Below are 56042 nucleotides of genomic sequence, written 5' to 3'. Positions count from 1 at the left end.
GGAGGAGGGACGTGTGGTCGCGGGCGAGCTCCGCGACCTGCCCGTCCCTGTGATCGCGGTGCTGGGCAACCACGACTATCACTCGGACCGGGATCGCGAGATCATCTCCGTGCTCCGCGACGCCGGGATCGTCGTGCTCGACGACGAGGCCGCCGTCCTCGACCTGGACGGGGTACGGCTCGGCGTGGCGGGCGGCAAGGGCTTCGGCGGGGGATTCGCGGGCAAGTGCGCCAGCGAGTTCGGCGAGCCCGAGACCAAGGCGTTCGTCCGGCACACCAGGGACATCGCCGAACGCTGGCGGAGCGCCCTGAAGAGCATCGAGGCCGATCACCGGATCGTGCTGAGCCACTACTCGCCGGTCAAGGACACCCTGATGGGGGAGCCGCCCGAGATCTATCCGTTCCTCGGCAGCTATCTCCTCGCGGAGGCGGCCGACGAGCAGGGCGCCGACCTGGTCGTGCACGGCCACGCCCACGCCGGCACCGAGAAGGGCGTCACCCCCGGCGGCATCAGGGTGCGCAACGTCGCCCTGCCGGTGATCAAGCACGCCTACTCGGTCTACTGCCTCGGCGAGGACTGCTGATCCCGTCGGCTGCGCTGTCGGCGCTGTGGAATCGCTGTGGAATCGCTGTGGAATCCGGGCTGTGAACTCGTCGGTGAACGCCGTCACGCGCGGGAGGACGGCCAGGCCGTGAGGCCGGCCGTCCTCCCGCGCGTGACGGGCCTAGGGATTGAAGATGCTGACGCCCCCCGGGCCGATGAGGAACCCGAGGACGATGAGGACGATCCCCCAGAGGATGTCCCGACGCGCCAGGATGACGTAGATCCCAGCGATCACCAGTACTACGGCGATGATCCAGAGCAGAGTAGCCATGGCCCACCACTGCCCTGGCAAATGACCTCATAACATCATCCGCCCGGTGCCCCCGGCGAATTTGCCGTCGGATCCTTGACACGTGGCGTTCGCTTTACCGGGTGGAGGGCGGTGCGCCGGTGGCATCCCCGTCGAAATCCGCGCCGCTGTCCGCGCCGGGACGCGCGTGCCCGCCGGAGGTGCCTTCGCGCGGGGCGCGGTGCAACGACAGCAGGGGCTGGACGAACCAGAGCCATGCGCTGAGCCCCGCGACCCCCGCCGCGATCAGCGCTCCCGGCCACGACCCGGCCGACACCGCGACGACGAGCCCGGTGGAGAACGTCATCGACACGGCGAGGGCGACGCCGCCCACCACCCCGATCCGGTTCGCCCGCTTGAGCATGACCTCTTTCAGCTGCGACCGGAACAGGACGCGGTGCTGGGCCGCGGGGGCGATCAAGCAGATCGAGGCCGTCGCCGCGCTCGCCACCGCGACGTAGAACATCCACAGGGCGGTGACGTCGATCTTGCCGAAGCCGCTGGAGAAGGGCAGCGTGAGCAGGAAGGCGAACAGCACCTGGACGCCCGTCGAGGCGACCCGGAGCCCCTGGAGGAGCTCGCCCAGTTCGCGGTCGACCCGTTCCTTCCTGGTCTCCTCCGGGTTGGTCAGCGGTTCAGTCATGTCGTTCATCGGCGGCCTTCATCAGCCGGGCGTACGCGAGCTGGAGCCAGTCGGAGATCGCCACGGCCGCCATGGTCGCGCCCGCCATCCGGGTGATCTTCGGCGCGAACATCATTCCCGCGGCGTAGCCCGTCGCGACCCACTGGGCCAGGCAGAACGGACAGGTCAGCAGCTCCCCGAGGGCGTGCCGCAGCCCCGCCCCGCGGACCTCCTCGCGGAGCTCGGCGGGGCCGGAGACACCGGCGTACCTGGTGAAAGGGGCGCGAAGGGGGCTGGTGACGGTGTCTCGGGCCAGCGTCCGCGACAGCCGATGGGTGAACAGGCCCATCAGCGCGAGATCCATCGGCGTGACCGTGTCAGGACCGGTCCGGCCGGTCAGCCGGGCGGCGGCCAGCAGCACGGAGACGGCGCCGCCGTACATGCCGAGGACCCGCGCGTACGACCCGAGCGGACGGCTGCTCCCGCCCTCGTACTCCCGCTTGACTTCCTGGAGGGTGTCCGTCATGCGACCGCCCTACCCGGCTTTGTTTGCGACGAACATTGCGGGGCAGGCGACGGAAGTGGGTAGTCACAGTCACGCGGTCACCGAGGCGATCCTCGAGACGCTCAAGCGCGCCGGCGCGGGCCTGAAGGAGGCCGGGGTGCGCTTCGCCCTCGCGGGCGGCTGCGCGGGATACGCGCGGGGCGCCGCCCCTTCCCTGCACGACGTCGACTTCGCCCTCGTCGAGGAGGACGTGCCGCTCGCGCTCAAGACACTGGAGGACCTGGGCTTCCGGACCGCGAAGCCGCCGGAGGACTGGCTGGTCAAGGCGTACGACGAGGAGGGCGTGCTGGTCGACCTGATCTACTCGCTCGCCGAGCGGCCGGTGACCGAGGCCATGATCGCCCGGGCCGAGCCGATCAACACCGTGGCGGTGAGCCTGCCGGTTTTGGAGGCCACCGATCTGGTGATCTCGTGGATCCTTCCCCTATCGGAGCACGCCTGCGACTACGGCGGCCTGCTGCCCCTGGTCCGCGCGATGCGCGAGCAGGTCGACTGGGACCGGGTGGCCGCGGTGGTGGCGCACTCGCCGTACGCGTCGACCTTCATCACCCTGCTCGAACGGCTCCGGGTGATCGAGCACCCGACGCCGGTGGAGGGCGCCGTCTGGCCGTGAGCGCCTCGTGACAGGAGCGACGGGGTAATGCCTGGGGCAGGGCCGGTCCTCCTCCACGTCAGGCCCGGCCGCGAGTGGCGCGAGGGGCGCTCGGGCGGCACTACCATTAGGGATGTCACGCGCCGCTAGCTCAGTTGGTTAGAGCAGCTGACTCTTAATCAGCGGGTCCGGGGTTCGAGTCCCTGGCGGCGCACATTCGCAGGAAGCCCAGGTCGCGAACGCGGCCTGGGCTTTCTCTTTCGGAGCTCTCACGGCCGTCTCCCGTTGGGCGCCATGAATGTTTCAGCGTTTCAGCCGGGTCGCGCGACGTCGCGACCGCCCGTGCGGCACTGCTCTGGGCAGGCGCTCCGCGCGGTGCCACGCTGCTGCCACTGATCACGGCCCGTCGCGGGTCGTCACGGCAGGAGGTACGGATGCGCAAGGTGGTTTCCCTGCTGGCCTCGGCCGCCCTCGCCGGAGGTCTCACGCTCGCCCTGTCGGCGGCGCCCGCCCACGCGACGCAGCTCAGGAACGTCTACTACGGCTACGACGACTGCGTCCGCTACGGCTCGTACGGCGTCGAGCACGGCATGTGGCCCTACTACACCTGCACCTGGGTCAGCAACGGCTCCAGCGTCCCGCCCACCGGGTTCTGGTTCCTGTACGCCTGACGCTTCCCCTGAAAGACCCGGAGGGGATCGCCGGCATGGTCGTCCGTCTCACCGAGCTGTGCCGCCCGGAGCGCCGATCAGCGCGCCGGGCGTCGCGGCGGGCCCGCGCCGAAGTGGGGCAGGCAGGGGCCGAGCCCGTGGATCTCGACGGGCACCGGGCACCGGAAGTCCTCCCGGGCGAGCCGGACGCGCTGCTCCACGGCCCGCTTCCCCTGGACGGCGTGGACCTGCAGGCCGTCCGGCCGGTAGCCGAGCTTGCGCGAGACGCCGAGGGACGCGTGGTTGTCGACCGCGGCCCCCGAGGTCGCCGTCAGGGCGCCCAGCCCGGAGAAGGCCAGGTGGAGGACGGCGGCACGCATCTCGGTGCCGATTCCCCTGCCCTGGTGGGCCCGGCCCAGCCACGAACCCGTCCGCACCTCCCGGGTGACCGCGAACTCCTTCGCCGTCATCTCCTGGATGCCCACCACCCGGCCCTCGTGGACGACGGCGAAGTTGCAGGACCAGTGCTCACGCCGCCACCGGCCCATGACCGAGAGGTGGAAGCGCACGACCTCACCCGGCAGCTCCTCGCGCGGCACCAGGGTCCACGGGACGGTGAACGGCATGTAGTCCGGTGGATGCACGCCTTCGAGAGCGCGCTCCGCCAGCTCGTCGAGATCCTCCGGGGACGGCAGCCTGAGCTCCAGCCGGGGCGTGATCAGGCGCAGGTCGAACAGCGGCCAGTGACGCATGATCCGATTCTCCCGGTCCCGGGCCTCACTCTCACGCGAATATCACGCGATGGTGATGGAGGTGTCCGAGAGCCTGCCGAGCCACTCGCGCAGCAGCCCGGTCTCCGCCTCGGTCAGGGGGGCTACCGGACCCTCCGGCAGCAGGGCGCCGAGGGTGGCCGCCGCCACCGCGGTGCCGCCGTACGCCGGGGCGCGACCTCCGGCCACGGCCGGGACCGTGACCGCCTCGATGACGGCGTCCCGCACCCGGCCGGAGAACTCGGTGTCGGCGGAGATGGTCGGCCGGCTGACGAGGGACAGCGCGACGCCGGCCATCGCCGACATGATCATGTTGGCGGCCGTCTGCGGCGACGTCCGCAGCCGTCCGCCCGCCGCGCAGCGTTCGAGGATCTCCAGCAGCAGCCGGTGCGCCTCGGCCGCCGCCCCGGGCGGAGCCGACAGCCCGGGGGAGTACATCAGCCGGTAGTGGTTCGGGTTGTCCACCGCGAAGCCGACATGGTCGTCCCACCCGTTCTTGAGGTCCTGGACGGGATCGTCCGACGAGCACGCCGGGCTCCGGCCGGCCAGGTACTGCTCGAAGCCGTAGTCGACGACCGCCGTCAGGAGGCCCTCCTTGTCGCCGAACTGCCGGTAGAGCGCGGGAGCGCCGACCCTGGCCGCCTCGCACACCGCGCGGGTGGAGATGTCGGCCTCGGGCGCGTGGGAGAGCAGCTCGGCCGCGGCGTGAAGTATCCGGGTTCTCACGTCCACGGTAGCGACGTTAACACGTTTTTATTCATGTATCCACTGTTTTTTTGCGCACTATTATTGACTTCTTGCGCCTGACCGATTCTCCCCATCGCGGACGTCCGCATATGCCAAGGTGCCCAGTGACAGAGGCAGCCTGGGTACGGAGGGACGCATGCGGCTGGAGGCCGTCTTTTTCGACGTCGGCGAGACGATCGTGGACGAGACCCGGGAGTACGGGACCTGGGCCGACTGGCTGGGCGTGCCCCGGCACACGTTCTCCGCGGTGTTCGGCGCGGTCATCGCCCGAGGGGGCGACTACCGAGAGACGTTCCAGCACTTCAGGCCGGGATTCGACCTCCACGAGGAGCGGGAACGCCGAGCCCTGGAGGGCCGGGCCGAGACGTTCGGCGAGGAGGACCTCTACCCCGACGCCCGCCCCTGCCTGGCGGAGCTGAAGGCCATGGGGCTGCGCGTGGGGCTGGCCGGCAACCAGACGACGCGGGCCGAGCGCGTCCTGCGCGGCCTCCGCCTCCCCGTCGACGTCATCGGGACCTCCGACGGCTGGGGTGTCCATAAACCCGACCTCGCGTTCTTCCTCAGGGTGGTGCGGGAGGCGGGCTGCGCTCCCGCGTCTGTGCTCTACGTCGGCGACCGGATCGACAACGACATCCGGCCCGCCCAGGAGGCGGGCCTGCGCACCGCCCTGTTACGCCGCGGCCCATGGGGCCACGTGCTGTGCGACGACGCGGTGACGGAGCGGTGCCTCTTCCAGGCCGAGACGCTCGACGACCTGCCCGCGATGGTCCGCAAGCACAACGAGGAGTGCGGCTCCGCCTGACGCCCCGGCGCGGAAGGACGCGCCCCGCGCCGAAAGGACGAGCCGGGGTGGTCAGGTGATGAGCTCGGGCCGCCTGGCCCGGCCGAGCTCGGTCAGCCGTTCGCCGATCCCGTCACGTACGGCCCCGGACGGCAGGGCGCCCAGCAGCGATCTGACCCGGTCGTAGCCCACCTCGTACCAGGTCTCCTCCAGCGCGTCGACCGCGCGGCCGAGGTGGTCGGCGGCCCGCTCGGGGTCCGCGGGGGCGTGGGCGGCGGCGAGATCGGCGAGCAGCACGGACCGCTGCTTGCCGCCGTTCGGACCGAGATCGCCTAAGGCGGAGCCGAGCCGCCGGGCCGCCTCCTCGTGGTGCCCGGCGGTGAGCGCGCTGAATCCGGCGAAGCCGTCCAGCCTGGCCCGCTCGAAGAAGTCGAGCCAGTGCGGGTCGTCTCCTGGGCCGTCGGCCATCCGGTCGGCGCGGTCGATGTGGCGCATGCACTCCTTCGGCTCGCCGCACCTGGCGGAGATCTCCGACGCGACGCAGTGCAGCCAGGCCCTGGTCAGCGGGCCGACACCGTGCCAGGCGTGGGCGAACGCCGCGTCCATGAGCGCCAGCGCCGAGGCGCGGTCTCCCGCGAAGCCCGGCACGAACGACGCGTGCGCGAGCACGGCGGCGGCCAGGGCGTGATCGCCGCACTCCCTCGTCGCCGTGAGCGCGAGGCGGAACAGCCGTTCGGCGGTGGGCGCGTCGTCCAGGTCGAAGAAGGCGATCCGGCCGGACAGCAGCGCGGAACGCGCCGCCGCCTCGGCGAGCGTCAGCCGCGCCGCGCCCTGCGGCGCCGTCCGCAGCAGCCGCATCCCGAGCCCGGTGTGGGCGACGGAGGACTGATAGACCTCGCGCGCGGGAGCCGTCCAGTAGAGGGCCGCCTGCCGGTCGACGACATCGGCGAAGGCCCCGGCCGACTCGGCGTCCACGGCCCGGTGACCGTCGTCCGGGACGGCCTCGCCGCCGTCGCCGAGCAGCGGGGCGAGCACGCCCACGCCGAGCAGCCCCCGCAGAAACGTCGAACGGTCGATGCCGTCCACATTGCCGGCGATCATGCTCAGCAGCCTCCGTATCTCGTCCACCACCTCCGAGACCGGCCGCATGGCCAGTTCCTCGGACGTGAGCAGCCCAAGCTCGCTCGCGGGTTTGCCGAAGACCGTCACCAGGTGTTTGCGGTAGCGGGGGTCGGGCCGCCGCTCACCCGTCTCCCACCGCCGCACCGTGTTGGCCGTGAGGCCGGTGTCGGTCTCCTCGCACGCGACCATCTGCCCGCGGACGCGCTCGCACAGCTCCTCGTACGACCAGCCGCGCTGCAGCCGCTCCCAGGCGAGCTGCCGGTTGGCCGGATGGCGATGGTTCGCGGGCATGTCGCACCCCCCAGCGTCGCGTGACACACCGAAGCGTACGGTCAATCGCGTGATCGTGCGGCTACTGGCTGTGATTGGACGTGCCCTGGCTGATACCCGTCTCCGTCCGGAAGGGGTTTGCTGGGCCGATCCCCCCGCGAGATGCCGTTGGAGATGAGTGGCGATGACCACGATGGACGACTTGGCACGGGTTCATACCGGCTGGATCATCTGGCGGTCGGATGTGGGCCGGTGGTGGGCTACGAGGCGGGGGGCGGTCGACCTGGAGGCGCTCCGGAGGGGCTGCGCGATGACACTGGACGCGGACGATCCGGAATCACTGGCGGCCGAGCTCGCCGCGCAGGAGAGCCTGATCACCGCGCCGGTGAAGGCCGGCTTCACGCCCGCCTGAACGTCGCCGCCGTCGGCCCGCGCGCCGGGAGCGCGCGGCCGAGGGCGGCCCGCCGGAAGAGTGGATCACCTGGTAGTCCTGGAGTCACGGTTCCCCCGACACCGTGGGAGCCGGAGGCTCCGGAAGAAAGGCCATGGATGATCCCGCCTCGCTACGCCGCCGACCCTGCCCGCTACGAGACCATGAAGTACCGCCGCAGCGGCCGCAGCGGCGTGCTGCTCCCCGAGGTCGCGCTCGGCCTGTGGCACAACTTCGGCGACGGTCAGCCGCTCGACGTCCAGCGGGCCGTGCTGCGCCGCGCCTTCGACCTCGGGGTGACCCACTTCGACCTGGCCAACAACTACGGCCCCCCGTACGGCTCCGCGGAGGAGAACTTCGGGCGCCATTTCAGGGCCGACTTCGCGCCGTACCGCGACGAGCTGTTCATCTCGACGAAGGCGGGCTACGACATGTGGCCCGGGCCGTACGGTGAGTGGGGGTCGCGCAAATACCTGCTGGCCAGCCTGGACCAGTCGCTCACCCGCATGGGTGTCGACTACGTGGACGTGTTCTACTCCCACCGGCCCGATCCGCAGACTCCCATCGAGGAGACGATGGGGGCGCTGGACACCGCCGTCCGGTCGGGCAAGGCCCTCTACGCGGGCATCTCCAACTACTCGGTGGAGGAGACCCGGCGGGCCGCCGCCGCGCTGCGCGAGCTGGGCACCCCGCTGCTGATCCACCAGCCGGTCTACTCCATGCTGAACCGCTGGGTGGAGGACGGCCTGCTCGACACGCTGGAGAGCGTCGGGGCGGGCTGCATCGCCTACTCGCCGCTCGCCCAGGGCCTGCTGACCGACCGCTACCTCGACGGGACCGTGCCGGCGGGATCCCGCATGTCGATCGGCCACTTCCTCACCCGTGACCGGCTCACGCCGGAGCTGCTCGAGTCGCTGCGCGGGCTCAACAAGATCGCCCAGGCCCGCGGCCAGAGCCTGGCCCAGCTCGCCGTGGCCTGGCTGCTGCGCGACTCCCGGGTCACGTCCGTGCTGGTCGGCGCGAGCAGCGTGACCCAGCTCGAACAGAACGTGGCCGCCGTGCGGGCGCCGGCGCTCTCCCCGGACGAGCTCGCCGAGATCGAACGGCTCCTCTAGCGGGCCGGCGCGCCGGCCCTGGGGCGGTCAGTGATCGTCCCAGTGGCCGGCGTGGGCGGCGTGGCGGTGACCTTCGTGCAGGTAGTCGAGGTGGTCGCCGTGCCGCACCGACGGGTGGCCGCAGCCCTCGCCGTGCTGGTGCCCGTGCTCCTGCTTGTGCTCGACGTGGCCCTCGGGCTCGCACTCGTCCCAGTGGCCGTCGTGCGCCCGGTGCAGGTGGCCCTCGTGGGCGTAGTCGGTGTGATCGCCGTGCGGCACGGCCGTGTGGCCGCACTCCGGGCCGTGCCGGTGATCGTGCTCGCCGTGGTGGTGATGCGTCATCACGTGCCCCCTGCCCTGCTCGGGTCGGTCGTCGTGACCGTACCCGCCCCGGACCGGGAGACGCCCGTCCTAGTCGACCTCAGCGCTGCCGTTTACCCGCAGCTTGCGGCGCGCCCTCTCGTAGAAGGTCGTGGCGCCGAGCCGGACCACCCGGGCCGCGTCGCGGACCGCGGTGACGGTGAGCCGGTCGCCGGGGCCCAGGTGGCCGCCGATCGCGCCGTCCACTTCCATGGCGATCTGGCCGCTGGTCGGCAGCACGTCGAGGGTGGCCTCCTCGTCGGCCGACAGGACCAGGGCCCGGTTGAACGCCGAGTGGGCGGCGGCCGGGACGATGAGGAACCCCTCGACGGTCGGCGACACGATCGGCCCGCCCGCGGAGAAGTTGTAGGCCGTCGACCCGGTGGGCGTGGCGACGATCAGGGCGTCCGCGGCGTACCTCACGAAGGGGTGCCCGTACACGGAGACGGCCACGGCCGACAGGCCGTTGCCCGGGATCCGGACCAGCGCGACGTCGTTGAACGCCGTCACCGTGCCGCCGTCCGGCATGGTCACCTGTACGGCCATCCGCGACTCGACGGTGTAGTCGTGCCGGTCGATCGCGGAGAGGGTCGGCTCGAGCTCCTCCACGTCGATCTCCGCGAGGAACCCGAGGCGGCCCAGGTTGACGCCGAGCACGGGGGTGGGACGCCCTGTGATGAGCCGCATGGTCCGCAGCATCGTGCCGTCGCCACCGAGGCTGACGAGCAGGTCGGCCCGGCTGATCAGGGTGGGCGAGTCGACCGCGACGGCGCTGCAGTCGATGCGTCCGACCTCGTCGGGCAGGCCGAGCACGGTCACGTCGCGCCCCTTGGCCCACTCGATGATCGTCTCGATTGCCTCCTTGGAGTCGCGCTGCGGGTGCAGGACGAGACCCACGGTGCTGACCATGCCCATGGGCCCTACTGTACGGGCCGGTAGTGGATGGGAACGCGCACGGCGGCGGTCACTGCTCGACGGGGAGACAGACGCGGAAGCGGGTGTCGCCCGGCACCGACTCCACCCGGATGTCGCCGTGATGCTTGTTCACCACGATCCGGTAGGAGATGTCGAGACCGAGGCCGGTGCCCTCGCCGACCGGCTTGGTGGTGAAGAACGGCTCGAAGATCCTCGGCCGGATCTCCGGCGGGATTCCCGGGCCGGTGTCGCCGATCTCGACGACGATCCGGTCGTCGTCGCGGAACGTCCGGATCGTGAGCGTGCCGCTCTCGCCCATCGCCCCGAGCGCGTTGTCGATCAGGTTGGTCCAGACCTGGTTCAGCTCCGCCGCGTATCCGGAGATCGGCGGCAGCGACCGGTCGTACTCCCTGACCTTGCGCACGCCCGGCGGGAGCTTGGCGTGGAACATCGTCAGGGTGGCGTCGAGCAGCTCGTGGACGTCGACGGTCTGGTACGGCGCGCGGTCGAGCTGGGAGTACTGCTTGGCCGCGGACACCAGGCCGGAGATGCGGGTGACGGCGTTGTCGATCTCGCCCATGAGCAGCTCGGTGTCGATCGTGTAGGCGAGCCAGCGCACGGCCGGCTCCAGGTTGTCCTCACCCACCGCGCCGGCGATCTGGCCGAGCCACCGCGTGTCGATCCCCCCGGCCACGAGGGTCGGCGCGAGGTCCCAGGCCCCGACGATGTCGCGCTCGTCCAGCCAGTCGGCGATCTCGTCCTCGGCGTCGGAGGTCTCAAGCGGCGACAGCTCGGGAGCGGAGGCGGCCCGCTTCACCGCGTCGTCCTGCAGCTCCACCAGGTCGTGCAGCTGGCTGCCGTCGAGCCTGCCGTCCGCGATCATGGCCAGCTTCTGGCGCATGCCGGCGACCCGGCCGCGCAGCGCGGCGGTGGCCCGCACCGCCGCGGCGGCCGGATTGTTCAGCTCGTGGGTGAGCCCGGCGGACAGCGAGCCGAGGGCCAGCAGCCGCTCCCGCTCCCCGACGATCGTCTGATGCGCCCGCATGCCGAGGAAGAGCCCCTCAAGCAGGTGCATGGCCATGGGGAACCACTCGCGGACGCAGTCGCCGATCGTCTCCGCGGGCAGGACGAAGAACTCCGCGTCGGTGATCGCCCGGAGGCTGTTGAGGTAGGTCTGCTCGACCCGGTCGCCCATGTAGGCCTGGGTCGCGCCGCCGTACACGCCGCGCTGCTCGGTGCGGGCGACCTCGACGTCGTCGCCGTGGATCCGCCTGCTCATCGCCACCGTGCCGCTCAGCAGCACGAAGAAGCAGGTGGCCGGCTCGCCCTCGCCGTAGACGAGGGTGCCCGCGTCGCGGGTCTCGGTCTGGCCCGCCTCCGACAGCATGGCGAGCTGGTCGTCGTCCAGGGCCTCGAAGAGAAAAAGTGTGCGCAGCTCGCCGGGGGTGAGCGTGGGGGTCATTGCGCCTCCATGAAACGGTGCACGAGTGTCACGGCCATCGCGCCCTCGCCGACGGCGGAGGCGACCCGCTTCACGGATCCGGCCCGCACGTCGCCCGCGGCGAAGACGCCCGGCATGCTGGACTCCAGCAGGTACGGGTCGCGCGGGAGCCCCCACCCCGGCGGACGCCGCCCCTCGGTGATCAGATCGGGGCCGGTCATCACGAATCCGTTCGCGTCGCGGGCGACCGAGTCACCCAGCCAGTCGGTGCGGGGTTCCGCGCCGATGAAGACGAACAGCCAGGACGTCTCCACCGTGCGGGTCTGACCGGACGGCTGCTCGCAGAGGGTCAGCCGCTCCAGGTGGTCGTCCCCCTCGCCGGCGACCACGCTGGTGCGCGGGTGGACCTCGATCGTGTCGATGCTCTCGATCTGGTCGATCAGATAGCGCGACATCGACCTGGACAGGTCGCCGCCCCGGATGAGGATGTGCACCTTCCTGGCGTACCTGGAGAAGTAGACCGCGGCCTGCCCGGCGGAGTTGGCCCCGCCGACGATGTAGATCTCCTCGTCGCGGCAGCTCGGCGCCTCGGTGGAGGCCGAGCCGTAGAACACCCCGCGCCCGGCGAGCTCCGCGAGACCCGGCGCGTCCAGCCTGCGATAGGAGACGCCGGTGGCCAGCACCACCGTGTGGGCCCCGACGGCCGTGCCGTCGCCGAACCGCAGCAGCGTGGCCGAGCCGCAGTTGTCCAGGCCGACCACCTCGCGAGTGGTGAGCAGCTCGGCGCCGAACTTGAGGGCCTGCCTGCGGGCCCGTTCGGTCAGCTGGGCCCCGGAGACCCCGTCGGGGAAGCCCAGGTAGTTCTCGATGCGGCTGCTCTGGCCCGCCTGGCCCCCGGTGGCGCGCTGTTCCACCAGCACGGTCCGCAGGCCCTCCGAGGCGCCGTAGACGGCCGCGCCCAGCCCGGCGGGGCCCGCCCCGACGACGGCCAGGTCGTAGAAGTCCAGCGCGGGGGTCGTGCTCAGCCCGACGTGCGCCGCGAGGTCGGCCTCGGTGGGCCGGGCCAGCGCCTTGCCGTCCGATGTGATCACGACCGGGACGTCGGTCTCGGTGAGCCCGGCCGCGGTGAGCAGGCGGCCGCCCTCCGGCTCGTCCGCCAGCAGCCACCGGTACGGCACCAGGTTGCGGGCGAGGAAGTCGCGCACGGCGAACGACCGCGACGACCACCGGTGTCCGACGACCTTCGTCTCGGGGACGGCGACGTCGGGAGTGGAGAGCCAGGCGTCCAGCAGCGCGTCGACCACCGGGTAGAGCTTCTCCTCCGGCGGGTTCCACGGCTTGAGCAGGTAGTGGTCCAGATCGACCACGTTGATCGCGTCGATGGCGGCGTCGGTGTCGGCGTAGGCGGTGAGCAGCACCCGTCGGGCCAGTGGGAAGAGGTCCATGGCGGCCTCGAGGAACTGGATGCCGTTCATGTGCGGCATGCGGTAGTCCGCCAGCATGACGGCCACCTGCTCCCCCCGGAGCTTGATCTCTCGCAGGGCGTCCAGGGCGTCCGGGCCGGACTCGGCGCGGATCACCCGGTAGCGGTCACCGTACTTGCGCCGCACGTCCCGGGCGACCGCCCGTGAAACGGCAGGATCGTCGTCAACGGTCAGAATCGCGGGATTCGGCATGGATCCATCAAAGCATGGCGAGGCCTTCCCCAGGCCGGGGCGTCCGTTCGTTAACAGCGAATTAGCCAGGTCGTAGGCATGGCCCAGGTGCACCGCCCGATGACCCGCCGGTTACCGTGTGGTAGAGCCGCGGACCCGGGGGTGGGGAGGGATGCGGCATGGCGATCTGTGTCGGGGACGTCATGAACAGGTTCGTCGTCGCGGTCGGGGTGGACGCCGCGTTCTCCGACGTGGTCACGGCCATGTGCCGGTTCCACGTCGACGCCGTGCCCGTGGTCGACCGGGACCGGCGGGTGCTGGGGGTGGTCCGCGACGACCTGCTGCTCGACGAGATCGGCGACCGTCCCGGCGAGACCGCAGGCCGGCGCCCGCCCCACCGCGCCGTGCGACGGGGCGCGAACGGCCGGACGGCGTGCCAGATCATGACCAGCCCGGCGATCACCGTCACGGAGGACACCGAGCTCAGGACGGCCGCCCGGCTCATGCGGCGGCACGGGGTCAGGCAGCTGCCGGTCGTCGACGGTCCGTGCGGGCGGATCATCGGCCTGGTCACGCAGTCAGACCTGCTGCGGGCGCTGTACGGGCCGTGATCGGGCCGTGATCGGCCCCTGGTCAGGTCATGAGCAGGTCATGAGCAGGTCATGAGCAGGTCATGAGCAGGACGGCCGCGCCCTCGACGCGGTCCGCCGCGAGGTCGGCGAGGGCGCGGCCGGCCGCCGCGAAGGGGTACGGCGTGGTCGCCACCCGGGGCCGGTGGGCCGCGGCGAGCCGCAGGAACTCCCGGCCGTCCTCCCGGGTGTTGGCCGTGACGCTGCGCAGCGTCCGTTCCTCGAAGAGATGGCGCCGGTAGTCGAGCACCGGGATGTCGGTCAGGTGGATCCCCGCCACCGCGAGCGTGCCGCCACGGTCGAGCGCGGCGAGCGCGACGGGCACCAGTTCGCCGGCGGGCGCGAAAAGGATCGCGGCGTCCAGGGGTTCCGGGGGAGGATCGGCGCTGCCGGCCGCCGACGCGGCGCCCAGCTCGAGCGCGAGCTCCCGCGCCGCGGCCGACCGCGTCATCACGTGCACGGTCGCCCCCTCGGCGATCGCGATCTGCGCGGTGAGGTGCGCCGACGCGCCGAAGCCGTAGATCCCGAGCCGGCCGCCGGGGGGCAGGTTTGACCGGACCAGGGCCCGGTAGCCGATGATCCCCGCGCACAGCAGCGGCGCCAGCGTCTCGGCCGGCGCGTCCTCGGGAAGCGGGTAGACGTACGCGGCGGGGGCGGTGACGAACTCCGCGTAGCCGCCGTCCGCGTCCCAGCCGGTGTAGGCAGACGAGGGGCACAGGTTCTCGGCGCCGCGCAGGCAGTAGCGGCAGGCGCCGCAGGTGGAGCGCAGCCAGGCCACGCCCACCCGGTCGCCGATCGCGGGGCCCGCCGCCCCGGGGCCGAGCGCGTCGACCCGTCCCACGACCTCGTGACCGGGCACGGTGCGCGGCCGGCGCGGCGGCAGGTCGCCCTCGGCCAGATGCAGGTCGGTACGGCAGACGGCGCACGCCTCCACCCGCACCCGCAGCTCGCCGGGGCCGGGCTCGGGGTCGGGGAGCGTGGTCCGCTCGAGCGGGCGCGAGGCAACTGGGCCGGGCCGCGCCACCACCCAGGCGTCCACCCGCTATCCGTGCCGGATGCGGCGGCCGCTGATCTCGACGGGCGCGATCCTGATGTAGAGCTCGCGCTCGCCGCCCGCCCACGAATCGACGCCGGAGCCCGTCTGGTCGAGGCGGTCCTGGGCGGTGATGTGGTGGGCGCCGCCCCGCACGAGCACGCTCCATCCCTCCCGGGTGTTCTCGTCGACGTGGTCGACCTCGAAGGCGACCTTGAAGTCGGCGCCCTCGACGCCGGTGCGGAGGTCGGCGTCCATGGGCCCTCCGAAGGCCGTGCGGAACAGGACGGCGCCCTCCTCGATCGTGTAGTTGACCGGCAGGATCACGGGGCCCGAGGGGTTGTTGAAGGCCACCCGGCCGACGCCGCCGGGAGAGATGAGCCGCAGGCAGTCGTCCTTGTCGAGCCGCTCCAGGCGGGGCATCCCGGCCGGCGCGTTCTGGCCGGGCCGGTCTGCGGGGCGGGCGAATTCCGTCATGAGAAACCTCCGATGAGCAAGGGACGTCCGGCGGGCGGGCGACACCAGCGTCGCCCACCGGGCTGGTCCCCGGCACCGCCGACCGTCACCACCGGACGGGACGAAAGACCCGAGCGGGCCCGCCGTGCCCCGTCCTTTATCCGCATGCCCGGCGTGGGCACCTACGTCACATGGAAGTGCTGAGCAGCCGAATACTCCTGAGCCCGGCCGATCGCGCGGCGAGCCGCCGCTTCTACGGTGAGGTCCTCGGTCTGGCGGTCTACCGCGAGTTCGGGCCCGCCGACGATCCGGGCGTCGTGTTCTTCCTCGGCCAGGGATTCCTCGAACTCTCCGGCGGCCCGGCCGGGACGCGCGACCGGGATCGGGGCGAGCCCGGCGCGCGGATCTGGCTCCAGGTCCGCGACGTCCAGGCGGAGCACGACCGGCTGGCGGCGGCGGGCCTGCCCGTGACGTCGCCGCCCCGCCTTGAACCGTGGGGGCTCCTGGAGATGTGGATCGAGGATCCGGACGGCACGCCGATCGTCCTCGTCGAGATCCCACCGGGCCATCCGCTCCGCCGGGACCAGCGGACCATCCCCGCGGCGCCCGCCTGACGCACCTCGCGGGCAGCGGACTTGAGAAATTGCGCATTTCGGACAATCATCGCGTTCGCGGATTAGGGAGGGCGTATGGACGAGTTCACTGCCGAACTGCGAGCCCGGGTGTCCGAGGCCAGGCGGGAGCTGCGGCGAGCGAGGGAGGACGGGGACGAGTACGACGTCCAGCTGTACTCCGGACGCCTGGACGGCCTGGAGAGGCTGGCGGCCGAACACGGCCTCGACGCCGGGACGTGGGGTGAGGGGGTCGAGGGCGTGGCCTGATTCGCCGTCCGGTCTCTCCCGCTGGGATTCGGGGCCGCAAATCGCATGAACCGGGTGCGAGTGGCCGTACGCTTCCATGGTGAGGGGGAAGTGACCCCCATTACCTACTGAAAATGTGGGACAATGAGGCATGAGTTCATGGCCGCGCGCTGAGACTCCGATGACCGCCGCCATCCTGGCCGCACGATGGGTGCGGTCGGCGGCCGTGGACGACGGCCGGGAACGGCACTGGCTGGCCAATCCGGACCCCCGGGGGCGGTCGGCCGGAGCCGGGCACTCCTCGTCCCTCTACTCCGGCGCGGCCGGGATCGTGCTGTTCTTCCTCGAAATGGCCGCCGCCACCGGACACCAGGCGTACCTCGACGACGCGCTCGCGGGCGCCCGGCATCTCGCCCGCACCTGGTCCGGGCAGACCGACCTCACGCTCTATCACGGCCTCGCCGGCGTGGCGTTCGCGATGGCGGAGACCGGATGGGCCACCGGCGACGAGGAGGTCGTCGACGCCGCCCGGGCCGCCGCCGACCGGATCGTCCGCGGGGTGCGGCGGATGGGCGACGGCATCGGCTGGACCGGCGACCCCGCGCAGCGCGGTGACGGCGGCATCGTGCTGGCGCTGCTGCACGCCGCCGGCATGCTGGGCGTCTCGGCGTACGAGGAGGTGGCCGTCGAGGCGGGGGAGCGGATCGCCGGTCTCGCAGTCCCCGGGCACCGCTTCGGCGACGGCCCCTGCGCCGACCTGCCCCTCGACGCGGTGACCCCCGGGTTCCTGTCCGGCACCGCTGGGACGGCCTTCCTGCTGGCCCGCCTGCACGGCGTGACCGGCGACGAGCGGTTCCTGACCGCGGCGAGGCGCGGAGCCGACTTCGTCCGCACGATCAGCGTCGTCACGGACAAGTGCGCGCTGGTCCCGCACCACGTCCCGCAGGAGCGGCGGCTCCACTACCTGGGCTTCTGCTCGGGTTCCGCCGGGGTGGCCCGGATGTTCTACGAGCTCCACAGGGTCACCGGCGACCCGGGCGACCTCGACTGGGTCGAGCGGCTGGCCCACGGGATCGAGCACAGCGGCGTGCCCAGCCAGCAGTCCCCCGGCTACTGGAACGTCGCCTGCCAGTGCTGCGGCACGGCGGGAGTGCTTGAGCTGTTCGTCGGCCTGTGGGCGGCCACCGGCCGGGAACACTACCTGGAGTTCGCCCGCTCGCTGGCGGCCGACCTCATCGGCCGGGCGACCTCGCACGACGACACCGGTTACCGGTGGTATCAGGCGTACCGCCGGCTGCGGCCCGGTGACGTCACCGCGGACACCGGCTACATGGTCGGCGCGGCGGGCATCGGCGCGGCGCTGCTCCACCTCGACGCGGCGGGACTTGCCGACTCGCCGCGCCGGTTGATCCTGCTGCCCGACAATCCGTTCCCCGCGATCCCCGTCCCGGCGGCCGCCCTGCGGGAGGGCGGGCTGCGGGAGGACGGGCCCGGCTGACTCCCGCCCCGGAACGGTCCCGGGGGTGAAACTTTCGGGCGAAACGGACCGTCACCGCTGTTCAGAAGGGCGCGCCGCGGCTCGTCGTTGACGGTGGCGGCCGTGGCTGACGACGCTTCCGACCGTCGTAGACGGAGGGAAGCGAGATGCGAAGGACAGGGGCCATCCTCACCGCGGCCGGGCTGATCGCGGCCGGTGGATTCGCCTTGCTGACGGCGCCCGCGGCCGAGGCCGCGGTGGCGTGCAAGGTCACGTACACCACAAACGAGTGGGGGACGGGACAGGGCGGGTTCACCGCGAGTGTGTCGATCCAGAACCTCGGCGACGAGATCAGCTCGTGGTCGCTCGCGTTCACGTTCCCGACCAGCGGTCAGCAGATCACCCAGGGCTGGTCGGCCACGTGGAACCAGAACGGGCGGTCGGTGACGGCGAACCCGTACGACTGGAACAAGTGGCTCGGCGCGGGCGCCACCCTCACCGTCGGCTTCAACGGAAGCTGGATCGGGAGCAACCCCCCGCCCACCGACTTCACCGTGAACGGGACGCGCTGCACGGGCGTGCCGTCGAGCCCGTCTCCCAGCGTCTCGCCCAGCCGATCGGCCGGCCCGTCGCCGAGCGTCTCACCGAGCGCCTCGGCGAGCCCGTCGGCCAGCCCGTCGGCCAGCCCCTCGCCGAGCACCAGCCCGTCCACCCAGCCGGGCACGGCGCCGAAGCTCAAGGTCTCGGGCAACAAGATCGTGAACGCCTCCACCGGCGCCGCCTACCGCCTGCTGGGGGTGAACCGGTCGGGCGGTGAGTTCATGTGCGTCCAGGGCCGCGGCATCTGGGACGGCCCCACGGACAACGCCGCGATCGACGCCATGCGCGCGTGGAAGGTCCGCGCGGTCCGCGTGCCGCTCAACGAGGAGTGCTGGCTCGGCCTCGGCAACATCCAGTCCGCGTACGGCGGGACGACGTACCAGAACGAGGTCAAGGCCTTCGTGAACCGGCTGATCGCCAAGGGCATCACGCCGATCGTCGAGATGCACTGGAACTACGGGCAGTACACCGGCAACTCCTCCGGCTGCTCCGACGTGCACGCCACCTGCCAGAAGCCCATGCCGGACGCGCAGTACGCCCCGCAGTTCTGGACTGGTGTGGCGAACGCGTTCAAGGGGCAGACCGAGGTGGTCTTCGACCTGTTCAACGAGCCCTATCCGGAGCGCGCGACCGGAAGCGCGGCCAGCGGATGGGCCTGCTGGCGGGACGGGGGCACCTGCAACGGCATTCCCTACCAGGTGGCGGGCTTCCAGGGCCTGGTCAACACGGTCCGGGCGACCGGCGCGACCAACATCATCATGCTCGGCGGCCTCGCGTACTCCAACGACCTGACCCAGTGGCTGCAGAACAAGCCGAACGACCCGCTCAACAACCTGGTCGCGGCCTGGCACGTCTACAACTTCAACAGCTGCGTCAGCACGTCGTGCTGGGACAGCCAGCTCGCCCCGGTGGCCGCGCAGGTGCCGCTGGTGGCGGGAGAGATCGGCGAGAACGACTGCGGGCACTCCTTCATCGACCAGGTCATGAACTGGTTCGACGGCAAGGGCGCCTCCTACCTCGGCTGGACCTGGAACACCTGGGACTGCTCCACCGGTCCGTCACTGATCAGCGACTACAACGGCACGGCCACCAACTTCGGGGCCGGCCTGCGAGCGCGCCTGCAGGTCGTCTGAGTGGCGGCGTACAGCCGGCCTCAGAGCGGCCCTGAGAGCGGTCTGAGAGCTGCCTGAGAGCGCCCTCAGAGTGCTCTGAGAGGTGGCCCTGAACGCCTTCGTAGGTGTGCCGGATGCGCCCCTCCCCGCCATGGGGACGGGGCGCATCCCCTTTTGTCGCACTCTGGGGGATTCCCGACCTAGGTAAAGTTTCGTCCCAAAATATCGCCTGACGAGGTCATCGTGGCTTAATGTCCGATTACTCGACCGTGACCAGTCAGGAGATGATCCCCCATTTCCAGCATCGCGGAGACCCAGGTGGGCGCCTGGTGGCGGACGGCTTCCCCGGCCGTCGCCACCCGTGCCCAGCAGCATGACGCCGGCAACCCGGGCTGCCCCGGAGCCGGCGACGACTTCGTCTTCCAGGGCCAGACCACCGCCTCCTATTACTGGGACGACGGCTCCGGCGTGAACGGCGACACGGGCGCCCCGGCCTCGGGCCTGCCCATGCAGAAGGGCCTGGCGGCCAGTCCCAGCTGGCCGATGGGCACCAAGGGATACGTCATCCACGGCGACAAGAAGATGCCGTTCTTCGTGGGAGACCGCGGTCCCGGCGTGCCGTCCGACAGAGGGGTCATGATCGACCTCGACGGCAAGACCTTCGCCGACCTCACCGGCGGCACCTGGAACAGCGACACCTACAGCGTCGAGGGCGCGGGCGGCGCCGGGCACATCCTCGTCCGGTACGTCATCACGCAGTGGGGCGCGGGGCCGGGCAAGAAGGGCGCTCCGGTGCCCTTCTCCGCGGGCGCCTACAGCATGACGCACAGCCCCGACCCGTGCCCGCACGCCGCCCAGGCCGCCGCGGCGGCCCCGCTGTTCCACGCCCGCCTGGTCGCCGCCGACGGCGCCGCGCCGGAGCCGCAGACGTGCGCGGCGATGACGGCCATCGTGGTCTGCGCGGTCGCCGTGTGCGGCGCGCGGATGCTGGCCCGCCGGCTCGTCCGCCTGTCACCCCTGGGGGGCCGGGCGGCGCCGGTGGGAGCCCGGAGGCGGGCCGGCGTGCGGAAAGACGGCGTTCCCCATCGCGGGGGCTGAACGTTTCAGTGCGCCGCCGCCGCCATCAGGGGCGGGCCGTCCGCCGCCCGCCGGTGACGTTGACCGTGTATGACTTCGGGTTTGACTCTCGTCATGACGACCGATCGACGAGAAGGACACGCCATGCGAAGAACGTGGCTAGGCGCGTTGGCCGGCGCGGGGGTCGCGGCCACCATCCTGATCCCTGCGGCGGGGAGCGCGTGGGCGGGCGGCCTGGCGGGCGCTCCGGCCCCGTCGCCCTCGTACCCGTCCCCGACGCTGTTCCCGTGCAACACCGGCCCCACGATGCCGAGCGCCCCGCCGAACGACCCGCCCACGACGCCCGGAACGCCCGAAATTGTCAGCTCGATCATGAACACGGTCCGGCTGAAGTGGACCCCGTCGACCGACGCGGACGGCATCGCCTGCTACTCCGTGTTCGAGAGGATGCCCAGCGGCGAGACCCGGCTGCGGGCCACCTTCCAGCCCGCGGTGACCGAAGGGACCGTGAGCCTTCCCTGGCCGCCCTCAGGCGTCGCGTGGGAGGACCACGACCTCTACGTGGAGGCCGTCGACACCAAGGGGGCGTACAGCGCCAGGTCCGGCTCGGTCATCGTGCGGATCTACAACGACGTGATCAGTCCCACGACGTCGCCCTCCATCTCCCCGCCGCCACCCGCCCTCAAGTGCCACGTCACGTACGGCACGGCGGGCTGGAACGGGGGAATGTCCAGCTGGATCGAGGTCACGAACACCGGCACCACCACGATCAGCGGGTGGGGTCTCCAGTTCACCTTCCCCTCCGGCGGTCAGCACGTGACCAACGGCTGGTCGGCCCAGTGGGTGCAGAACGGCGCCACCGTGGTCGCCTCGAACTGGGAGTGGAACAAGAACATCGCTCCCGGCAAGTCGGTGACGATCGGGTTCAACGGCACCAACACCGGCACCAACCCGGAGCCGGCGGCGTTCTACCTGAACGGCACCGCCTGCGCGTGATCGCCGGGCCCCCGCCCGCGGGCGGGGGCCCCACGTTCACCTCCCGCCGATCCTGCCGCTCCTGCCGCGCTTGAGGGCGCCGGCCACCCGCTTGAGGATCCGGTCCCAGTCCGACCCGAACGGATTGTCCTGCACCAGGTAGGTCCACGTGGCGGTGGGACGCTTCAGCCCCTGATCGTCGAGATCCCTGGTGAGGTCGGCCTTCTCGAACGACTCCTTCGACCGCCGCTCGATCTCGTCGAGCATGTCGCGGTAGGCGGGCACGGCCTCCCGGTTGAACTCGTCCAGGGGGTTCAGCCTGCCCAGGGCCCGCAGGTGGATGCCCTCCCGCAGGTCGGCCAGGAACCCGAGGTGCTCGGTCCAGCAGCGGTCGATGTGGAACAGCACGATCTGCCGCGCGGCGCGATCCACCTTCTCGTCGCCGAAGGCGGCCCGCAGCTCCCGGTCGCGCTCCGGGCAGGCCGCGCGCAGCGCCTCGGCCCCGGCGTCGCCCCGCAGGATCCGGTCGCGCCGTTCCAGCAGTTCCGTCCGCTGCCGCTCGATCAGCCGCGTGTAGCGCCAGGTGTTGCGGTGGATCTCCAGGTTGACGCCCTCGGCCACCCGCTGGGCGTGGGCGATCAGCTCGGCGGCCCGCGGGTCCCGGACGAGCCCGCCGGCGCCGGCCGGGGGCAGCGCCTCCTCCGGGGCGTACGCCGTGAGCAGCGGGTCCTCCCCGCTGACCAGGAAGACCGAGCCGCCGGGGTCGCCCTGCCGTCCGGCGCGGCCCCTGAGCTGGTCGTCGAGCCTGCTGCTCTCGTGGCGTCCGGTGCCGATGATGTAGAGGCCGCCGAGCGCGGCGACCTCCGCCTCCTGCTCGGGGACGCCCCCGCCGAGGCGGATGTCGGTGCCGCGCCCGGCCATCTGGGTCGACACGGTGATCACGCCGCGCTCCCCGGCCCTGGCGATGATCGCCGCCTCCTCCGCGTCGTTCTTCGCGTTGAGGACGACCGGCCGCAGGCCGCGGGCGCGCAGGGCCTCGTCGAGCTGCTCCGACTCGGCGATGTCGAGCGTGCCGACCAGGATCGGCCGCCCGGTGGCGTGCTGGGCGGAGATCTCCTCAAGCAGCGCCTGCCGCTTCGCCTCGGCGGTCGGGTAGACGCGGTCGGGCTCGTCGGCCCGGGCGCACGGCCGGTTGGGCGGGATCACCGCGACCCGCAGGTCGTAGAACTCGCGGAGCTGGTCGGCCACCGCGACAGCCGTACCGGTCATGCCGCAGACGCGCGGGTAGCGCCTGATCAGCGACTGGATGGTGAGCGAGTCGAGGATCTCACCGGTCTCCGAGGCGGGGAGCCGCTCCTTGGCCTCCACGGCCGCCTGCAGGCCGTCCGGCCAGCGCTGCAGCATCGCGACCCGGCCCCGGGACGTGTTGATCAGGTGGACCCGGCCGTCCCGGACGATGTAGTCGACGTCCCTGATCAGCAGGGCCTGCGCGTGCAGCGCGAGGTTGACCTGGGTGACGATGCCGGGGTGCTCGTAGAGGAGGACGCCGAGCGCCTTCTCGACGGTGTCGGTGCCCTTGGGCGTGAGGAAGACGCTGCGGCCCTCCTCATCGATCGTGTAGTGGTAGCCCTTCGACAACCGCCTGACCAGGGCGGCCATCTCCGGAAGCGCGACGCCCGGGTCGGCCGCGCCGGCCAGCACCAGCGGCACGCGGGCCTCGTCGACCAGCACCGAGTCGGCCTCGTCGACCAGCGCCACGTCGGGCGGCGGCACGACGAGCTCGGCGGCGTCCACCCGCATCCGGTCGCGCAGCACATCGAAGCCGAGCTCGCTCACGGCCGCGTAGGTGATGTCCTTCGCGTACGCCTCCCTGCGCTCCTCGGGCGTGGACAGCTCCGCGATCCACCCGGCGGTCAGGCCCAGCGTCTCGTACAGCGGCCCCATCCACTCCGCGTCGCGGCGGGCCAGGTAGTCGTTGACCGAGACCGCGTGCACGCGAGCGCCCCGCAGCGCGAATCCGGCCGCGGCCATGGCGCCCACCAGCGTCTTGCCCTCGCCGGTCGCCATCTGCACGACGGTGCCGTCGAGCAGGCCGAGGACGCCGACGAGCTGGACGTCGAAGGGCCGCTGGCCGAGGGCCCTGCGGGCGGCCTCGCGGACGACCGCGCAGAACTCCGCGGAACCCACCCATTCGGGAGGCACGGACGCGGGCACCAGCTCGTCGCGCCGAGCGACCTCGTCTTCGAGCCTCCCCGCCTCGGCTACCACCCGCTGGTACGGCGTGAGGTCGACGCTCCCCGGTTTGTCGAGGAACCGTCTGATCCAGTCACCTACCCGGGCCATGCTCGCTCCAACGACTCGTCTGCCGGACTGGTTCCGTCTGCCCGGTTCATGGTCCCACCATCCCGCCCTCAGCATGTGCAGGAGGACACCCGAACGGCGTCGCGTACCTGACAGAGGATGGCAGTCTCCTCGGCCAGGATGCGGGTATGACCACAAAAGCGAAGCTCATCGCCTTCACCATCGACTGCGCCGACCCCAGGCGGCTCGCCGAGTTCTACTCCGCCGTCACCGGTTTCGACGTCCAGTACGCCGAGGACGAATACGCGGGAGTCGGCGACGGCACCCACACCATCTACTTCCAGCGGGTGCCCGATCGGAAGCCGGCCGGCTGGCCCGGCCCGGACAAGCAGTTTCACCTGGACTTCCGGGTGCCCGACGTCGACCGGGCCGTCGAGGAGTATCTGGAGCTCGGCGCGACCAGGCCCGAGTTCCAGCCGGGACAGGGCTGGGTCGTGCTCGCCGATCCCGAGGGTCACCTCTTCTGCGTCTGCCCCGAGAGGTCGTGACGCGCTCCCTCCCGCCGCGCCCGCCGCACTCCGGGCGTTCCGGGACGGTGCGGGGATTTCCTAAGCTTGCCTGGTGATCCTCACCACCTCTCGCCCCGGCGGGCGCCCATGATCTGGGCTGGATTGGCGATCGCCCTCGTGGGGGCGCTCGGTTACGCCCTGGGCGCCGCCCTGCAGCAGTACGAGGCGGTCACCGAGGGCGCCACCCTGGCGCTCGTGCGGCGGCCTCGCTGGCTGATCGGCGGAGTGATCGGCTTCACCGGGGCGTCCCTGCACGCCGTGGCCCTGAGCCTGGCGCCGCTCGTCGTGGTGCAGCCGGTCAGCGTGGCGACGCTCGTCTTCGCCGTCCCGCTCGCCGCCCTCCTGCACGGCCGGCGCCCGCGGCCGGCGGAGATCGCCGGATCGGCCGCCGTGGCGGCGGGACTGCTGGGGCTGATGCTCCTCGTCCCGGCCCACGCCGAGACCCCCGCTCTGGCCGACTCGTCGGCGCTCGGCCTGATCGGGTGCGTCGCGCTGATCGTCGCGATCACCTTCGGCGCCGCCAGGTGGGCGCGCGGCCCGTGGCGGGCGCTGCTCATGGCGGTCGGCGCGGGCTCGGTCACCGCCACCGTGTCGACGTTCGTCCGCGTGGTCGGCGGCGGGCTCGGCGGAGACCCGGGGCGCCTGCTCCACTGGTTCACCCTGGCGATCCCCGTCCTGCTGGTCTGCGCCGTCGTCCTGCTGCAGAAGTCGTACGCGGTGGGCTACTTCGGCATCGCCTACGCCGGGGTGCAGGTGGTCGATCCGATCACCTCGGTCACGGCCGGGGCCGTGCTGCTCGGGGAGCGGTTGCCGACGGGGGCCGGCGCGGTGGTTCCCGCGCTGTTCGCGGCCGCCGTGCTCGTCGCCGGCACGGTCACCCTCGGGCGCCTGGCGCCGGACCGGTCCCCGGCCGTCCCGGCCGCGTCCGATCCCCTACCGGCCCCCGTGCCCGATTCCCCTTCGGATTCCCCTTTGGATTCCCCCTCGGATTCCACGGCCGTGCCCGAGTCCAGGTCCGCGTCCGATCCCGCGCCCGAGCCGGGGTCCGCCGTCGCGGTGTGACGCACCCCGGTCACAGCGGGCCGGGAGGTATGGACCGGCATACCGGCTGGTCGGTACGCTGGCCGGGTGACGTCGGATCCGCCCGGCCTCGACCTCCGCCGTCTCGCGGAGCATCTGGAGCGCGAGGGGCTCACCCGCGGCCCGCTGACGGCGGAGCTGATCACGGGCGGCAGGTCGAACCTGACCTACGTGGTGCGCGACGCCGCCGGGACACTGGTCGTCCGCAGGCCGCCGCTGGGACACGTCCTCGCCACCGCCCACGACATGGGGCGGGAGTTCCGGGTCATGAGCGCCCTGCGGGACGCCCCGGTGCCCGTGCCCCGGACGTACCACCTGTGTGAGGACCCCGGCGTCGTCGGTGCGCCGTTTTACGTCATGGAGCATGTCGCGGGCGATCGGCCGCCGATGACTCCTGCCCTCGCCCGCGAGCTGGCCGGGGTGCTGGCCGCGCTGCACTCGATCGACCCCGAGAGCGTCGGCCTGGGCGACTTCGGCCGGCCCGCTGGATTCCTGGAGCGTCAGGTGAGCCGCTGGAAGCGGCAGCTCGACGCCTCCCGCGGCCGTGCGGTGCCGGGAATGGACGAGCTCTACGAGCGGCTGGCCGCGCGGGTGCCGCCGTCCGGCCCGCCGGCGATCGTGCACGGCGACTTCAAGCTCGGCAACACCCTGGTGGCGGACGGCCGGATCACGGCGGTCCTCGACTGGGAGATGTCGACGGTGGGCGACCCGCTCACCGACCTGGCCCTGTTCCTGCTGTACGGCGAGGTCGGCGCGCTCGACAACGGGCCGCCCGGCGATCCGCCGGACTTCCACGAGCTGGCCGGCCACTATCAGGCGGTCTCCGGCCGCGACCTGTCCCGGCTCGGCTGGTACGTCGGGCTGGCCTGCTTCAAACTCGCGGTGATCGCCGAGGGCATCCACGTCCGCTACACCCGGGGTCTCACCGTCGGGGACGGCTTCGCCGAGGTCGGCGACCAGGTCGCCCTCCTCGTCGACCGCGGGCTCCGGGAGGTCTGATGGATTTCGGGTTCGACGAGACCACTGAGGCGTACCGGGAGCGGATGCTCGCCTTCATGGACGAGTGCGTCTACCCGGCCGAGCGGGAGTTCCACGACCAGGCGGCGGCCGGCGGCTGGAGCCCGCCGCCGCTGCTCGGCGACCTCAAGGCGGAGGCGCGCGCACGAGGGTTGTGGAACCTGTTCCTGCCCGGCGAGCGCGGCGCGGGGCTGACCAACCTCCAGTACGCGCCGCTTGCCGAGATCATGGGCCGGTCGCCGGACATCGCCCCGCCCGCCACCAACTGCGCCGCCCCCGACACCGGCAACATGGAGGTGCTCGACCGGTTCGGCAGCGAACGGCAGCGAGCGGACTACCTCGGACCGCTGCTGAACGGCGAGATCAGGTCGGCCTTCGCGATGACCGAGCCCGACGTCGCCTCCTCCGACGCGACCAACATCGCCACCTCCATCCGACGGGACGGTGGAGACTACGTGATCAACGGCCGCAAGTGGTTCGTCACCGGCGCGATGAACCCGGGCTGCGCCGTCTTCGTGGTCATGGGCAACACCGACCCGGAGGCGGAGCCCCACCGGCGGCAGAGCATGGTGCTCGTCCCGCGCGGCGTCCCCGGTCTCACCGTACGGCGGGGAATGCGGGTCTTCGGCTATGACGACGCCGGGCACGGCGGGCACGCCGAGATGGTGTTCGAGGACGTGCGGGTCCCGGTCGCCAACCTCATCGGCGAGGAGGGCGGCGGCTTCGCCATCGCCCAGGCCCGCCTGGGGCCCGGCCGCGTCCACCACTGCATGCGGCTGATCGGCATGGCCGAGCGGGCAGTGGAGATGATGTGCCGCCGGGCCCTGACGCGTACCGCGTTCGGCACGACCATCGCCGAGCAGGGCGTCGTGCGGGACTGGATCGCGGAGTCCCGGGTCCGCGTCGAGCAGCTCAGGCTCCTCGTGTTGAAGACCGCCTGGCTGATGGACACCGTCGGCAACCGAGGGGCCCGCACCGAGATCCAGGCCATCAAGATCGCCGTACCGGCGGGGGTGGAGTGGATCCTCGACAAGGCCATCCAGGTGCACGGCGCGGCCGGGCTGAGCCAGGACTTCCCCCTGGCCGCGATGTGGGCGGGGGCCCGGTCGCTGCGTTTCGCCGACGGCCCTGACGAGGTCCACCGGCGGTCCCTGGCACGCCGGGAGCTCAGGCGGCACCTGCCCGCGCAGCCCGGCTGACGGGCCCGGCGAGCCAGGGGGCCAGGGGGCCGGGGCGGGTCAGGCCGGGCGGAGCGAGGCCAGCAGGAGGTCGGCGAAGTGGCGGCCCACCTCCTGGCCGGACAGCGGGCCGTCGGGGTGATACCAGGTGCCGAGGTGGTGGACCGACCCGAAGAAGAAGTCGACGACCATCTCGGCCGGGACGTCGTCGCGGAACACCCCCGCCCGCACCCCCTCGCCCACGAGGTCGCGGAAACGTTCGTGATAGCGGCGCCGCTCGGCCCGGACGCTCCGGTACGTCTCCGGCGCGAGCTGGTGCATCGACCTGAAGAAGATCTTGGAGTCGTCGAGGTTCTCGACGGTGGTGACGACCACGTCCACGGCCGCCGCGTGCAGCCGTTCGGCGACGGGGCCCTCGGCGTCGGCGAACCGGTTGAGCCGGTCCGTCTGCAGGCGCAGGACCCGGGCGTAGATCTCGCGGAGCAGATCGTCCTTGGAGTCGAAGTAGTGGTACATCGCGCCCTTGGTCACGCCCGCCGCCCGCACGATCTCCTGCACGGACGTGCTCTCGAACCCGCGCTCGGCGAACAGCCGGGTGGCCGCCGCGAGGAGCCGCTCCCGCACCGTCGCCGCCGCCGACACGCTCGCCATCCGGTCCCCTTCCTCGCGGTCAGCATACCGACTGGTCGGTCCAGCGCGCTGGCTAGCGGACTTGCGGTACTTCCCTCACCTTAGGAGAGTTGGGATTCCCGCCTGGGTATCCCGGGAGAAAGCCGCCTGACTTGTGGGGAGTTGGCGCTGTGCCCAATGGGTCGATCTATGTCCCGCGCGACGAGAAGTTCACCGGAGCCTCGCCGCAGAACCTGTACGAGACATTCTGGTTCGCGGGCCGGAAGAACCGGCTCCGCGTCCGCGCGGCCATCGCCGCCGCCGGCTTCCTGTTCGGTAACCTGCTCGGCTCCAAACTGGGGCTCAACGCGTTCGTCATGGGTGTGGCGCTGGGCGCCGCGGCCGGTCTGACCGACCTGGTCGTCGCCTGGCGCCTGCACGAGCGGACCGCCGTGTGGCGGGGCAAGCGCCGGGGGGAGGTCAGGACCGGCCGCCTGCTGCGCCTCGGGCTGCGCCGGCACGGATACCAGGTCATGGACGGCCGGGCCGTGCCGGGAGAGGCGTCCATCGATCATCTCGTCATCGGGCCCGCCGGCGTCTGGATCGTGGACAACGAGGCGTGGGCGCCCGACGTGCTCATCGCCAGATATGGCGAGCGGTTGTTCTTCGACGAGAAGTTTGGCACCTCGGTGGCCAAGGGCCTGATCGGGGCCGCCGGGACGATGGCCGGGCTGCTGACCAAGGAGACCGGCATCGAGGTGACGATCGCGCCGGTGCTCGCCGTGCACAGCGGCAGGATCAAGGGCCGCGCCGGGCTGGTCACCGGAGAGGGGCTCACGGTCGCCTATCCCCGGAAGGTGGCCCGCTGGATCCGGTCGCACGACGAGGTCAGGCTGACCCCCGACCAGATCGAGCTGCTGTCCCGCACCGCCGCCCGCATCCTGCGCCGGATGACCTGAGCCGCATGGAGCCGCATGGCCTGATGAGTCCCCGGATCAGCGGGCTCTGAGGGTGCCGCTCCCGGGCCCTCCCTTTCGTGCGCCCCCGTGCGCTCGATCGGCTTTGGATTGATTTGGAGTGCGCTGGCCGGTGCGATAACCTTCAAGGGCTTTCGCGCCGCTAGCTCAGTTGGTTAGAGCAGCTGACTCTTAATCAGCGGGTCCGGGGTTCGAGTCCCTGGCGGCGCACCGGCGAGAGACCCCAGGTCAATGTCATTGACCTGGGGTTTTTCCATTTGGCGGCCTCACTCGGCGTGCCCCGCGCACTGTTGCCCGGCTGTGGCCCATACAGGATCGGCTAAGGCGAGATTCGGGCCGTATGGCCGAGGCCGGGGTGCTTTTCGCCGTCGCGTTCCACGGTCGGGTCCGTCACCGGCAGGCGGAGCACGAACCGCGTTCCCTTCGGGCAGTCCTCGATGGTCAGGGATCCGCCGTGAGCCAGGGACGTCTCACGACAGATGGCCAGGCCGAGCCCGCTGCCGCCGGGGTCCAGGCGTCGCCCCTCCCGCAGGCGGGTGAAGGCTTCGAAGACGCGCTCGCGGTCCTCGGGCGCGATGCCCGCCCCGTCGTCCTGCACGGTCACCACGGCTTTCCCGCCCACGCGTCCGACCGTCACGTCGACGCGCGAGTGGGCGTGCCGCCGCGCGTTCGCCAGCAGGTTGTGCACGACGCCGGCCAACTGCACATGGGACCCCAGGACGGTCGGCCGGTCGGCTACGCACAGCCGTATCGGCGTGCCGCGGCTCAGGACGGCCGCCTCCTCCCGCACGACGGCGGCCAGGTCGAGCGGCACATGGGCTGACGGGCGCGTGTTCTTGACTCTGGTGTAGGCCAGCAGGTCGTCGATGACCGCCTGCAGGCGCTCCGCGGTACGCAGGGTCGCCCGGATGGTCGCACGCGCGTCCGTATCGTCGGGGTGGGCGAGCGCGTCCTCCAGTTCGGCGTGCAGGGCGGCGACCGGAGACCTGAGTTCGTGCGAGGCCAGGGACGCGAACCGGCGCTGGGCGGTCACCGCCTTCTCCAGCCGCTCCAGATAGGCGTTGGAGGTCCGCGCCAGCTGCGCGATCTCATCGTCGCCCGGGGGCGCCGGAACCCGCAGGCTGAGGTCGCCCGCTGTGGCCTCACGCATCCTCGCGCTGATCGCCCGGACCGGGTGGAGGGTCCGGCCCACCACCAGCCAGGTGGCCCAGGAGGCCGCCACGGAGGCGAACAGCACCGCGGCTCCGATCCCCACTTCCAGGTAGTGGCTGGCCAGGGCGGGCGGATGCCTCGTACCGGCGTAGATGAAATGCGGTTCGCCGTTCCACAGCAGCCGGGTTGTCCCCGCGTTGGGACGTAGCGCGGTGACCAGCATGCACGTCTCCTGTGGCGGGCAGACGGTGACATCCTGCAGCCGGTCGTCGGCCGCGGGGCGGAACGTGGTCAGCGGCGGTTTTCCCGCCGCCTCCGCGTTGGCCGCCACCACACGTCCTTTGGAGTCGACGAGCTGGAGGTAGTCGGCGCGAACGGTCGGCGGGGGTGGCGGGACATGCCCCGGTCTCATCTCCGCGGTCCAGTCGACGATGGCCAGACGCGTGTCCCGCATGAGGTCCGCCGAGATTCTGTCCCGGATCCCGAGGTCGACCAGGGCACCGACCACCGTGAGGGTGATCAGGAACAGCGTCCCGACGGCGAGCGCGTAGCGCACCCGGATGGAGCGCGGCCACGGCCGGCTGTGGGGCGCCCAGCGCCGCCAATCGATTTTCACCGACGTGGTGCCCTCCTGGGAGTTTGCGCCTTTTGCCCCTTTTGTCCATAGTGTCAGGCAGGCTCCTCGCCCCTGCCCGGGGCGTCTCTTCTTCTGGTACGGACCGGCGTGAAGAGGCCGGTCGAGGTAGGGTCGCGGCCCGTGTGGCCGAGGGCCACGCCGGGACGGCCGGGGCGGGGGGAGATCGGGTGGACACGGCGGAGCGGTACCGGGTGTTCGCGGAGCGGGAGGTGCGGGGACACTCGCCGGCATATGAGGACCTGGCGCGCGCGGTCGCCGCGGCCCCAGGGCTGGTCGGCCTGATCGACGAACTGCCGCCGATCAAGCGGCAGCCCAACCTGCTGCTGGCGTCGGTCCGCTTCCTCGGCGGTCCGTGGGACGACCCCGCCGCCTTCCTGGCGTGGACGGTCCACGAGTGGGAGCGGGTGAGGGCCACGATGCTCGCCCGCAGGACGCAGACCAACGAGGTGGGGCGGTGCGCGGCCCTGCTGCCGGTGCTGGCGTCACTTCCCGAGCCCCTCGCCCTGATCGAGGTGGGGACGTCCGGCGGCCTGTGTCTCTACCCCGATCGCTACCGCTATCAGTACGACGACCGGCCCGCCGTCGGGCCGGCGGACAGCCCCGTCGTCCTAGCCTGCCGCACCGACGGCGCGGTCCCCGTGCCGGAGCGGGTGCCGCGGGTCGTCTGGCGGGCGGGCCTCGACCTCGACCCCGTCGACGTACGGGACGACGAGGCGCTGCGCTGGCTGGAGTGCCTGGTCTGGCCCGAGCAGGCCGATCGGCTGGAACGGCTGCGCGGTGCGGCCGGGATGGCACGGAGGGAACCCCCCGAGCTGGTGCGGGGAGAGGCTGCCGAGGCGCTGCCCGGCCTGGTCGCCCGCGCGCCCAGGGACGCCACGGTGGTCGTGTTCCACAGCGCCCTCATGCCCTACCTGGAGCCGGAGGAGCGCGACCGGTTCGTGGCGACGGTCCGGAGCCTGCCGGTGCGGTGGGTCTCCAACGAGGGGTCGCCCCGGCTGCCCTCGGTCCTCGCGCGGCTCGGCCGGCCGCCGTCCCCGGATCGTCTGGCGTTCCTGCCCGCGCTGGACGGCGAGCCGCTCGCCATGGCCGGTCCGCACGGCGAGTGGCTCGACTGGCTCGGCTGACCTGGCCGGCTCGGGTATCGGCCGGCTCGGTCAACTCGGCTGATCTGGCCGGGGGAGTCGGGCGATACTTCGTGACATGACGGCCTACGAGACCATCGGCACCACCTACACGGCGACCCGCGTGGCCGACCCCCGGATAGCGGCCCGCATCGAGGCCGCTCTGGGCGACGCCGGTTCGGTGGTCAACGTGGGCGCGGGGACCGGTTCGTACGAGCCGCCCAGCACGCTCGTGGCGATCGATCCCAGCACGGTGATGATCCGTCAGCGCCCACCGGGGGCGGCCCCCGCTCTGCGTGCCCGGGCGGAGCGGATCCCGCTGGCCGACGGCGTGGCGGACGCCGCCATGGCGATCCTCACGGTTCACCACTGGTCCGACGTCGAAGCGGGCATCGCCGAGCTGCGCCGGATCGCGCGGCGCCGGGTCGTCGTGCTCACCTGGGACCCGCGCGTCACCCGGCGGTTCTGGCTGCTCACCGACTACCTCCCGGAGGTCGCGGCGCTGGACGAGGACAGGACGCCCTCGGTCGAGCTCCTGGCGGAGCTGCTCGGCGGCGCGCGGGCCGAGGTCGTGCCCGTCCCGCACGACTGCACCGACGGTTTCGGCGCCGCCCACTGGCGACGGCCCGAGGCCTACCTCGATCCGCTAGTCCAGGCCGGGATGTCCGTCCTCGCCCAGCTCGATGAGGAGGTCCGGCGCCGGGCGCTCGGCCGCCTTGCCGACGATCTCACCTCGGGCCGGTGGCGCGAGCGCCACGCGTCCCTGCTGCGCCTCGACGAATTCGACGCCGGCTACCGGCTCCTCGTCGCCGATCTGCCCTAAGCCGCGGTGTGACGCGCGGTGTGACCAGCGCTGTGACCCGAGGCAGGACTGGGTGGGGTGAAGCGGAGGACCCGCCGGCGACTCGCGCGGCCGGCGGGCCCTCGGGGGAGTCAGCCTCCTACGGCTGACATGCTCCGCGACTCGGCGGGGGGCGTTTGCCGGGCGCGGAGAGCTTCGAGGCCGAGGAGATCGTCCGCTTCCGCGTCCGGGGTCTCCTCGTCGAACCGGGCCAGCGCCGGGTGGCGCAGCGCGATCGTTATCGTCGTGGCGATGGCCAGGCCGCAGACGATGTACAGCAGGCCGATGCCGCGGCCCTCGCCGACGCCGATCACCCGGCCGACGGTGCCCGCCAGGGGCCCGTCCGCCCGCATCAGCGGCTCGAAGACCAGCCCCACCAGCCAGGCCTGTACGGCCAGGCCGACCGGCTGGGTCGAGAGGGCGAGCATCCGGTTGATCGAGATCACCCGGGCGTGGTAGCGCTGCGGCACCTTGGAGTGGATGATCGTCAGCCAGATGCCGTCGCTGATCGTCATCATCAGCGACATCCCGAACGCGCCGACGGCGATCAGCACGAGGGACGGCCGCAGGCCGGCGATCGCACAGAAGACGCCGAGCACCCCGGCGGCCGACAACATGCCGAACATGCGGCGGTTGCGCGGACCACCCCACAGGGCGATGGTCAGGCCGCCGCAGACCGCGCCGATCCCGGCGATCAGCGCCACCCGCCCGGTGTCGGCCAGCTCGCCGACCGACAGCACGAGCGGCGGGATCATGATGAACCCGGTGAACAGGAAGAAGTTCACGATGAACATGGTGAAGGCCATCGCCCGCAGGCCCCGCCGCCGCAGCAGGTAGCGGAACCCGTTGCGGATCTCGGCGTTCACCGTCTCCCTGCGCCGCCACGCCATCGTCGCGGGGAACCTGACCAGCAGGGTGACCGCGAACGCCAGGGCGTAGCAGACGACGTTGGCGGTCAGGATGCCGGTGATGCCGATCAGGGACAGCAGCGCCACCGAGAACAGCGGGACCATGAGCTGCGCGACGGCGTTGCCGAGCTGGACGACGCCGCCGACGTGGTGCAGGTAGTGCTTGGGCGCGAGCTGGGGCCCGGCCGACTGCCAGGCCACCCGTTGCAGGGTCACCGACACCGACAGCAGCACCAGCAGGCCGTACAGGACGGGCATGGTGAGCGTGTCGGTGGCCACCTGTGCCAGCAGCGCGGCCTGGACGGCCAGGGACAGGCCGTCGGCCGCGAGCATGGCCCGTTTCCTGTCGTACCGGTCGACCAGGGCGCCGATCAGCGGCGCCAGGATCAGGCCGGGTACGAGGGCGATGATCGCGAACAGCCCGAACTGCACCAGCGAGCCGGTCTTCAGGTAGGCCCAGATCGGGATGGCGAACTCGGTCATCACCGCGCCGATCATGGAGACGATCTGGCCCGTCGCGACCGTGAAGAACCGGCCGAGACTGGGCTGCGCCCCGGCCGTGCGGGCCCGTGCGTCGGACGACAGCGCCTCCGCCCACCACGTCTCCGCGTCGTCGTGGCGGGGCCGCCACGCGCCGGGGTCGTCCACCGCCGTGTGGGCCGTCGTCACGATCCGGGCGAGCTCCTCGGTGCGATACCTGAGGAAGTAGTGCCCGGCCTCGGCGAGCACGACCAGCCCCGTCGTCTCCGACACCGCGTGCCAGTCGCGGTAGCGCTCCTGGTAGAAGTCGGTCAGCGCGTCGCGGTCCCCGATCACCGAGATGACCGGAGCGCGCAGCTGCGGGCTCTGCCGCTCGACCAGCTCGGTGAAGTAGTCCTCGCCGGCCCGCGCGTCCACCCGCATCGTGCGGATGATGTGGTCGACCTGGTCGGGCTCCAGGTCCTGCAGGTCGGCGCCCATCGCGCGGAGCCAGTTCGCGTGCGCGTTGGCGTTGTCGAGCCGTTTGCTCCGGAAGATCCGGCCGAGCAGCCCGTTGATGCCCTTCGTGGGGGTGGCGAAGGGGAAGCTGCCGCCCATGTAGACGGCCTCGATCCGGCGCCCGGCCGCCTCCAGCCGCCGCGCGATCTCCGCCGTCAGCGCGCTGCCCACGCAGTGGCCGTACAGGGCGACCGGGCCGCGGACACGGGCAATCACCTCGTCGGCGATCCGCTGCGCGGCCTCGTGGAACGGCAGCACGTCCTCTTCCACGCCCAGCTCGTGGCCCGGCAGGGCGACGGCGAACAGCGCGTGGCCGGACGGCAGCGCGTCCGCGAGCGGCTGGTACACCATCGCGCTCGCCCCGCCGTACGGGATGCAGACCAGCGAGAGGACCGGCGACGGCACCGGGCGGGTGAGCTCCACGAGCAGGCCGCGCGGGCCGTCGGAGCCGGCCTCGTCCGGCCCGCCGTTCGCCCGGTCGGCCAGCGCGGCGAGCTCCCGCACGGTCCGGTTGGCGATGGCGTCGAGCACGGTCACCTGGTAGCCGTCGGACGGCAGGACCTGCCGCAACTTGGCGACCATCCGGATCAGCAGCAGCGAGTGACCGCCGAGGGCGTTGAAGTCGGCGTCGACCGAGATCGCGTCGATGCCGAGGACCTCCCGCCAGACCCCGGCGACCACGACCTCCGTGGGGGTGGTGGGCTCGGCCAGGTCACCGGCGACGGTCACCACCGGGTCGGGCAGCGCCCTGCGGTCCACCTTGCCGTTCTGGTTGAGCGGGATGATCTCCAGCGGCACGAACACCGACGGCACCATGTAGTCGGGCAGCCGTCCGGCGCAGTGCTCCGCCAGGTCGCCGACCTCCCCGCCGGCCGGCACGTAGTAGGCGACGAGCCGCTTGTCCTCCGGCGTGAAGGCGTGCACGGTGACGACGGCGTCGCGCACGCCCGGGTGATCGAGCACGGACGCCCTCACCTCGTCCAGCTCGATCCGGTAGCCCCGGATCTTCACCTGGTCGTCGAACCGGCCGAGGAAGGCGACGTTGCCGTCGGGCAACCAGGAGACCCGGTCGCCGGTGCGGTACATCCGCCCGCCCGCCGCGAACGGGTCGGGCAGGAACCGCTCGTCGGTCAGGTCTGGCCGGTTCAGATAGCCCCGCGTCACCCCGACGCCACCGACATACAGCTCGCCCGGCACGCCGACGGGGCACAGCCGCCGCGCCGCGTCGAGCACGTACATCCGCATGTTGGGCAGCGGACGGCCGATCGGCACGACCTCGACGAGCTGCCGATCGCGCACCGGGAACACGCAGGTGCCGACGGACGCCTCAGTGGGGCCGTACTCGTTGATCAGCCGGCCGGGGCCGAGCATCTCCAGCCACCGGTTGGCCATCGACCCGGGCAGCGCCTCGCCCGCCACGACGATCTTCCCGGCCAGCGCGTCGGCCTGCGCCGCGTCGATCTGGTGGCCGAGCACCTCCAGATGTCCCGGAGTGCACTTGATGAAGTCGTACGGACCGCCCGCCACTAGAAGCGCGCCCAGCTCGCCCATGTCGAAGTCCTGGGGGAGCACGGTCACCCGGCGGCCGACGGCGAGCGGCGCCCACAGGTTCGGCACCACCAGGTCGAACGCCACCGAGCCGAAGAGGGGCGCCCCGCCGTCGCCGTCGCCGGCCAGTTCCTCGACCGCCCACCAGACGTGGTTGACCAGGCCGCGGTGGGTGACCTGCACGCCCTTGGGGCGCCCGGTCGACCCCGACGTGAAGATCACGTAGGCGAGCCGGTCGAGGTCGTACGGCACGCCGACCGGCTCGGCGGGCTGCGCGTCGACCGCGCCGCCGTCCACGTCGATCACCTCGGGATCGCCGGGGACCCCCGCGAACAGCCCGGCGTACGCGGCGGAGGTCAGCACCAGCGGCGTCCGCGCGGTGTCGAGCATGTCGGCGATCCGCTGGGCCGGGAACTTCGGGTCCATCGGCAGGTAGGCCGCGCCCGCCTTCCACACCCCGAGCAGGCAGGCGATCAGCTCGGGCCCCCGGTCGAGCAGCACGCCGACCGTGTCCTCCGGGCCGATCCCGCGTCCGCGCAGGAGCCGCGCGACCTGGTCGGCCCGCCGGTGGAGCTCCGCATGCGTCAGAGTGCGGCCCTCGAAGGCGACCGCCACCGCGTCGGAGCCCGCGTGCCGTTCCAGCAGTTCGGGCAGCGCCGCCTCGGGGTACGGCCTCGCGGTGTCGTTCCATCCGCCCAGGGCGAGCTCGCGCTCCTCGCCGGTCAGCAGCTCCAGCTCGGCCTGCGGGGTGCCAGGGGCCGCCGCGATCCGCTCGGCGAGCGCGCGGAAATGGCCCGCGAGCCGGGTCACCGACGCCTCGTCGAACCGGTCCCTCTGATACGTCAGGTAGAGCTTGGGGTCGTCGGCCTCGCCCAGATGCACCAGCAGGGCCAGGTCGTAGGTGAAGTCGTCGACCTCGTGCTCCCAGACCGACGCCGTCAGGCCCGGCCACCGGCCGCGCTGGTCGCGGAAGGCGCGGAGCGAGAAGCCGACGGTCGACAGGGAGAACCGGCGCGCGTCCCGGTCGCTCAGCGACTCGGCCAGCTCCGCGAACGGCAGGTGGTTGGCCACGGCCTCACCCAGCCCGCGCCGGACCCGCGCGGCCACCTCGGGAAAGGTCGGGTTCCCCGAGAGATCGGCGCGAAGCGGGAGCGGGTTGACGAAGCAGCCCACGACCGGTTCCAGCTCCATGCGGCGGCGGCCGCCGTTCACCGAGGCGATCGTCAGGTCGGAGCCGCCGGTGTAGCGCGACAGCAGCATCGAGAAGACGGTGAGCAGCGCCACGAACGGCGTCGTGCCCGGTCCGCCGGCCGCTCGCAGAGCGTCGAGCGTCTCGGCCGGCAGCGTGAACAGGTGGGAGCCGCTCCGCTTGCCCGCCGCGACGCCTGTCCCGGTGCCCGTCCCCGGGGCACGTTCCGGATCCTTCTCCTTCGCCGTCGGCAGCTCGACCGCCGACGCGCCGTCGAGCCGGTCCCGCCAGTACGCCACCCGCGCGGCCCGCTGCTCGGGAGTCAGCTCCCGGCGGGACCACAGCGCGTAGTCGGCGTACTGGACGGCCGGCCGGGTGACGTCGACGGGCCGGCCCTCGTGCGCCGCGGCGTAGGCGGTGGTCAGCTCGTCGACGACGATGCCGACCGACCACCCGTCGCAGGCGATGTGGTGGCAGACGAACAGCAGGACGTGGTCCTCGTCGGCGAGCCGGACCAGCGTGGTGCGCAGGAGCGGCCCCGTCGTGAGGTCGAAGCGTTCCACGGCGGCGGCCAGCGTGATCTCGCGCGCGCACTCCTCCCGCTCGTCCCCGGGGAGCGCGCGCAGATCCTCGATGTCGAACGGCGCGGGTCCCGGGGGGAGGACGACCTGCCGCGGTTCCGGACCGTCGCCCTCGTAGACGGTTCGGAGCACCTCGTGCCTGGCCACCAGCGCGTCCAGGGCGGCGGTCAGGGCGGGCACGTCAAGCGGGCCGGTCAGCCGCAGGCCGATGGTCGCGTTGGGCGCGGGAGCGCCCCGGCCCAGTCGCGAGCCGAGCCACATCTGCGCCTGCTCGTAGGAGCACGGCAGCGGCCCGTCGGGCCGCGGCGTCGCCCCGATCCCCGGCCCGGATGCGGCCCGCGCCGCGAGAAGCCGGCGCAGGGCCTCCTTCCTGCGTGGGGAAAGCGACGCTATTAGATGGTCGTTTTCAGTCGTCGGCGTTATGGTCACCGAGCGTTCTCCTCTCCGCGCGCGAATGCGCAGGAAACCTGCCGGCGGACTGCCGGCGGTGAACGAGAAAACGCTTTTACGGCCGATTCGCAGATGGGTGACGCGATTCGGCCGGAGAATTGTGGGAGCGCTCCCACGGGGGTTGTCTTTTTACGATACGGGAAACGTTCCTGTAACGCAAGCCCTACGGTGAGCAGGCGATAATCGCGGAATGCATCGGGAACATTTCATTCCGTAATCAATTCCGGACAACTAAACATGAGCTTCTGTCGCCATTACCGGTGAACACACCGGACTGTCGGATATTTTGACTCGGGTCGTCGGACCAACGGTTTCAAAATGCTTTCTTGCGTGAACGGCCGAACGCGTCTTATGTTGTCCGCCGTATATCTCTCGGCAGAGGCGCCGCCGAGACGAGGGCCTCTCTGCCTCCTCGATCCCACGTTTTCCAGAGATCGGCGCGCCCGGTCTCCACAAGGAGAAGGAGGACGCCGATGACCGATGAATGGCAGCCGTTCGTGCTGTCCCCGGACGGCTCCGACGCGACTCCGCAGGCGCTGGCCGACCGGTTGCGCGGCCTCGACGTGGGCGCTCTGCTCGTCCGCGAAAAGGCCGTGGTGTTCCGTGGCTTCAACGTCACCGCCGAGACTCTCGACCTGGTGATGGACCTGCTGCTGCCCAACCGCCTCGCGTACGTCCACGGCAACTCGCCGCGTACGAAGGTGGGCGGCAACGTTTACACCTCGACCGAATATCCGCCCGAATACACGATCTCGATGCACAACGAGTTGTCGTACTCGGCGAGCTGGCCGTCCCGCCTGCTGTTCTTCTGCCAGAAGGCGGCCGAGACCGGCGGCGCCACGCCCGTGGTCGACGGCGTCCGCTGGCTGCGGTCGCTGGACCCGGAGGTCAGGGAGGCGTTCGCCAAGGGCGTCCGATACACGCAGAACCTGCACGACGGCCGGGGGCTCGGCAAGAGCTGGCAGGAGACCTTCGAGACCGACGACCGCGACCAGGTCGCCGCGTTCCTCGACGGCATCGGCGCCGACTGGCAGTGGCGGCCCGACGGCGGCGTCCGCGTCTCGCAGACCCGGCCGTCGACCACCCGCCACCCCGTGACGGGGGCCGAGGTGTGGTTCAACCAGTCCGACCAGTGGCACCCGGCGTCGCTCGGGGACGAGACCGCCGCCATGCTCGCCGAGCTCATGCCGCGCGAGGAGCTCCCGCAGTCGGTGACGTTCCCGGACGGCACGCCGATCCCGGACGAGTACGTCATCCAGGTGCGGGACCGCGGGCTGGACAACGCCGTCGACGTCGACTGGCGCGAGGGCGACCTGCTGCTCATCGACAACGTGCTGGTCGGGCACGGCCGCCGGCCCTTCACCGGCTCGCGGCGCGTCCTGGTCGCCATGTCCGACTGACTGTGACCTGATCGGCCCGACGGGGATCGGCCTGACCGGGTCCGGCGGGAACCCGCCGATCGAAAACGTGACCGTCCAGACAAGGGGGACCGTTGTGAACGACCACGCCTTCCGGCTGGGGGTCGCCGCGACCTTCACCGCCGACCCGCTCGCGGAGCCGCTGCGCTTCTGGCTGGCCGAGGCCGGCCTCGGCGGCGGCCCCGCCTTCGCCCCGTACGGCCAGGTCTTTCCCGCGCTCCTCGACCCCGGCGACGTGTTCGGCGGGCCCGGGGCGGTCGCCGTGCTGGTGCGGGCCGAGGACCTGATCCAGGGCGACGGCCCGGCCGCCGTCGGCGCTGCGGACTCTGTTGACGCTGCGGATGCCGCGGACGCTGCGGACGCGGTGGTCGCCGACCTCGTGGCGGCGCTGCGGACGTCGGCGCGAGGCACGCGCGTCCCGCACGTCCTGGTCGTCTGCCCGCCCTCCCCCGGAGGAGGGGCGCACGCGGCGCACGCCCGGCTGACGGCCGGCGTGGCCAAGCGCCTCGCGGACGACCCGGCCGTCTCGGTGCTCGACGGGGCCGAGCCGTACGAGCCGGGCGGGGTCGTCGCCGGCCGCGCGGGCGGCGGGGGCCCTCAGCGAGACGGGGACGGCGGCCACGACGAGGGCGACGGCGTGCATGACGCGTTCGCCGACCGGACCGGCAACATCCCCTACACGGAGCGCTACTTCGCGGCCCTGGCCGGCGCGATCGTCCGCCGCGCGCACGCGATGCGCACCCCCCGCCCCAAGGTCATCGTGGCCGACTGCGACGGCACGCTGTGGGACGGCGTGGTCGGCGAGGACGGGCCGGACGGGGTGGAGATCGGGCCCGCCCGGCTGGAGGTCTGGCACGAGCTGGCCCGGCAGGTCGAGGCCGGGCGGCTGCTCTGCCTGTCCAGCAAGAACGACGAGGACGACGTGCGCGCGGTCTTCGCCCGGCATCCCGAGCTGCCGATCGGTCTCGACCGGATCACCGCCACGCGGATCGGCTGGGGGGCCAAGTCGGCCGCCCTGCGATCCCTCGCGGACGAGCTGAACCTGGGGCTCGACTCGTTCGTGTTCCTCGACGACAGCCCGGTGGAGTGCGCGGAGGTGCGCGCGGCCTGCCCGGAGGCGCTGACGCTGCGGCTGCCCGCCGACCCCGCCGAGGCGGCGGCGTTCCTGCGGAACTGCTGGCCGCTCGACGTGACCACCGTGACGGCGACCGACCGTGACCGCACCCGCCTCTACCAGGAGGAGCGCCGGCGCGACCGGGCGAGAAGCGAGATGTCGCTCGCCGACTTCTTCGCCACCCTCGACCTGCGCGTCACGATCACTCCCGTGGGCCCGGAGCACGAGGCGCGGGCCGTCCAGCTCGCCGGACGCACCAACCAGTTCAACCTCTCCGGCGAGCGTTCGCCCGGCGGTGAGCGGCATGTCGTGGCGGTCGGCGACCGGTTCGGCGACTACGGCGTCGTGGGGCTCACCGCCGTGCGGCAGGACGGCGACACGCTGCGGGTGGACGCGTTCCTGCTGAGCTGCCGCGCGCTCGGCCGCGGCGTCGAGCACCGCATGCTCGCCCACCTCGGCGCGCTCGCCGCCGGGCGCGGCCTGTCCCGGGTGGCGCTGGCCTTCCGGGAGAGCGCGCGCAACCGGCCCGCGCGAGACTTCCTCGACGGCCTGCCCAGTGTGAGGGAGGACGGCGAGGGCGTCGTCTGGTACGTCCTGGACGCCGGCGCGGCCGCGGCCGTCGCGTACGTCCCGGGCTCCCGTACGGCGGCGGCCGAGCCCACGGCGACGGAGCCGGAACCTCAGCCGGGGACGGAGCCGGCGGTCCCGGCGGGCGAGCCTCAAGCCGGAGGCCCGGCCGACTGGGCCCGGATCGAGCGGATCGCCACCCGCCTCACCTCGGCCGGCGCCGCTCTGGACGCGATGCGGCACGACCGCCCGCGGATCGGCCCGGTGGACGGCGCCAGTCCCGTCGAGGCCTCCGTCATGCGGTGGTGGGCCGAGCTTCTCGACACCCCGCCCGCGTCCGTGGACGACGGCTTCTTCGAGCTGGGCGGCCACTCGTTGCGGCTGGTCCAGTTCATGGCCCGGGTGCGGGCCGAATACGGCGTCGAGCTGCCCTTCGACACGCTTTACACCACCTCGTTCACCGTGGCCCAGGTGGCCAAGGTCATCGAGGAACGGCAGCTGGCCCAGGCCGGGGACGAGGAACTCGCCGGGCTGCTCGACGAGCTCGCCGGGCTGTCGGAGGAGGAGATCGACGCGCTGCTCTCCGCCGGGGACGGCTGATCCGCGGTGGCCCTGATCCTGCTGAGCACCCACGGCACCAACGGCGACGTGCTCCCGTTCGTGCGGCTCGGCCGCGAGCTGGCCGCACGGGGGCACGAGGTCGCCGTGCTGACCCACGCCTGGTTCGCCGACCGGATCGCGGCGGCCGGGCTCAGGCACGTGCCCATCGACACCGACGAGGCGTACGACCGGCACCTGGACGACACGCGCACCTTCATGCTCGACCCCCTGCGCGACCCCGACGGAGTGCGCGAGCTCTACCGGCGCAACGGGCTCTTCGAGCAGCTCCGCGACGAGGTGCAGACGCTCAGGGAGCTTTACCGGCCGGGCGAGACGGTCGTGGTGGCCCGGCACACGTCGGGCGTGGCGGCGCTGATGGCGGCCGAGCTGTCGGGGGTGCCCGTGGCGCTGGTCGCGGTCTCGCCCAGCCAGTACGTCGCGCTGCCCGTCACCGGGCAGGTCTACCGGCATGTGCTCGGGCCGGGCTACGACGAGGTGTTCCAGGCGTTCGGGCTGCCCAAGGTGCGCGCGTGGGCGGCGTACCTGACCTCACCCCGCGTCCAGCTCGCCCTGTGGCCGGAGTGGTTCGACGCCGCCGGGCAGGCCGCGCCCGCCGAGGTCGTGCGCTGCGGGTTCGTGCTCGGCGACACGGCGGACGGGCCCGTCCCCGCGTGGGAGGAGCCGCCCGTGCTGATCACCGGGGGCACCGGCCAGGTGTTGCACCGGCGGTTCTACGAGGTGGCCGCGCACGCCTGTCACCGCCTCGGCCGGCGGGCCCTGCTGGTCACCCGGCACCGGTCGTTCGTGCCCGACCCGCTGCCTTCCGGCGTGGAGTGGACGGCGTCCGCCCCGTTCGCGTCGGTCATGCCGCACGTGGCCGCCGTCGTCCACCACGGGGGGATGGGCACGCTGGCCCGCGCGCTGGCCTCGTCGGCGCCTCAGGTGCTGCTCGCCCACGGCGTCGACCGCCCCGACAACGCCGAACGGCTGGAACGGGCGGGCGTCGCCCGCTGGCTGCCGGTCTCCCACTGGTCGCGGGACCGGGCCGCCGACCTGATCGCCGCGGCGCTCGCCGACGACGGCTACCGCGACCGGATCTCCCTGCTGGCCGCCGACGCCGCCGCCGACGTGGCGGTACGGGCGGCTGCCGGTCACGTCGAGGCGCTGATCGGCACGGACGGCAAGCCGGACCGCACCGGCCATCGGACGCTGACCGACGAGCGGGCACGCGCCGACCAGCGGGCGGAACGCCGCGAGCGGCTGGAACGGCTCAGTCCGGCGCAGCGGGCCCGGCTGGCCGCCGCGCTGCGCGAGCGGAACGGCCGCCCGTAGCGGCGCCCCGGCCGGGTGGTCACCCGGAGTCAGCCGGAACGGAGACCGGTGAGGATCATGTCGATCAGCCGGTCGTAACTGACGCCCACGTCTTCGGGCAGGCCGAACCCGCCGGCCGCCTCCAGGACGGCGAAGCCGTGGGCGGCGGAGCGGATGCAGCGGGTGGCGTGTATGGCGTCCGCCCCCTCCAGGCCGTAGCCCTTCAGCACGGTGAGCACGATCTCGACCAGCCGGTCGCCGGCACCGGAGACGGCCGGGTTAGGCGCCTGGATCGCGGCCGAGTAGCGCCCGGGGTGCTCCAGGACGTACCGGCGCCAGGCGTGCATGGCGGCGCGCACCGCGTCGTCGCGGGAACGCCCGAGCACGGCCTGCGCGATCCCGTCGCTGAGCTCGCCGTAGACGCGATCGGTCAGCAGCACACGCAGGTCGGCGAGGTTGCGCACGTGCTTGTAGAGCGAGGGCGGGGCGACCCCCGCCCGCCCGGCCACGGCCGACAGCGTCACCGCCTCCGGACCCTCCTCGTCGGCGATCCGCAGCGCGAGGTCGACCACCGCGTCCCGCGACAGCCCGGCCCTAGCCACGGGCGTGCTCGTTCAGGAACGGCAGCAGCGCCGCCGCGACCTCGGCGGGGAACTGGGCGTGCGGGTAGTGGCCCGCCCCGTCGATCATGACGACCCGGCCGAGGCCCTCGGGGAGGGCGGCCACGACGCCCGCGGCCTCGGCGGCGGCGTCCGGCCAGTCGGGGTCGAGCGTCCCGTTGATGATCAGCGCGGGGCACCTGACGTCGCCGAGCCGGGCGCCCGCGTCGGTCGGGGCCGACATGCCCATCTTCGTGATGACGGCCGCCCGCCCCGGCCGGCGCAGGTCGGCCAGCAGGGACGCCGTGAAGGTGTCGTAGTCGCCGGGCCGCACCCCGGGATAGGCGTGATCGAGGTAGCGCTTGAGCAGGCCGGGGCTGCGGAACAGCGCGGTGCTCAGCAGCAGCGAGACGCCCTTGCGGTAGCGCCCGTTCCGCACCAGAGCGCCCAGATCGATCTTCTGGGCCCGGGTGAACGAGCCGATCTCGGCGATCGCGCGGACCAGACCCGGCTCGGTGGCCGCCGCGATGGTCGCGCCGCCGCCCGAGAAGGAGTGGCCCACGATCGCGGCGGGGCCGCCGAGGTGGCGGATCAGTTCGAGCAGGTCGCCGGCGACGTCGGTCCGCGAGTAGGAGGCCCACCCGGTCGTCGACTCGCCGTGCCCGCGCATGTCGGGGGTCGCCACCCGGAATCCGGCCTCGACCAGCACCGGCACCAGGAAGCGCCATCCCCGCCTGTCGTCTCCGAGCCCGTGCGACAGAACGACCAGCGGTCCCTGCCCGGTCACGTCGTACGCGATCCGCCCATCCCCGATCTTCAGGAACTCCGTCATCTCGCCCTCCCGGTTAATGTTGTTAGCTGTAAAGCTAATGCTATTAGCCTGGATCGTCAAGTCCGGCGATATTGCCCTGAGGGAGGGGCTGGGTGACGATGGCCCAAGGACCCCGGAGAGTGAGGGCGCCGTGACGAATCCATGGCTCGCGCTGGAGCCGGGGGCCGACGCGGCCAGGCGTACCCGCGAGCTGCGCCGGGCCCACGAGCGCTTCCTGTCGGCCGGGTCCATCGCCGGGCCGGTCCGGCCGGTGGTCGCCGACTCCTGGCGGCGCTCGGCGCGCTGGGTCGACCCCGACGGGCTCGCGCCCGTGGAGCGGGCCGACGCCGAGCTGGACGAGCACCGCGAGCGGCATCCGCTCGCACAGGTGATGCCGCTCTTCCGCGAGCTGCTCGGCCCGATCGCCGACGACGGCCGTCACCTGCTCGCGGTCTGCGACGCGGAGGGCCGGCTGCTGTGGGTGGAGGGCCGCCAGGGCGTACGGGCACGGGCCGAGCGGATGAACTTCGTCCCGGGGGCCAGGTGGGACGAGCCGCACGCCGGGACCAACGCGCCCGGCGTCGCGCTGGCGGTCGACCACCCGGTGCAGATCTTCGCGGCCGAACACTTCAGCGTGCCCGTCCAGCCCTGGACCTGCTGCGCCGCCCCCGTCCACGATCCCCGCACCGGGCTGCTGCTCGGCGCCGTCGACGTCACCGGCGGCGATCACCTGGCCAGCCCGTACAGCCTGGGCCTGGTGCAGGCGGCCGCGCGGGCGGCCGAGACGCATCTGGCGACGCTTCCCGCGCCGGCGACCGCCTCCGTGACGCTCTCCGCGCTCGGCCGCGACGACGCCGTCCTCTCCCTGGGCCCCCGGCGGATCCGCCTCGGCCACCGGCACAGCGAGATCGTCGTCCTGCTCGCGAGCCACCCCGAGGGGCTGGACAGCGATCGGCTCAGCTTCGAGCTGTACGGCGACCGCAGGCTCAAACCGGTGACCCCGCGCGCAGAGCTGTCGCGGCTGCGCCACCGCCTCGGCCCGCTGCTCGACTCCCGGCCCTACCGGCTGCGCACGCCGGTGCTGGCGGACTTCCAGACGCTCTCGGACCACCTCGCCGCCGGCGACGCGGCGGCCGCCCTCGCCGCCTACCGCGGGCCGCTCCTGCCGTCCTCCGAGGCGCCGGGCGTGGTCCGGCAGCGCGGGCTCATCGACGACCGGCTGCGCGACCTGCTGATCTCCTCGCGCGACCCCGTCCTGCTGCGGCGGTGGGTCCGCACGCCCTGGGGAGCCGACGACCTCTTCGCCTGGCAGGCCCTGCTCGGCGCGACCGCGCCCGGCTCACCGCTCCTGCCCCGGGTGGCGCGGCGGGTCGCCGAGCTCGACGCCGAGCTCGGCCTGCCGCCCGGGTGACCCCCCGGGTCTGATCCCGTTTCCGATCCCGTTTCCGATCCCGTTTCCGATCCCGATCAGAGCCCGATCAGATCCCGGGCCGGCTCCGGTCTCGACCCCGGGCGCCGCATCGCTCACCCGCGTACGGCGCTGCCCAGCCAGCGGCGGGCCACGGCGGCCGCGAGAGACGGCGGCACCGTCCCCGAGCCGAGGCCGACGTCGACGAGCAGGTCGAAGACGTCACCGCGCCGGGCGGCCGTCTCGATCGCGGCGTCGATGAACGCGGGGTGGCGCGAGGCGCGGGCCAGCAGGTCGGTGGTGACGAGATGCCGCCCGAGCGCGCGGCGCAGCGAGCGCCGGTAGGCGGGCAGCGGACCTGCGGGGGACAGGACGGCCGCCTCCGCGGCGAGGCGGCCGGTCAGCAGCGCGTAGTAGATGCCCTCACCGGTCAGGGGATTGATGAAGCTGCCCGCGTCACCGGCGAGCAGCACGCGGCCCGCCCCCGGCTTCGGTCGGCCGGTGGACAGCGGCAGGTGATGGGCGCGCAGATCCCGGGCGGGCAGGTGCGGAAGCAGCCGGGCGAGCCGCCCGTGCAGCACCTCGCGGCCGGGCAGCCCGGTGGCCCGCAGCTCGGGCAGCAGCATGCCGAATCCCACGTTCGCGGTGCCGTCCCCCACCGGGAACGACCACGCGTACGCCGGCCAGCCCTCCCGCTGCATGGCGATGAGCTGGACGTCGTCGTCGGCCGGGACGTCGGCGTACCCCCGGACCGCGATCGCGGTGTGCCGGTCGGGGGAGGCGGGGATCCCGATCAGCCGCCGTACGGCGGAGTTGGCGCCGTCCGCGGCGATCACGGTTCCGGCCCGGACGGCGCCGTCGAGAACGACGTGGTCGCCGCCGTGGGCGAGGGCCCGCACGCGGTGGCGGCGCACCTCGATCCCCCTCGACCGCGCGGCCTCGACGAGCCGCGCGTCGAACACGAGCCGGGGGACCACGTGGTTGGGCCGGGCGACGGTCGCGAGGACCCGCGCCCCGCCTGGAGAGATCACCGACAGCCGCCGGGCCGGGCGATGGTCGGCGATGAGATCGGGCAGGCCCAGCGTCGCCAGCTCGGCGCGCGCGTGCGCCGCGATGCCGTCGCCGCAGGCCTTGTCGCGGGGAAAGGAAGCCCGATCGAGCAGGAGAATCCGGGCGTCCGGCCGGAGCTGCCGCGCCCGCAGGGCCGCCGCCGACCCGGCCGGGCCCGCGCCGACGATCACCACGTCCCACACGTCGTCCACCTGATCAAGGGTGCCACGCCGGGACGCGCCGAAACCGGTCCGGGCGGGTCCACGCGGATCGGACGCCATCCGGCGGCGGGGCCGGCGGTGGTTCAGGTGGCTCAGTCGGCTCCGGTGGCTCAGGCGGATCCGGCGGCAACGTCTCGGCAACATTTCCGAAACTAGCGTCGGGGGCGTCACCCCCGAACCTCCCGGAGGTCCCTCTCATGGCACGATACGCAGCGCCCGGACAGCCGGACGCCGTCATGGCGTACCGGGATCGTTACGACCACTGGATCGGCGGGGAGTACGTCCCGCCGCAGAAGGGGCGCTACTTCGAGAACCCCTCGCCGGTCAACGGCCAGTCCTTCACGGAGATCGCCCGCGGTACGGCGGAGGACGTCGAGCGGGCGCTGGACGCCGCGCACGGGGCCGCGCCCGCCTGGGGGCGCACCTCGGCGGCCGACCGGGCCGGCGTGCTCAACCGGATCGCCGACCGGATGGAGGAGCACGCCGAGCGCCTGGCCGTCGCCGAGACCTGGGAGAACGGCAAGCCGATCCGGGAGACGCTGGCGGCCGACATCCCGCTCGCCATCGACCACTTCCGCTACTTCGCCGGCGCCATCCGCGCCCAGGAGGGCGGCCTGGCCGAGCTCGACGAGCACACCGTCGCCTACCACTTCCACGAGCCCCTCGGCGTCGTCGGGCAGATCATCCCGTGGAACTTCCCGATCCTCATGGCCACCTGGAAGCTCGCGCCCGCCCTGGCCGCAGGCAACACGGTCGTGCTCAAACCGGCCGAGCAGACGCCCGCGTCCGTGCACTACTGGATGAGCCTGATCGCCGATCTGCTGCCGCCGGGCGTCGTCAACATCGTCAACGGCTTCGGCGTGGAGGCGGGCAAGCCGCTGGCCTCCAGCCCCCGCGTCGCGAAGATCGCCTTCACCGGCGAGACCACGACCGGACGGCTGATCATGCAGTACGCGAGTGAGAACATCAGGCCGGTCACCCTCGAACTCGGCGGCAAGAGCCCGAACCTCTTCTTCGACGACGTGTCGAGCGCCGACGACGACTTCTTCGACAAGGCGCTCGAGGGCTTCACGATGTTCGCCCTCAACCAGGGCGAGGTCTGCACCTGCCCCTCCCGTGCGCTCATCCAGCAGGGCCACTACCGGCGCTTCCTCGACGCCGCCGTGGCACGGACCGAGAAGATCGTGCAGGGCCACCCGCTCGACACCGCGACCATGGTCGGCGCCCAGGCGTCCAACGACCAGCTCGAAAAGATCCTCTCGTACCTCGACATCGGCCGGCAGGAGGGCGCGAAGGTCCTCACCGGCGGGCAGCGGGCCGAGCTCGGCGGTGAGCTGTCCGGCGGCTACTACGTCGAGCCGACGATCTTCGAGGGGGCCAACCACATGCGGATCTTCCAGGAGGAGATCTTCGGCCCGGTGGTGTCGGTCACCTCGTTCACCGACTTCGACGACGCCGTCAAGATCGCCAATGACACCCTGTACGGCCTGGGGGCGGGCGTGTGGACCCGCGACATCAACACGGCCTACCGGGCGGGCCGGGCCATCCAGGCGGGCCGGGTGTGGACGAACTGCTACCACGCCTACCCCGCGCACGCCGCGTTCGGCGGGTACAAGCAGTCGGGCATCGGCAGGGAGACCCACAAGATGATGCTGGAGCACTACCAGCAGACCAAGAACCTGCTGGTCAGCTACTCGCCCACCAAGCTCGGTTTCTTCTAGGCCGATGGGCGAGGTCTCCCGCGTGGGCCTGACCCCCGCGGCCGCCGATCTCATCCGGCGGCTGCGGGCGGACCACGGACCGCTGATGTTCCACCAGTCCGGCGGCTGCTGCGACGGCAGCGCCCCGATGTGCTACCCGGAGGGCGAGTTCCGCACCGGCTCCTCCGACGTGCTGCTGGCCTCGCTCGCCGTCGACGGCGTGGACGAACCCGTGACGTTCTGGATGTCCGTCAGTCAGTTCGAGCGCTGGCGGCACACCCACCTCACCGTGGACGTCGTCCCCGGGCGGGGCAGCGGCTTCTCCCTGGAGGCGCCCGAAGGGGTGCGTTTCCTGATTCGCTCCCGCCTGCTCACCGAGTCCGAGTTGGCGGAGCTGGCGGAGCTCGACGCGTCGTCCGCCCCCGGCGCGCCGTCAGCCTGAACAGGCGGCTGTGTCCGTACGCGGCTGTATGAGTACGGGGCCGTATGAGTACGGGGTCGTATGAGTACGGGGCCGTATGAGCACGTGCCCGTCCTCCGACCGCGACCGGAGGGCGGGCGCGTCCGGCTCACCGGGCGGCCAGCGCCGCGAGCCGGCGCAGGGATGTGCGGAGGAAGGCCGCGGTCAGGCCCTCCGTGGCGGTCCAGATCAGGCGTCCGGCGGCGCCGAAGGGCACGTCCAGGTCCTCCTCCCACACGACCGTGCTGCCTCCGGCCGGACGCGGCAGCACCCGGAACCGGCCGGTGCCGCGGATGATCCGGCCCGTGTGGCGCACGACGACCTCGTGCGGCGGGTCCCAGCGGGTGATCGTCATCGTGTCCGTGAAGCCGAGCGGGCCCACACCGGTGAACGCGGCCAGCCGGTCGCCCTCGCCGTGGCCTTCCCCGGCCACGGCCTCGGCCCGGGTGAGGAGCATCCACTCGTGGTGCCGTGGCCAGTCCGTCAGCACCTCGAAGACCCGCTCCGGGCTCGCCGCCACGTCGACCGCCACCGAGACACGACTCATGTCATCCTCTACGTTCGCCCGGCCCGATACGGATTCCCCGCCACAAGCTTCCCCGCTCTCGGGCGGCACCGTCCAAGGGCCGTTCGCGTGCTCGTCCGGGGAGTCGGGCGCGGAGGCGTTCTCGGGGGCGTTCAGGGAGTCGCTCGCGGGACCGTTCATGGGGCCGCCGCCCTTCCGTAACCGGCTCGACGCCCCTCCTCCGGGGAAGGGCAGGTGGGGCGCTGTTAGGTTGTGGGCATTTCGCCTGATAAACGCCTATAAATCGCGAGTGATGCCATGTCGCCACGATCTGCCCTTCCTCCGTCGCTCCTGCGGGCGCTGGCGCGCCCGGTGCCGGCCGGCGCCCTGTCCGACCTGCGGCACGTCGTGTTCGTCATGCAGGAGAACCGGTCGTTCGACCACTACTTCGGCACGATGCGGGGTGTCCGCGGGTACGGCGACCGCAACGCGGTCTCGACCCGCGCCTGGCGGCCGATGTTCGAGCAGGACGGCGTGCTGCCCTTCCCCGTACGGGAGGCGGCCGAGCGCGCGGGGGCCGATCCGATGCTGCTCGACACCCACGACCACACCTGGCTCGGCACCCAGAACGCCTGGGCGATGGGGTGGAACGACGCCTGGACGCCCAACAAGGGCCCGTCCACGATGGCCTACTACGACCGGCGCGACCTGCCCTTCCACTACGAGCTGGCGGACGCCTTCACGATCTGCGACGCCTATCACTGCTCGTTGCTGACCTCGACGACCCCCAACCGCAACTACCACATCTCCGGCTACACCGGCTATGAGCCGGGCACGGAGCAGCGGGCCGTGGACAACGGCGCCTGCGAGGAGGACGGCCACGCGGGCTACGACTGGACGACCGTGCCCGAGCTGCTGACCGAGGCGGGCCACTCGTGGCAGGTCTACCAGGAGTGGGACAACTACCAGTGCAACAACCTGGAGTTCTTCGCGACGTTCAAGGCCGTCATGGCGAAGCTCGGGCTGAGCAGCATGCACTCCTTCTACGAGAAGGTCAGGGCGTCCGAGGACCCGGCGCCGATGCTCGCCGACCTGGCCGAGCGGGCCGGCCGGCTCGGCCCGGCGGACCGTGAACTCTACGACCGGGCCCTGCGCCGCGCCCGCACCGGCGGGCTCGCCGAGTGGTTCGCGGCCGACGTGGCCGCGGGACACCTGCCGGCGGTGTCGTACATCGTGACCTCGCTCGCCGACTCCGAGCACCCCGAGGGGTCGTCCCCGGCGGAGAGCGGAAGGATCATCTATGACGTGCTGGACGCCCTGGCGTCCCATCCGGAGACGTGGGCGCACACCGCCGTCTTCATCACGTACGACGAGAACGACGGCTTCTTCGATCACGTGCCCCCGCCGGTGCCGCCGGACGGCACGCCGGAGGAGTTCGTGGGCGGACGCCCGATCGGGCTCGGCATGCGCGTGCCGATGATCGTGGTCTCGCCGTGGAGCGTGGGGGGCTACGTCTGCTCGCAGACGTTCGACCACAGCTCCACCGTCCGTTTCCTGGAGACGTGGCTGGGCATCAGGGCTCCGCGCATCGGCGCGTGGCGGCGGACCGTGGCCGGTGACCTGACCTCCGCCTTCGACTTCGCCAACCCGGTAGCCAACCCGGTAGCCGACCCCGTAGCCAACCCTGCCGCCGGCCCACTCGCCGACGCCGTCGCCAGTACTGGTGCCAGCCCTGCCGCCGACACGGCCGCCGGCCCTGTCGCGCCGGGCGGGCCCGCGGGGGGAGACCGCAGGCCGGTCCTCACCGGCCGCTGGTATCCCGAGGTGCCGCGGGAGCCGCGCATGCCGGTGCAGGAGCCCGGCGTGCGGCCCGCCCGGCCGTTGCCGTACCGGCCGGACGCCTCGGCGCGGGTCCGCGGCCGGGCGGTCGAGATCACCATGACCAACACCGGCACGGAGAGCGCGCACCTCACCCTCTACGGCTACCTCGGGGAGCTGCCCAAGCCCCTGCACCTGGACGTGCTCGGCGCCGCCCGCGAGGTCGTCTACTTCCCGTGCCCGACATACGACCTGGTCCTCACGGGGCCCAACGGATTCCGCCGGGAGTTCCGCGGCGGGCCCGCCGACCCCGTGGAGGTGACCGGTGCGATCGACCCGGCCACGAGCACGCTTGACCTGCTCGTCGACAACCGGGAAGACGGTCCCCTCGACGTCACGATCACTCCTCTGGCGTACGGCGGGACGGCGGAGACCCTCCGGGTGGCGGGCGGCGGACGCGGCCGGTTCTCCTGGCACGCGCCGACCGGCTGGTACGACCTGCGGGTGGAGGTGGCGGGCCACCCGGGCTTCGGCCGTCGTCTGATGGGCCGCATCGAGGACGGCGGGCCAGGCGTCACCGGCTGACCCGTGTCACCCGGTTGCTGCGTCACCCTGATCGCTGTGTCACCCCCGATTGCCATGTCGCCCCTGTCCTGTGTTGTCCCTGTCGCTGTGGTGCCCTGTCCTGTGTTGCTCCGCGTCCAGGGCGGGTAAGGGGAGCGTGCCGGTCGGGTAGGTGATGTGGCATGTCGGTGACTGTGGCGCTGGCGGGGGACACGATGCTGGGCCGGGGCGTGGGCGACCTGATCGGCCGGTCGCCCGACCCGGCTCGCTTCTTCTCGCCCGGACTGCGCGAACGGATCGACGAGGCCGACCTCTTCCTGCTCAACCTCGAATGTTGCGTCTCCGACCGCGGCCGGCGCTGGGAGGCGCCGGGCAAGCCGTTCCACTTCCGGGCGCCGCCGAAGGCCGCCGACCTGCTCGCCGGTCTCGGCGTCGGATGCGTCACTCTGGCCAACAACCACGCCCTCGACTATGGCCCGGAGGCGCTGCTGGACACGCGGGAGCACCTGGCGCGGCTGGGCGTGCGCTGTGTGGGCGCGGGCGCCGACGAGAAGGAGGCGCGCCGGCCCGAGATCATCCCCATCAGCGGTGTGTACGTCGGCGTGCTCGGCGTGACCGATCACCCCGCCGAGTTCGCCGCCGCGCCCGACCGGCCGGGCGTGGCGTACGCCGACCTGACGGCGGGCGTGCCGGCCTGGCTGGTCGAGGCGGTCCGCGACCTGCGCCGCCGGGCCGACGTCGTGCTGGTGACGCCGCACTGGGGCCCCAACATGACCGACCGGCCCCGGGCCTACATCCGGTCCGCCGCCCGGACTCTTACCTGGGCCGGGGCGAGCCTGGTGGCCGGGCACTCGGCGCACGTCTTCCACGGGGTGGAGCCGCCCGTGCTGTTCGACCTCGGCGACTTCATCGACGACTACATCGTCGACGAGAACCTCCGCAACGATCTCGGGCTGCTCTTCCTCGTCGCCCTCGACGACACGGGGCCGCTCCTGCTGCGCGCCGTGCCGATCAAGCTGGAGTTCGGCCGGACCCGGCTCGCGGACGACGAGGAGCGGCGCTGGATCCGGGACAGGTTCACCCGGGCGTGCGCCGGGTTCGGCGTCGCAGTTCAGGAGGAGGGGGACGAACTGGTCATTGAGCTGCGATAACGCGGTGCGGATCCGCGTGTTCCGCCCGCGCGGCGACGGCGTCGATGCCACGATGCGGAGGGTCCGCCGTCAGCGAAGGAGCTGATCTCGTGCCCGGGTTCGTCCGTCCCGTCACCGATGAGCGCGACGCGCTGCTCGCCTTTCTCGACCAGCAGCGTCTCGTGCTCCGGGTCGCGGCTCACGGCCTCACCGACGCGCAGGCCGCATCCACTCCCACTGTGAGCGCGCTCAGCGTGGGCGGCCTGATCAAGCACGTCACGTTCGCCGAGGACATCTGGGCCGACATCGTCATGGGCACGCCCCCCGCGAGGTCGGAGGAGGCGTATCACCGGGCGTTCCGGATGCAGCCCGGCGAGACACTCGCGAGCGTGCTGGACGAGTACGCCGCGGTCGCCCGGCGCACCGAGAAGGTGATCGGCGGCGTGCCCGATATGGGCCAGGCGGTGCCGGTCCCGGCGGACTGGCCCTGGCCGCCCGACGGCGCCGACGCCTGGTCGGTGCGCTGGGTGCTGCTCCACCTCATCGAGGAGACGGCACGGCACGCGGGCCACGCCGACATCGTCCGCGAGACGATCGACGGGGCGACCGCGTTCCCGCTGCTCGCGGCGGCGGAGGGCTGGCCGCCGAGCCCGTGGCTCACGCCGTGGACCCCCGCCGCCCCGGCGAGTTCTTGACCCCGATCGCGCCTGAACCCGCCCGACCGCGTCAGGCGCGGACGAGCGGCGTGTCGACGAGGTGCTCGGCCAGGAACCAGGCCTGCAGTTCACCCGTACGGATCACCTCGGAGACGAGCAGGTCGTTGGTCCCGTCGTCACCCATCTCGCCCGCGCGGGCGGCCGCGTCGTGGCTGGCCACGAGGATGGTCTCGTGCGCCTCCAGGAGGCGGGAGAGCATGGCCGGCACCTCCTCCACGCCGTCCGGCGGGCGCGGGATGACGGTCATCTCGGCCACCTGACGCGGATCGCCGACCGCGACCCCGCCGAGGGTCTGCACCCTTTCGGCGATCATGTCGATGATCGGCAGCTGCTCCTCCGCGTGCTTGTCGAGGAGCAGGTGGAGCTGGTAGAAGGTGGGGCCCCGCATGAGCCAGTGGTGCTTCTTGTAGAGGCTGTAGAGGATCTGTGTGTCCGCCAGGATCTGGTTGAGCCGCTGACATGAGTACTCACGAGTCTCCCTCGGCAGACCGACGGGGAAATCGCGAACCGTGCCGAACTCCTGTATCTGCATCCCTCTCTGGTGCAGCCACGGCTGGCTGCTCGCACGGGAATGGACTCTGGCGGAAGATTTGGCGGCCAAGGCGGCTCTCCTCCCTTTTTGGTGAGTAATGCACCTATAGAGAGTCTTCCACCGGATTTGTTGGGCAGTCTGCGCGGAACACCAAAAGGGGGCATCTCTTGGTAATGGGCGGTTGACCGCGTCGCTTCAGGCCCGTTCAGGTTCAGTCGGCTCCGATTGATCCACCGCTTCCGCGGGGTCTACTGTGGTGCCGTGTTCCGGATCGGGGAGTCGGCGGTGTTGCTGGGCGTGAGCGCCGACACCGTGCGGCGCTGGGTCGACTCGGGACGGCTGCCCGCGCAGCGCGACGAGTACGGCCACCGGCTGATCTCCGGCCCCGATCTGGCCGCCTTCGCCCGTTCCCAGGCGGCCCGCGACGAGCGGGGCGGCGCGACCTCCTCCGCCCGCAACCGCTTCCGGGGCATCGTCACCGAGGTCACCAGAGACGGCGTCATGGCCCAGGTGGAGATCGCCGCGGGTCCGTTCCGTGTCGTGTCGCTGATGAGCCGCGAGTCGGCCGACGAGCTGGGCCTCGCGCCGGGCGTCGTGGCCGTCGCCGTGGTGAAGTCGACCAATGTCGTGGTGGAGCTGACCGGCTCCTGACACGCTGATCGGCCGGGCCGGCCTCAGGCGTCCACGGTCTCCCGTGGCTGGAACCGCGCCGCTGTGCGTTCCGCCGTCCTCCGGGCCCATGCGCCGGTGGTCGCGAAGCCGACGCACAGGACGAGCGCGCCGTACGCGGCGTTGATCCACCAGGCGGTGTGCGCGGCGGCGGCGAACCCCGGACCTGCGACGCCGGCGGAGACGACGGCACCGGCCACGGCGACGCCGAGGGACTGGCCGACCTGGCGGCTGGTCGACGCCACCGCCGCGGCCACGCCCGCCTGCTCCATCGGCATTCCCGACACGGCCGTGTTGGTGATCGGCGGGTTCAGCACGCCGAAACCGAGACCGAAGACCACGTAGATCGCCAGCAGCGCGGGCAGCGGAGTGTCCGGGGTGGTCCGCGTGAGCAGCGCCCCGGCCGCCGCCAGGCCCACGCCCGCGACGATCAGGGACGGGCGGGGGCCGCGCGTCGCCACGAGCCGGCCGGACAGCGGTCCGAACACGGTCGCCATCACCGCGACCGGCAGGGTGCAGAGCCCGGCGTCCAGGGCGGAGAGGCCGCGCTGGTTCTGCAGCACAAGGGTGTTGAGGAACAGGAACGAC

Annotated in this window: 52 protein-coding genes and 2 tRNA genes (2 of these 54 only partly in view); 32 read left to right on the top strand and 22 right to left on the bottom strand. The window is 72.2% G+C overall.

The features are described from left to right. On the top strand, positions 1-583 hold the 3' portion of the coding sequence (locus tag JOL79_RS05090) for a metallophosphoesterase family protein (protein WP_210154472.1). The gene continues 143 nt to the left of window position 1, outside the view; the window shows 583 of its 726 coding nt (coding positions 144-726); the start codon falls outside the window, past its left edge; it ends in the stop codon at positions 581-583. A 141-nt stretch (positions 584-724) separates the two neighbouring features. Here JOL79_RS05090 and JOL79_RS05085 read toward each other — a convergent pair whose 3' ends face one another. From JOL79_RS05085 to JOL79_RS05075, 3 genes are all read right to left on the bottom strand, one after another. Further along, positions 725-874, bottom strand: a complete 150-nt coding sequence (locus JOL79_RS05085; protein WP_165900798.1) for a GPGG-motif small membrane protein — start codon at positions 872-874, stop codon at positions 725-727. Positions 875-968: 94 nt separating this feature from the next. After that, the gene (locus JOL79_RS05080) at positions 969-1544 is read right to left on the bottom strand and encodes a DUF6328 family protein (protein WP_210154471.1); all 576 of its coding nucleotides are present in this window, start codon (positions 1542-1544) and stop codon (positions 969-971) included. Beyond that, positions 1528-2040: a DUF1360 domain-containing protein gene (locus JOL79_RS05075; protein ID WP_210154470.1), complete on the bottom strand. Its 513-nt coding sequence runs from the start codon at positions 2038-2040 to the stop codon at positions 1528-1530. Before JOL79_RS05075 ends, JOL79_RS05080 begins: the two co-directional genes overlap by 17 nt. 55 nt (positions 2041-2095) lie before the next feature. Between JOL79_RS05075 and JOL79_RS05070 the strand changes: the two genes are divergently transcribed. The 3 genes from JOL79_RS05070 (at position 2096) to JOL79_RS05060 (ending at position 3342) form a co-directional block, all read left to right on the top strand. Further along, on the top strand, positions 2096-2692 hold the full coding sequence (locus tag JOL79_RS05070) for a nucleotidyltransferase family protein (RefSeq protein ID WP_210154469.1): 597 nt from the start codon (positions 2096-2098) through the stop codon (positions 2690-2692). A gap of 119 nt (positions 2693-2811) precedes the next feature. After that, positions 2812-2885 (top strand) — tRNA-Lys (locus tag JOL79_RS05065). A 220-nt stretch (positions 2886-3105) separates the two neighbouring features. After that, positions 3106-3342, top strand: coding sequence for a hypothetical protein (locus JOL79_RS05060; RefSeq protein WP_210154468.1), 237 nt, complete (start codon positions 3106-3108; stop codon positions 3340-3342). 77 nt (positions 3343-3419) lie between these two features. Here JOL79_RS05060 and JOL79_RS05055 read toward each other — a convergent pair whose 3' ends face one another. After that, positions 3420-4073 carry a GNAT family N-acetyltransferase gene (locus tag JOL79_RS05055; protein WP_210154467.1) on the bottom strand — a complete coding sequence of 218 codons (654 nt, stop codon included), beginning with the start codon at positions 4071-4073 and terminating at the stop codon, positions 3420-3422. Positions 4074-4115: 42 nt separating this feature from the next. Continuing rightward, on the bottom strand, positions 4116-4823 hold the full coding sequence (locus tag JOL79_RS05050; RefSeq protein ID WP_210154466.1) for a TetR/AcrR family transcriptional regulator: 708 nt from the start codon (positions 4821-4823) through the stop codon (positions 4116-4118). A 151-nt stretch (positions 4824-4974) separates the two neighbouring features. Here JOL79_RS05050 and JOL79_RS05045 point away from each other — a divergent pair, with 151 nt between their 5' ends. Continuing rightward, the gene (locus JOL79_RS05045) at positions 4975-5640 is read left to right on the top strand and encodes an HAD family hydrolase (protein WP_210154465.1); all 666 of its coding nucleotides are present in this window, start codon (positions 4975-4977) and stop codon (positions 5638-5640) included. Between the two features lie 51 nt (positions 5641-5691). Here the strand turns inward: JOL79_RS05045 and JOL79_RS05040 are convergent, their stop codons facing one another. Continuing rightward, complete coding sequence (locus tag JOL79_RS05040) at positions 5692-7032, bottom strand: helix-turn-helix domain-containing protein (RefSeq protein WP_210154464.1); 1341 nt, start codon at positions 7030-7032, stop codon at positions 5692-5694. A 163-nt stretch (positions 7033-7195) separates the two neighbouring features. Here JOL79_RS05040 and JOL79_RS05035 point away from each other — a divergent pair, with 163 nt between their 5' ends. After that, entirely contained in the window at positions 7196-7423 is a 228-nt protein-coding gene (locus JOL79_RS05035; protein ID WP_210154463.1) for a hypothetical protein, read from the top strand. 137 nt (positions 7424-7560) lie between these two features. Further along, complete coding sequence (gene mgrA / locus JOL79_RS05030) at positions 7561-8556, top strand: L-glyceraldehyde 3-phosphate reductase (protein WP_210154462.1); 996 nt, start codon at positions 7561-7563, stop codon at positions 8554-8556. 27 nt (positions 8557-8583) lie between these two features. Here the strand turns inward: mgrA and JOL79_RS05025 are convergent, their stop codons facing one another. From JOL79_RS05025 to JOL79_RS05010, 4 genes are all read right to left on the bottom strand, one after another. Next, positions 8584-8877: a hypothetical protein gene (locus JOL79_RS05025; protein WP_210154461.1), complete on the bottom strand. Its 294-nt coding sequence runs from the start codon at positions 8875-8877 to the stop codon at positions 8584-8586. Positions 8878-8946: 69 nt separating this feature from the next. Further along, entirely contained in the window at positions 8947-9810 is an 864-nt protein-coding gene (locus JOL79_RS05020) for an NAD(+)/NADH kinase (RefSeq protein ID WP_230984230.1), read from the bottom strand. Positions 9811-9859: 49 nt separating this feature from the next. Next, on the bottom strand, positions 9860-11272 hold the full coding sequence (locus JOL79_RS05015; protein WP_210154460.1) for an ATP-binding protein: 1413 nt from the start codon (positions 11270-11272) through the stop codon (positions 9860-9862). Then, positions 11269-12927: an NAD(P)/FAD-dependent oxidoreductase gene (locus JOL79_RS05010; protein ID WP_210154459.1), complete on the bottom strand. Its 1659-nt coding sequence runs from the start codon at positions 12925-12927 to the stop codon at positions 11269-11271. The genes JOL79_RS05015 and JOL79_RS05010 overlap by 4 nt, the downstream gene beginning before the upstream one ends. 158 nt (positions 12928-13085) lie before the next feature. On the opposite strand from JOL79_RS05010, the gene JOL79_RS05005 reads away from it, so the two are divergent. Then, complete coding sequence (locus tag JOL79_RS05005; protein WP_210154458.1) at positions 13086-13517, top strand: CBS domain-containing protein; 432 nt, start codon at positions 13086-13088, stop codon at positions 13515-13517. A 49-nt stretch (positions 13518-13566) separates the two neighbouring features. Here JOL79_RS05005 and JOL79_RS05000 read toward each other — a convergent pair whose 3' ends face one another. Further along, positions 13567-14574 carry a zinc-dependent alcohol dehydrogenase family protein gene (locus tag JOL79_RS05000; protein ID WP_210154457.1) on the bottom strand — a complete coding sequence of 336 codons (1008 nt, stop codon included), beginning with the start codon at positions 14572-14574 and terminating at the stop codon, positions 13567-13569. Between the two features lie 3 nt (positions 14575-14577). Further along, positions 14578-15045 carry a pyridoxamine 5'-phosphate oxidase family protein gene (locus tag JOL79_RS04995; RefSeq protein ID WP_210154456.1) on the bottom strand — a complete coding sequence of 156 codons (468 nt, stop codon included), beginning with the start codon at positions 15043-15045 and terminating at the stop codon, positions 14578-14580. A gap of 170 nt (positions 15046-15215) precedes the next feature. On the opposite strand from JOL79_RS04995, the gene JOL79_RS04990 reads away from it, so the two are divergent. The 6 genes from JOL79_RS04990 (at position 15216) to JOL79_RS04965 (ending at position 21146) form a co-directional block, all read left to right on the top strand. Beyond that, positions 15216-15638: a VOC family protein gene (locus JOL79_RS04990; protein WP_210154455.1), complete on the top strand. Its 423-nt coding sequence runs from the start codon at positions 15216-15218 to the stop codon at positions 15636-15638. Between the two features lie 75 nt (positions 15639-15713). Beyond that, a complete protein-coding gene (locus tag JOL79_RS04985; protein WP_210154454.1) occupies positions 15714-15905 on the top strand; it encodes a hypothetical protein in 192 nt (63 codons plus the stop codon). A 160-nt stretch (positions 15906-16065) separates the two neighbouring features. Beyond that, entirely contained in the window at positions 16066-17382 is a 1317-nt protein-coding gene (locus JOL79_RS04980; RefSeq protein WP_230984229.1) for a lanthionine synthetase LanC family protein, read from the top strand. Positions 17383-17528: 146 nt separating this feature from the next. Continuing rightward, positions 17529-19094, top strand: coding sequence for a cellulase family glycosylhydrolase (locus JOL79_RS35740; protein WP_210154452.1), 1566 nt, complete (start codon positions 17529-17531; stop codon positions 19092-19094). Between the two features lie 297 nt (positions 19095-19391). Then, positions 19392-20171: a hypothetical protein gene (locus JOL79_RS35335; protein WP_210154451.1), complete on the top strand. Its 780-nt coding sequence runs from the start codon at positions 19392-19394 to the stop codon at positions 20169-20171. 123 nt (positions 20172-20294) lie between these two features. After that, positions 20295-21146: a cellulose-binding domain-containing protein gene (locus tag JOL79_RS04965; protein WP_210154450.1), complete on the top strand. Its 852-nt coding sequence runs from the start codon at positions 20295-20297 to the stop codon at positions 21144-21146. Positions 21147-21182: 36 nt separating this feature from the next. On the opposite strand, the gene secA2 is transcribed toward JOL79_RS04965, so the two are convergent. After that, positions 21183-23468 (bottom strand): accessory Sec system translocase SecA2, encoded by a 2286-nt coding sequence (secA2, locus tag JOL79_RS04960; protein WP_210154449.1) that lies wholly within the window; start codon positions 23466-23468, stop codon positions 21183-21185. A gap of 146 nt (positions 23469-23614) precedes the next feature. Here secA2 and JOL79_RS04955 point away from each other — a divergent pair, with 146 nt between their 5' ends. The 4 genes from JOL79_RS04955 to JOL79_RS04940 all read left to right on the top strand — a co-directional run bounded on the left by JOL79_RS04955 (position 23615) and on the right by JOL79_RS04940 (position 27291). Continuing rightward, the gene (locus tag JOL79_RS04955) at positions 23615-23974 is read left to right on the top strand and encodes a VOC family protein (protein WP_210154448.1); all 360 of its coding nucleotides are present in this window, start codon (positions 23615-23617) and stop codon (positions 23972-23974) included. Positions 23975-24097: 123 nt separating this feature from the next. Beyond that, a complete protein-coding gene (locus JOL79_RS04950) occupies positions 24098-25057 on the top strand; it encodes a DMT family transporter (RefSeq protein ID WP_230984228.1) in 960 nt (319 codons plus the stop codon). Between the two features lie 66 nt (positions 25058-25123). Beyond that, positions 25124-26074, top strand: a complete 951-nt coding sequence (locus tag JOL79_RS04945; protein ID WP_210154446.1) for a phosphotransferase family protein — start codon at positions 25124-25126, stop codon at positions 26072-26074. Continuing rightward, positions 26074-27291, top strand: a complete 1218-nt coding sequence (locus JOL79_RS04940) for an acyl-CoA dehydrogenase family protein (RefSeq protein ID WP_210154445.1) — start codon at positions 26074-26076, stop codon at positions 27289-27291. The genes JOL79_RS04945 and JOL79_RS04940 overlap by 1 nt, the downstream gene beginning before the upstream one ends. Before the next feature lie 39 nt (positions 27292-27330). Here JOL79_RS04940 and JOL79_RS04935 read toward each other — a convergent pair whose 3' ends face one another. Then, on the bottom strand, positions 27331-27921 hold the full coding sequence (locus JOL79_RS04935; RefSeq protein WP_210154444.1) for a TetR/AcrR family transcriptional regulator: 591 nt from the start codon (positions 27919-27921) through the stop codon (positions 27331-27333). A gap of 149 nt (positions 27922-28070) precedes the next feature. On the opposite strand from JOL79_RS04935, the gene JOL79_RS04930 reads away from it, so the two are divergent. Next, positions 28071-28838 (top strand): NERD domain-containing protein, encoded by a 768-nt coding sequence (locus JOL79_RS04930; RefSeq protein WP_210154443.1) that lies wholly within the window; start codon positions 28071-28073, stop codon positions 28836-28838. Between the two features lie 154 nt (positions 28839-28992). Then, a tRNA-Lys gene (locus JOL79_RS04925) sits at positions 28993-29066 on the top strand. A gap of 109 nt (positions 29067-29175) precedes the next feature. Here the strand turns inward: JOL79_RS04925 and JOL79_RS33760 are convergent. After that, positions 29176-30624, bottom strand: coding sequence for a sensor histidine kinase (locus JOL79_RS33760; RefSeq protein WP_210154442.1), 1449 nt, complete (start codon positions 30622-30624; stop codon positions 29176-29178). Positions 30625-30767: 143 nt separating this feature from the next. On the opposite strand from JOL79_RS33760, the gene JOL79_RS04915 reads away from it, so the two are divergent. Further along, complete coding sequence (locus JOL79_RS04915) at positions 30768-31769, top strand: DUF2332 domain-containing protein (protein ID WP_307848319.1); 1002 nt, start codon at positions 30768-30770, stop codon at positions 31767-31769. Positions 31770-31845: 76 nt separating this feature from the next. Continuing rightward, a complete protein-coding gene (locus JOL79_RS04910; RefSeq protein WP_210154441.1) occupies positions 31846-32589 on the top strand; it encodes a methyltransferase domain-containing protein in 744 nt (247 codons plus the stop codon). A 110-nt stretch (positions 32590-32699) separates the two neighbouring features. On the opposite strand, the gene JOL79_RS04905 is transcribed toward JOL79_RS04910, so the two are convergent. After that, the gene (locus JOL79_RS04905; protein ID WP_210154440.1) at positions 32700-38240 is read right to left on the bottom strand and encodes a non-ribosomal peptide synthetase/MFS transporter; all 5541 of its coding nucleotides are present in this window, start codon (positions 38238-38240) and stop codon (positions 32700-32702) included. A 494-nt stretch (positions 38241-38734) separates the two neighbouring features. On the opposite strand from JOL79_RS04905, the gene JOL79_RS04900 reads away from it, so the two are divergent. The 3 genes from JOL79_RS04900 (at position 38735) to JOL79_RS04890 (ending at position 43292) form a co-directional block, all read left to right on the top strand. After that, positions 38735-39661 (top strand): TauD/TfdA family dioxygenase, encoded by a 927-nt coding sequence (locus JOL79_RS04900; protein ID WP_210154439.1) that lies wholly within the window; start codon positions 38735-38737, stop codon positions 39659-39661. Positions 39662-39755: 94 nt separating this feature from the next. After that, a complete protein-coding gene (locus JOL79_RS04895; protein ID WP_210154438.1) occupies positions 39756-41960 on the top strand; it encodes an HAD-IIIC family phosphatase in 2205 nt (734 codons plus the stop codon). A gap of 6 nt (positions 41961-41966) precedes the next feature. Beyond that, positions 41967-43292, top strand: coding sequence for a glycosyltransferase (locus tag JOL79_RS04890; protein WP_210154437.1), 1326 nt, complete (start codon positions 41967-41969; stop codon positions 43290-43292). A 29-nt stretch (positions 43293-43321) separates the two neighbouring features. Here the strand turns inward: JOL79_RS04890 and JOL79_RS04885 are convergent, their stop codons facing one another. Further along, positions 43322-43873, bottom strand: a complete 552-nt coding sequence (locus JOL79_RS04885; protein ID WP_210154436.1) for a TetR/AcrR family transcriptional regulator — start codon at positions 43871-43873, stop codon at positions 43322-43324. Beyond that, on the bottom strand, positions 43866-44702 hold the full coding sequence (locus JOL79_RS04880) for an alpha/beta fold hydrolase (RefSeq protein WP_210154435.1): 837 nt from the start codon (positions 44700-44702) through the stop codon (positions 43866-43868). Before JOL79_RS04880 ends, JOL79_RS04885 begins: the two co-directional genes overlap by 8 nt. Positions 44703-44832: 130 nt before the next feature. On the opposite strand from JOL79_RS04880, the gene JOL79_RS04875 reads away from it, so the two are divergent. Then, positions 44833-46092, top strand: a complete 1260-nt coding sequence (locus JOL79_RS04875) for a GAF domain-containing protein (protein ID WP_210154434.1) — start codon at positions 44833-44835, stop codon at positions 46090-46092. 113 nt (positions 46093-46205) lie between these two features. Here the strand turns inward: JOL79_RS04875 and JOL79_RS04870 are convergent, their stop codons facing one another. After that, a complete protein-coding gene (locus JOL79_RS04870; protein WP_307848317.1) occupies positions 46206-47351 on the bottom strand; it encodes an NAD(P)/FAD-dependent oxidoreductase in 1146 nt (381 codons plus the stop codon). A 206-nt stretch (positions 47352-47557) separates the two neighbouring features. Between JOL79_RS04870 and exaC the strand changes: the two genes are divergently transcribed. Together exaC and JOL79_RS04860 are read left to right on the top strand one after the other, a co-directional pair. Beyond that, positions 47558-49081, top strand: coding sequence for an acetaldehyde dehydrogenase ExaC (gene exaC, locus JOL79_RS04865; RefSeq protein WP_210154432.1), 1524 nt, complete (start codon positions 47558-47560; stop codon positions 49079-49081). Positions 49082-49085: 4 nt separating this feature from the next. After that, positions 49086-49502: a DUF779 domain-containing protein gene (locus tag JOL79_RS04860; RefSeq protein ID WP_210154431.1), complete on the top strand. Its 417-nt coding sequence runs from the start codon at positions 49086-49088 to the stop codon at positions 49500-49502. A 127-nt stretch (positions 49503-49629) separates the two neighbouring features. On the opposite strand, the gene JOL79_RS04855 is transcribed toward JOL79_RS04860, so the two are convergent. Next, complete coding sequence (locus JOL79_RS04855) at positions 49630-50067, bottom strand: SRPBCC family protein (RefSeq protein ID WP_210154430.1); 438 nt, start codon at positions 50065-50067, stop codon at positions 49630-49632. A gap of 276 nt (positions 50068-50343) precedes the next feature. On the opposite strand from JOL79_RS04855, the gene JOL79_RS04850 reads away from it, so the two are divergent. The 3 genes from JOL79_RS04850 (at position 50344) to JOL79_RS04840 (ending at position 54232) form a co-directional block, all read left to right on the top strand. Continuing rightward, positions 50344-52428 (top strand): phosphocholine-specific phospholipase C, encoded by a 2085-nt coding sequence (locus JOL79_RS04850; protein WP_210154429.1) that lies wholly within the window; start codon positions 50344-50346, stop codon positions 52426-52428. 161 nt (positions 52429-52589) lie between these two features. Beyond that, entirely contained in the window at positions 52590-53558 is a 969-nt protein-coding gene (locus JOL79_RS04845) for a CapA family protein (protein ID WP_210154428.1), read from the top strand. Between the two features lie 89 nt (positions 53559-53647). Further along, on the top strand, positions 53648-54232 hold the full coding sequence (locus JOL79_RS04840; RefSeq protein ID WP_307848315.1) for a DinB family protein: 585 nt from the start codon (positions 53648-53650) through the stop codon (positions 54230-54232). 31 nt (positions 54233-54263) lie between these two features. Here JOL79_RS04840 and JOL79_RS04835 read toward each other — a convergent pair whose 3' ends face one another. After that, entirely contained in the window at positions 54264-54785 is a 522-nt protein-coding gene (locus JOL79_RS04835; RefSeq protein WP_210154426.1) for a Dps family protein, read from the bottom strand. A 261-nt stretch (positions 54786-55046) separates the two neighbouring features. On the opposite strand from JOL79_RS04835, the gene JOL79_RS04830 reads away from it, so the two are divergent. Beyond that, a complete protein-coding gene (locus tag JOL79_RS04830; RefSeq protein ID WP_210154425.1) occupies positions 55047-55436 on the top strand; it encodes a TOBE domain-containing protein in 390 nt (129 codons plus the stop codon). A gap of 23 nt (positions 55437-55459) precedes the next feature. Here JOL79_RS04830 and JOL79_RS04825 read toward each other — a convergent pair whose 3' ends face one another. Then, a protein-coding gene (locus tag JOL79_RS04825) for an MFS transporter (protein WP_210154424.1) crosses the window boundary here: on the bottom strand, positions 55460-56042 show its 3' end. It continues 827 nt past the right edge of the window; 583 of the gene's 1410 nt are visible here — the last part of the coding sequence; its start codon lies beyond the right edge, outside the window; the stop codon is at positions 55460-55462.

This window comes from Microbispora oryzae (assembly GCF_017896165.1).
Classification (GTDB): domain Bacteria; phylum Actinomycetota; class Actinomycetes; order Streptosporangiales; family Streptosporangiaceae; genus Microbispora; species Microbispora oryzae.
The sequence above is the reverse complement of the archived record's forward strand: the minus strand, read 5'-3'. Positions and strand labels throughout refer to the sequence as shown.

Excerpts from the sequence above, each read along its gene's own strand:
- JOL79_RS05060 (WP_210154468.1), top strand. The coding sequence starts at position 3,106 with ATGCGCAAGGTGGTTTCCCTGCTGGCCTCGGCCGCCCTCGCCGGAGGT.
- JOL79_RS04850 (WP_210154429.1), top strand. The coding sequence starts at position 50,344 with ATGTCGCCACGATCTGCCCTTCCTCCGTCGCTCCTGCGGGCGCTGGCG.
- JOL79_RS04980 (WP_230984229.1), top strand. The coding sequence starts at position 16,066 with ATGACCGCCGCCATCCTGGCCGCACGATGGGTGCGGTCGGCGGCCGTG.
- JOL79_RS05085 (WP_165900798.1), bottom strand. The coding sequence starts at position 874 with ATGGCTACTCTGCTCTGGATCATCGCCGTAGTACTGGTGATCGCTGGG.
- JOL79_RS04900 (WP_210154439.1), top strand. The coding sequence starts at position 38,735 with ATGACCGATGAATGGCAGCCGTTCGTGCTGTCCCCGGACGGCTCCGAC.
- JOL79_RS05005 (WP_210154458.1), top strand. The coding sequence starts at position 13,086 with ATGGCGATCTGTGTCGGGGACGTCATGAACAGGTTCGTCGTCGCGGTC.
- JOL79_RS04940 (WP_210154445.1), top strand. The coding sequence starts at position 26,074 with ATGGATTTCGGGTTCGACGAGACCACTGAGGCGTACCGGGAGCGGATG.
- JOL79_RS05080 (WP_210154471.1), bottom strand. The coding sequence starts at position 1,544 with ATGAACGACATGACTGAACCGCTGACCAACCCGGAGGAGACCAGGAAG.
- JOL79_RS05045 (WP_210154465.1), top strand. The coding sequence starts at position 4,975 with ATGCGGCTGGAGGCCGTCTTTTTCGACGTCGGCGAGACGATCGTGGAC.
- mgrA (WP_210154462.1), top strand. The coding sequence starts at position 7,561 with ATGATCCCGCCTCGCTACGCCGCCGACCCTGCCCGCTACGAGACCATG.
- JOL79_RS04860 (WP_210154431.1), top strand. The coding sequence starts at position 49,086 with ATGGGCGAGGTCTCCCGCGTGGGCCTGACCCCCGCGGCCGCCGATCTC.
- JOL79_RS35740 (WP_210154452.1), top strand. The coding sequence starts at position 17,529 with ATGCGAAGGACAGGGGCCATCCTCACCGCGGCCGGGCTGATCGCGGCC.
- JOL79_RS04965 (WP_210154450.1), top strand. The coding sequence starts at position 20,295 with ATGCGAAGAACGTGGCTAGGCGCGTTGGCCGGCGCGGGGGTCGCGGCC.
- JOL79_RS04845 (WP_210154428.1), top strand. The coding sequence starts at position 52,590 with ATGTCGGTGACTGTGGCGCTGGCGGGGGACACGATGCTGGGCCGGGGC.
- exaC (WP_210154432.1), top strand. The coding sequence starts at position 47,558 with ATGGCACGATACGCAGCGCCCGGACAGCCGGACGCCGTCATGGCGTAC.
- JOL79_RS05055 (WP_210154467.1), bottom strand. The coding sequence starts at position 4,073 with ATGCGTCACTGGCCGCTGTTCGACCTGCGCCTGATCACGCCCCGGCTG.
- JOL79_RS04995 (WP_210154456.1), bottom strand. The coding sequence starts at position 15,045 with ATGACGGAATTCGCCCGCCCCGCAGACCGGCCCGGCCAGAACGCGCCG.
- JOL79_RS05010 (WP_210154459.1), bottom strand. The coding sequence starts at position 12,927 with ATGCCGAATCCCGCGATTCTGACCGTTGACGACGATCCTGCCGTTTCA.
- JOL79_RS04910 (WP_210154441.1), top strand. The coding sequence starts at position 31,846 with ATGACGGCCTACGAGACCATCGGCACCACCTACACGGCGACCCGCGTG.
- JOL79_RS04985 (WP_210154454.1), top strand. The coding sequence starts at position 15,714 with ATGGACGAGTTCACTGCCGAACTGCGAGCCCGGGTGTCCGAGGCCAGG.
- JOL79_RS05040 (WP_210154464.1), bottom strand. The coding sequence starts at position 7,032 with ATGCCCGCGAACCATCGCCATCCGGCCAACCGGCAGCTCGCCTGGGAG.
- JOL79_RS05025 (WP_210154461.1), bottom strand. The coding sequence starts at position 8,877 with ATGACGCATCACCACCACGGCGAGCACGATCACCGGCACGGCCCGGAG.
- JOL79_RS05020 (WP_230984230.1), bottom strand. The coding sequence starts at position 9,810 with ATGGGCATGGTCAGCACCGTGGGTCTCGTCCTGCACCCGCAGCGCGAC.
- JOL79_RS05075 (WP_210154470.1), bottom strand. The coding sequence starts at position 2,040 with ATGACGGACACCCTCCAGGAAGTCAAGCGGGAGTACGAGGGCGGGAGC.
- secA2 (WP_210154449.1), bottom strand. The coding sequence starts at position 23,468 with ATGGCCCGGGTAGGTGACTGGATCAGACGGTTCCTCGACAAACCGGGG.
- JOL79_RS05015 (WP_210154460.1), bottom strand. The coding sequence starts at position 11,272 with ATGACCCCCACGCTCACCCCCGGCGAGCTGCGCACACTTTTTCTCTTC.
- JOL79_RS04990 (WP_210154455.1), top strand. The coding sequence starts at position 15,216 with ATGGAAGTGCTGAGCAGCCGAATACTCCTGAGCCCGGCCGATCGCGCG.
- JOL79_RS04935 (WP_210154444.1), bottom strand. The coding sequence starts at position 27,921 with ATGGCGAGCGTGTCGGCGGCGGCGACGGTGCGGGAGCGGCTCCTCGCG.
- JOL79_RS04880 (WP_210154435.1), bottom strand. The coding sequence starts at position 44,702 with ATGACGGAGTTCCTGAAGATCGGGGATGGGCGGATCGCGTACGACGTG.
- JOL79_RS05035 (WP_210154463.1), top strand. The coding sequence starts at position 7,196 with ATGACCACGATGGACGACTTGGCACGGGTTCATACCGGCTGGATCATC.
- JOL79_RS04955 (WP_210154448.1), top strand. The coding sequence starts at position 23,615 with ATGACCACAAAAGCGAAGCTCATCGCCTTCACCATCGACTGCGCCGAC.
- JOL79_RS04855 (WP_210154430.1), bottom strand. The coding sequence starts at position 50,067 with ATGAGTCGTGTCTCGGTGGCGGTCGACGTGGCGGCGAGCCCGGAGCGG.
- JOL79_RS04835 (WP_210154426.1), bottom strand. The coding sequence starts at position 54,785 with ATGCAGATACAGGAGTTCGGCACGGTTCGCGATTTCCCCGTCGGTCTG.